This is a genomic window from Sphingomonas sp. P3_C5, from assembly GCF_056402635.1.
Genome location: NZ_JBFUHA010000017.1, coordinates 1 through 52,425, shown reverse-complemented (window position 1 = coordinate 52,425; position 52,425 = coordinate 1). Strand labels below are relative to the sequence as shown.

Below are 52,425 nucleotides of genomic sequence, written 5' to 3'. Positions count from 1 at the left end.
ATGTTGGACGTGTGACATAATTCAGGTGGGGTTTGGGCGGTCGCGTTGGAGTTTCACGAGGGGGAATGCGCGAAATGGCGTCTGACGTGTTGGAGAATTTTGTCATGCCTGTCGGGGGTATCGGGGGGATCTGTACAGAACATTGTACAGATCGGCGGGTGCGACAAAAAGGTGCGGTAACCCCTAAGCGGCTTTGGGCTTGGGCCCGCGCTTGCCGGGCGCGAGCGTGAGCCCTGTTCGCGCCTCCATGTCCTCGAGCCATTCGGGCGAGCCGACCGGGCGCCCGACGCTCTCGGCCTTGCGGAGCGCCGCATAGGCCATCGCTTCATTAAAGGGTTCGCCGAGAAAGGCGGCGAAATCGCCGACGCGCTCGAGCGCCGGGGTGACGGTGACGACATGGTCGTTCTCGCCGGCAAGATGCGCCCTGGTGCTCGACCAGCGCCAGTCCTCGGCGCGCTCGGTCAGCCGGGCGCGGACCGGGTTGAGCGCGACATAGCGCAGCGCAGCGACGAAATGCGCCTCGTCCATCGCGACCGAGCTGAAGCGGCCCTGCCACAGATGCCCGGTCACCCGCATCCGCGCGTTGATATAGCCGGTATAGTGGCGGTGGACGTAGCGAAAGGCGCGGCTCAGCCCCTTTTCGTCGCGCGGCACGGCGACGATGTGAACGTGGTTGGGCATCAGGCAATAGGACCAGATCTCCACCCCTGCCCGGCCGGCGGCATCCGCAAGCAGGTCGAGGTAGAGTTCGTAGTCACCGTCCTCGAAGAACACCTTCTCCCGCCGGTTGCCGCGCTGGGTCACGTGATGCGGGATGCCGGGGAGGACGATGCGCGGGAGGCGGGCCATGGTGGGAGGTTAGCGGGTGAAGGTGCGGGAGAAAAGGGGTTATTGCACGTGTCACCGTAATTCCAGGAGGTCGAGATAGAGTTCGTAGTCACCGTCTTCGAAGAATACTTTCTCCCGCCGGTTGCCGCGCTGGGTCACATGATGGGGGATGCCGGGGAGGACGATGCGTGGGAGGCGGGCCATTGTGGGAGGTTAGCGGCTCCGGAGCTCAGAGAAAAGGGGTTATTGCACGTGTCACCGTAATTCCAATTACGCCACGTCACGGTAATTCCCGCCAAAGGCGCCGCAGTGCGCTTCAAAATTGACACCGCCACCTGAAATTTTGCGTATGACGCCCACTCTGCAGCAGCTGGCTAAATCCTTATTACTTCAATAATATTATTTGTGCCTGTGTCACTCGCACTTATGTGAACGACTATATTACTAAGATATTTTTTTACGCTACAAGTGTAATTTCCCGGCTCTAAGAAAATAAAACCGCCGCCCCACGAGCCGTCAGGCTCGAAGCCTCCGCCGGATATTTCCTCGCCCGGCCCGTAATACACCTTACCAGTTTCCGTCTTGAAGTTATATCTATGATCAGTCTCAATATTTTGATCTGAGAATATGACCTCATACGTTCCATCCGATCCGAGGTCGCAGATTATTATATTACCTTTGTTTATCTCTACGATCTTGTCTGCGTGGATGGACCACCAGTCTCCCGCATCATCTTTCCGATGCCGGAGGCACTCAAGGTCAAACAGACAGAACGTGGCTGTGTCGGTTGTGATGCTGGTCATAATTGCAACTCTTATCTGAATGTCACGCTATTGATTGGAGCCCCTGGGATGAGGTTGGCACGCTTCGCAGCCTGCCTCAAGGAGGAACCTACGCTCTGATTTATTGTGTCGTTCAGCAGCCTAAGCCGTTGATCGGCCGCGCCCCCGACGATCAAATCAACGGGGTGGTCGGCATTAAACCTACTGAGATCGAGAGGTTTCCCATACATGCTTTTATATCGTGCGATGACATCGGCGCGATATGCTTCCTGCAAGCTTTTGATACGAACACTATCAGTTCCCGGAGAGAATGTGAGATCGCCGCGTTTTGCAGCACGCTGGATCGACAACGCTTTTCTAGAGAACTGCTTCTGCAAATAAGCCAGCTCATCGGGCGGTAGGTTCGCGTTGCTCAATATTTTTGGCCTGCTGACGATCAGGTCGGCGCCTACCCTGTTTGCGGCGAACGCGCGGACCGTTCCCGCAGTATTCCCAGCCCAAGTATTTGTTGGGGCATTCAGTGTGTATCGTGGCKAGCTGATTCCGAGGTCATAGATTCCGCCGCCGAGCCCGCGCTCCGGAGCGAGAGCCTGAATCCTCCCCACCGGCTCTTCGAATCCGGCAATGCGCGAACTGGCAAGCGGACTAGCGTCGACACCGAGATCAATGACGCTTCCTCCGGAGGCAACGCGCTGAATGTCGATCGCCGCCTGGGCGTCCTCAACGCGGGATATTGAAGACGTTACCAATGAATCGACTTCGGAAATCCCGGACCCGCTGGTAGCGATCCGAGCGTCCGACATAGCAGCGACTGCACGCCCACGCGGGCTTGCAGCTTGCGCCAATTCCATGAGCGCATCGTTGCGGACCGGAGCAGAGCCAACTTCGATACTGGGCGTCGATGATCTTGCGGCGCCCGCCATCGCACTCTCATCCCCAAACTCGTTGAGAGCCCGGATGTCCCTCGCTATCAGCGTAGATGCTTCCACGCCATCAGCAACTTCCCCCGCCGGATTGAGGGCCATGACCACATACGCGGCACCTGTCCCGTATCCTGCTGCGACTTGGTGCCTATCGAGGTGCGAGACGTAATTCGCCAGCTTGCCCAGCTCTACATATGCGGGCGTGTTGTTTAGATTCAGTAAGTCATCCACACCATGAGCAAGCCCCGTCCCCAGTCCTTTTATAGCACCCACAGGATCAGCAACGGCATGCATGGTACTAGTTCCAGCCTTTACCACGGTATGACCAAAGGCCATCGCGGCGTCTGCCTCGAATACCACTCCTCTCAACACAGGAACTCGATCAGTTACGCGATCAGACAGCTTGCTCAGCGTTTTATAGTAATCATATACGTTATCATTCGCTCTTGATATCGTGGTCGCGGCATGTTCCAACCTCTGCGAAGGTGTGGCTGGCATAAAAACCGAAGGATCATCCGGTGCGTAGTGATTACTATACAAATCGCCACGGCTCATCTCCGCAGCAGCTTCGTCCATATCTCTTTCTTCCTGAGATTCCGGTTGAGGCTGCTCCTTTATTCTGGTGCCGGTAACAACTACATCCGATTGCCTTGGGCCGTAGACAATCGATAGACCATTATCCAAATTTTGATTACCGCCGGTATAGCGATCTGCGGGGCCATCGTTGACTTGGTAGAATTCATTCACGGTGCCATCACTGAATAGCCCCCACGCACCGTATAGAATTTTTCCGGTAATGTCCCCATTGTAAGTAATATTTTGCCCGCCGCGATCAGCCACCCCTGGTTGATAATCAATATCTGGGGCTGTATCAACGAAGTTTCCACTCGGAATTAAAGGCTGTTGTACAATCCCGCGCCTGACAATTTTGAGAGATTGCCGTTGCGCAGATGCTTCGACGATTGCGCGCACCTTGTCCAACCGGGCGGCATCAACGGATTCCGGTGACAGTCCACTTGTATTCGAAGTGTCCGTACTTTGTTGATGTTCACCAGGATCAATCACCTTGCCCGCGGGTTTTTTCTTATCTGCGCTGGAAACCCCATTGGAGATCAAATCGCCAATTGTTTGCGCAATCACACCGGGCAACGCTCCAACAATATTGTCACCGAAATCGGAGCCGGTGATGAGACTACGCGTTGCGGCGTTAGCAATCGCGCTCACACTGTTCTGTGCAAAATGCGCCGCATAATTGCCGATTGTGTTGCCCCCTCCGGATAGTGAGGGAAGTTTGGGGAAGGCGATTTCGCCTGCTGCAGCACCGATTCCCGCGGCGGCTACACCAACCCAATCGAAGCCGTGCTGAAGTCGAGTCGCGACGCCTAGACCTTGGGTGATTGCGCTGCCCACGGCGCCGTTAACACCAGCCTGCAGTACCTTGCTGCCAATCCCCAAACCTGCAGCGAAGCTTTTTGTCCCAAATATACCTCCCCCGCCAATGCCTGCGGTCACCCCTCCGCCCAAGGCGGCCATGCCGACCGCTTTCCAGCTAAAGTGATCCTGCAAGCCGGTGGCGACACCTATCCCCTGAGATACGATCGAGCCGATGGCAGCCGAACCGGCACCGATCGCGATGACACCCAATGTGCCTCCCAAGCCTCCACCTATAGCTCCAGCAAGGGTTCCGCCGAAGATTGCGCTGATCCCTCCGCCAGCGCCAAAAATTCCGGTAATCGAGGGCGCGGCGGCAGCCGCTGCCGCGCCGGCAGTCACAACCGTGACCGCGATCGCGATCACGGCAAGCAGGATCATCCCGAGGATGCCGCAACCCTTCTTCGGCGGGACCGGCGCGCCTGGCTGAATATCGCCAAGCGCTGCGTTGGGATTATAGGGCCTGAAGGTAGACGCGTTGTTGTGCGAGTTCGCTATCTTGGATGGGACGATCAGAAGCTGCCCGGCCGTGAGCGGACTGTTGGCATTCAGTCCGTTGGCCTCGGCGATAAGATACCATAGCGCACTGTCGCCATAGATATTCTGCGCCACGGTGGAGAGCGTGTCGCCCTGGATGACCGTGTAGGCCTGGCCTGAACCATTCTCCGCCATGGCCGTAGGGTTCATCGCCTGATAGCTCAGATCGAAATTGGCGTAGGACGAGCCGGTCGTCGCGCCGTTGGCAAAGGGCCCGGATGGCGAGGGGGGCGCGGTGGTGTGTTGGGTGATGCTGGCGGCATAATTGGGGTTCTCCGAACCATTGTTGGAGATCTCGCCGACCATGACATTGTTGAGGTAGAAATAATATTCCGCAGGGCTCGCGCCGCCGGCGGACTGCTGCTGCTTGCGGGCCATGATCTGCCCGGAAGAGGTGGTGGTATAGCTGATGGTGTTGGCATTCTGCCCGGTGCGCGTGACTTGCGCGACGTGACCATTGCCGTCGTAGCTGAAAATGGACGTGGTATTGCCGGCCTGATCGCCCGTAGTTGCAGCCGTGATTTCTCTCTGCTGCGCATTGTCATACCAGCTATAGGAGTTTGCCGTAGTAACGGTGGATTTATACGTACCATTTTTCTTGTTGATTGTTGACTGACTCAATATATTCCCGTTGACATAGGTCCCACTCACCCCTGCCTGTGAATAAAGATAGGTCGTGGAGCCGACATTTGTGTCGCTCCCCTGCACGGCCGCTACCTGATCCGACGTAACCTGACCGAGATTGTTGTAGATCGCCGTACGGGAGTACACGACGACAGTACCGCTGGCATTATATTCATTATGCCCCGTCACCCGGCCAAGTGCGTCGCGCGTGTCCACCGAGCGGGTGACCGGGGACGTGAAGGTGGCGCCCCCGTTCGACGACGTGCCGATGCCGACCGTCGAGAGATACCCATCGGCGGTATAGACATAGGTGTCCTGCGAATATTGATAGCCGGAATAGGAAGTCGCCGTCTTGCGCTGACCAGTCGCATAGTAGGTGATCGCCGTACCCGTTGTCCCGGCGATGACGTGTGTACCCGCCGCGCCCGGCGGGCCCGAAAGCGTGCCCTCAGTAACCGTGAATTGGTTCATGCTGTCATAGGCAAACCAATAGGTATCCGTGGTCGCCGCAGTGAGGTTCTGGTAGCCATCGATGCCCTGGTGCGTGGTAATGTTCGAGCGCACATTGCCATTGGCGTCATAGGTGCGGGTCTGGTCGAAGCTCGGGCGGCTGTTGCCGCTGTCTCCGGGATCCAAAATCCTCATCACCCGGTTCATCGCGTCATAGGTCGCGGTTGAATTTTCCAGGACCGTCGTGATGGGGATGCTATAATAGTAGCCGTAATATGAATTCTGATAATTGCTGGTCGAAGTGTAGTTGGTGGTTACCCGATTACCGGACCTATCATAGCTAAATTTCGATTCGACACTGGCCGAATAATAGATCGACGATCTCGCTGAATTATCAGTAATCTTACTGATTTTGCCGGTATTGTCATAGCTGTAGGAGATGTTTTCAGCTGCCACCCCTGTGGCCGTTACGCTCGTTTCCGTGACGAGTTGACCGGCCTTGTTGAAGGTATAGCTATAGACATTTCCACCGAGATCCGTCTTGGCCACTTCACGACCGAAAGAATCAGTCGAGTCCTTTGAGATCTTCGAGCTATCCAGATAGACGACGGTCTTCGTCCACCCGCCGTACGTCGCCAACCCGGCCGTCGCCTGGGCGGCATTCCACTGATACATATATCGAATCGTATGGCCGCCAAAATCCGTGGTCGAAACGACACGGCCTTCCGCATCGTACGAGGTCGTCTCAATGGCAGGCGCGCCCCCGGAATCAGTCAGAACATTGTTCGAGTGACCAACCCGTTCGCCCTGGCCGTCATAGCTATAATAGTCTTTCAGCTGCAAACCATCGCCCGCCGATCCATCCGAATTGTAGGCACGGATGGGATGGTCCACCTCGATGAGGTTGCCGACCTGGTCGAACGTGTTGGTCGTGACCTTATTCAACGCGTCCGTAATGGTGACCGCGTCGCCAAAAACGTCATAGCCCGTCTTGATCTTGCCACCGTCGGGATGAATTTCGACAAGCGTGAGCGGATCAGCTCCGCCATAGCCCGAGCCCGCCAGCAGGATGCGGGTCGTCAAATTGCCGTTGGCGTCGCGGGTCGCGACGAGGCGACCCGAAGCATCGAAATAGCTATATTGTGTCGGCGTGGTGTTCCAGGCTGAGTTGGCGTCATACCGCGTTTGCACGGAGCTGGTCGGCTGGCCGTCTTCACCCGTTATCTGCACTTGCGGGCTGATCTGAGCGGTTACCCTGCCCATGCTATTGTAGACGAAACTGGTGATGTTCCCGCGGGCGTCGGTCTGCGATGTGACCTCGCCAAAGGCGTTATAAGCCTGTGTCGTTTTGATGAGGTTCTGGCCGACGGTATAGGAGGTGACGACGTTATTGGCGTCCATGACTGAATCACGGAGCGGCATCCGCACCTCGGTTTGCTGATTACGGCCGTCAAAGACGCCGATGGTCACCACCACGCCATTGCCGGCGGCCGCACCCGCTGTATTGGCCCCATTATTTGTCGCCAGCGCAAGGGCCTGATCGACAGTCAGCGGTGCAAGGTCCGTCGTGCCGATCGTCTGGATCGTCAATGTGGCATTGCCATTGCCATCATTGATGTAGGTCTTCCAGGTGCCGTCCCCGCTGTTCGACTGCACGACATGGCCGGTGCTGTCATAAACCGCCTGCGTGGTCAGCGTGCCGTTGATGTTCTGGGCGACGATTTCGCCATAGGTATCATAGGTAACGCCCTGGCTGTCGCCATTGACCCAGCCGCTGCTGGCGGACGATGGGAGCGCCGCGAAAAGGCGGATATTGTCCAACACCATGCCATAGGCATTAATAACCCCGGTTTCGCGCAACCGAAGGGTATTGCCTCCCGCGATCGCGGTAACGTTGAGCCAGTCCGTCTTCATTACGGCGCCAGTACCCGACAAGGTACCGATCACCACGCCGTTCCAGGACACCTCGACGGAGTTAGGGAAGAAGGATGCCGTACCCATATGATCAAGGCCCAACTGAAGAACCTGACCTGCAGTCAAACCGTTTATAGTCTGGCTGATGTCTATATTGCTGCCCGAACCGCCTTCGCCATCCGAATCCAGGCCGTAAATACCGTCCGTAGGACCAATGCCGTATCCCAGACCGGTTGTTATATTAAGGAGACCGGTATTGGCCTTCGTCCAGCCGGGGAGCGAGCTTGTGATAGAGCCCCACTCCGCCGTGTGGTCGACCGCGCCGAGGTCTTCGAAGCTGCCATTGACGATCAGATTTTTGCTGTAATCGTAAACGGCGGCGGCGGTCGCCGACAGATAGGAAGATTGCTGCGATGTTGCGCGACCAAGGGCATCGTAGGAGAAGGTGGTTCGGAAATCGACGGTATCGGAGGCCGCATCCGACGTGTTCCGGATCTGGTCCTGCCGCACAAGGTGGCCCGCCAGATCATAGACGAAATAGGTGGTGAGCTTGGTTTCGGCGGCATTGACGCCTGCGTTGGTCGTCGCCATCAGCCTGCCGTCCGCACCATAGGCATAGGTGTTAATGCGGTCGACCCAATTGCTGACAGTATTCGCGCCAACCTGGGTCCGAGTCACATTGTTCAGACCGTCATAGGAATTGTTCGTCTTTAGCCTGATCGGCAAACCGGCCGAATCCGTCATCTTTGCGCCGAGCGTCGTTATCAAGCGGCCAGCGGCGTCATAAGTATAATTCGTCACATCGCGCGCACCGCTGGTGACGTCCACAGCCGCTTCGGTTTTGGAAGTGACCTCCCCGAGACCGTTATAGGTGTAGGTGATCAGCGAATCGGCAGTCGTGGTGGTCATCCCGCCATTCACGTCGATGATCGCCGACGCGACGTTCAAACGCTTCTCGGTCAGGCGGCGGCCCATTTTATCGTATGCGAACTGCGTGATACGGGCGTTCGTGATCGACCCCGCCAGATTGATCAGGCTGGTCAAGGTCGAACTGGTGCTCGCACCCGTAACCGCGGTTGCATAGCGCGTCTCTGTCAGGACATTCCCGTCCTGATCGAGCACATAGGCGGTGAGATAGCCTGCGCCATCGACCTGCCCGACCTTGCGACCGGCCTTATCATAGTAAGTATAGGCGCTTACGCCGTTCCCATCGGTCGTCTGAACGATATTGCCCGACGCGTCATAGGCGGTCTGCCCTGTAACCAACGGGTTAGCCGACGTGGCGAGCGTGGTGACATAGGTCGACCCATTCCACTTTCCGGTTAGGGCGCTGGGAGTGCTGGTCGACTTCAGCCGGTTATTGCGGTCGTAGATATAGTCGGTCTGACGGAAAACGGTCGAATTTGTGATAGGCGGTTTAGTGCCGTCCGTTGTCGCAGGCACAGTCTGTGCCGTGCCGTAGATCTTTTGCTGAACGACATTGCTGTTGGCATCATAAGTCCAGGCACTGGCCGTGCCGACCGCGTTGATCTCCAATGTCTTGCGATTGAGATGATCGTAATAGCTGAACGTCCTGGCCCCGTTTGGATCCGTGGTCAGGAGGAGGTTGCCCTGTCGGTCATATTGATAGCGGGTAACGGGCGCCACGGTGCCCTGGTTGAGCGTCGCGACGACATCACCCGTCTGTTTGGTCAGGCGATCAAGAGCGTCATATTCATAGCGTGTCGTCCTCTGTTCCGGCAGGCCCTGAGCCTCGACCATCTTCAAGCGGTTGCCGCGCGAATCATATGTATAGGTGTTCGTGACGGAGTTGGCGTTTATCGTTCCATTGGCTGCAATCGATTGTATCGGAAGCGTCTCGGTGAGCATCAACCCGCGTAGGTCGTAGGTATAGTTTGTGGTGTATGCCGCACCGGTGCCGAGCTTATTGGTTATCGAAAGGCGGTTTCCAAAGGCGTCGAGTCCGTAGCGTTCGGTACAATTCGCGGCATCGGTCGTGCTGGACAGCCGATTCAGCAAATCATAGCCGAAGGTGGTGGTTTCATCGGCGGCCCCGGGGGGCGCCATCGTGGGGCGGACACCGGCACTATAGGTCCCGCTGACCAGCGCCGTCACGTAGCGCGTTACCGACTCGGTCTCACCGGCAAAGGTATAGGTCGTCCCGGTCGCATAGCCTTCGGGATCGACCTGCAGCGTCAGCTGGTTGAGAGTGTTATAGTAGAAATAGCCGATATTCAGCCGCGGATCGGTGACAGTCTGCACGTTACCGAAAGCGTCGTAAGTGTTCGTCGTCACCGCGTTGGGGACGCCGGAGTCGAGCGCGACCGAGGTCGTCAGGACGTTGCCGTTGGCATCGTAGGTGTAGGTCGTGCCGTAGGCCGTATAGACATTGTCGATATCGGTCGGGCTTGGCGAGACCAGCGCTGTGAGGACCACGCTGCCATTGCCCTCGAGCTTGCCGGTGACCCGACCGAGCGCATCATATTTGTAGGAGGTGGTGGTCACCTCACTCTGGCCGAAGGCGCGGGTCGTCGAGGTCAGCCGGCCGAGTGCGTCATAGCTCTGCTTGGTGATGGTTTCGTCGCTCGTCCCGGGCGCGAAGACGGTTGTGGTCGCCTGACCAAGCTGGTTGAGGGTGAGGACAGTGCGGACGTTCGTGGGGTCGACGGTCTCGACGAGGCGTCCGGCGGAGTCATAGAGATACTCGGTCTTTGCCGCGGGTTTGTCCGGGCTCGGCGTAACGGCAACGTAGGTTTTCGCTAGGTCTAGGGTCGTGTTGTCGGCGAAGGCGACATATGTGACGCCACCGGTGGTGGTACCATCGAACCGGTCGCCATAACGGGTGGTGGAGCGGACGCTGCCGCCCTCGTTGTAGGTATATTGGGTGACATATTTTTCGGCATCGACATCGAAGCGCAGCCGGCCGTCCTGGTCGTAGATCGCGCGCGAGATGCGATCGTATGTGGTGTTCGGATAGCCCGCCACGAAGTTCGCCATGGCGGCGTCGGTGGGGTTACCCGTCGTATCGGCCATAACCGTGACGTAATTCGTAAAGGCCTGCAGCTGCTTGGTCACATTGCCATACGCGTCGTAGCTGTAAGCAGTCACATAGCCGGCGGCGTCGATCGCGTAGGTGCGTTGATGATCGGTATTGTAGACGTTGCGCGTGATCTGCGCATCGCTGGGCGGCGTGCCGAGGGCGGTCGAGATTGCATCGACCGTATAGGCCGTCGGGGTGAGCGGTGCCTTATAGGCGATGCTGCGGATTGCGTTGCCGGTCACATCATAGTCGAACTGGGTCACGAAATTGCCCGCGTCGAAGCTGTAACGAAGCTTCCCGTCGCGATCATAGACTGAGTGGGTCAGTTCATCGCTAGCCGGGGTCGCAACGACATAGGAAGCGATGTCACTGACTTTGGCCGCAGTGCCTAGAGTAATGAGACTGGCGAGATTCGTGGAAGAAAGCGGTTTCGCATAGGCCTGGGTGAGGATCACCCGGCCTTCATTGTCGTAGCTGTTCTGGATGACACCACCGAGCGCGTCGATCGTGTAGATCAGGCGCTCGGCATTGTCATAAACGTAGCGCGTCACATTGTTGAGCGCATCCTGGACGGCCGCCACGTTGCCGCGCCCGTCATAGCTGTAGGTCGTTATGTTGTTGAGCGCGTCCTTGCTGGTCTTGAGCCGCCCGGCGCGATCATAGGTCTTGATGGTAGGCTGCGAGGCCGGATCGGTGAGCGTTACAACCCGCCCGAACGCGTCATATTCATAGCCGGTGCTGATCGCCTTGCCTGTCGGGTCGATGATCGATGTCTTGAGCAGGCCGCGCCGGTCATAGGTCTTTTTGGTCTCGATCGTGGGCGACACGGTGGAATCGAACGGATCCGTCTCGGAGGTCAGGTCGCCGAACGCATCGTAATAATAGTTCGTTGTCAGGTTGAGAGTGTCAATCGAGTCCTTGATCGTGCCATCGACATTATAGTCAACATGGACCTTGGAATCGGCACCGCTGGTCGGGAGGTTGAGGATCGCGTTTGTGCCCGAGATGCTGCTGGCCGCGCCGCCGGTCATGGCGGCGGCGTCGATCCGCTTGGCGTAGAGGGTCGTGTCGGTGCGCTGGCCGAGGCCGTTATAGCTGTATCCGGTTACCTCTCCGAGCGGCTTGATCACATAAGCGAGCGTGCCATCGGCGTTGTAATAGTTCAGCGTCCGCGCAGGGGACGAACCGGTGCCCCGCCCCTCGCTGGTCGCGATCAGGCGGCTGTCCGCATCATAGGTATAGGTGATGCCCCAGGCCGCGTAGACCGCGTCGATGTCCGTCTGGTTCATTCCAGCGGTGAGCTTCGCATTGCCCTCGGCATTGAGCGCGCCCGTCAGCCGCCCAAGCGCGTCATAGCGCTGGTTGAACACATGCGGATCGCTGCTGTCCGACTGGGTCGTGGTCGAGACCAGATTGCCTACCTGATCATAGGTGTAGCTGGTCGTCGTCGAGACAGTCGTCGAGGCGGTCACCAACAGCTTTCTGACCTGGGTCTTCACCTGGCCAAAGGCGTTGTAAGTATAGTCGACGGTATCGAGAATCGCGCTCCCGGCGCCAGGCAATGTCGCTATGGTGGGTGGCGTTGTCATATATGCCGCCGGATCGACCTGCTGGCCGCTCACCTGCTGCGCAAGGTCTCCCTGGCTTGTATAATAATAGCGCGTGAGGTCGCCTTCGCCGTCTATCTCGGCTGCGAGCAACCCGCGGGCATCGTAGACCATCCAGTGATGAATGTCCTTCGGGTTGGAACTGGCCCCGGTTGTCGGATTCGCGCCGACATTGGCCAGCAGATCTGCAAATGTGCCGGTTGCACGCAGGCTCGGGGGAGAGGCGTCCGCTTGTTTTGCGTAGGCAATCGTGTGGACCTTGTGTCCGGCGGCGTCGTAGAAGAACTGGGTGAGATCCCCCTCTGCATCGAGGGTGCCGATGACATTGCCGTCCTTGTCGTAGAACATCCGGCTTACGCGATCGAGCCCATTGGTAGCCGGCAGGTAGCTCGGAACGTGCGGGGCGGCGCCCCCCGCGCTTTGCGCGGTGAGAACCGGCGCGGATACGAGGAGCGTGTTTCCGGCACTCGCGGAAAGCCCGGTGCCGATCCAGATTTGCGGCACCATCTGCGTGTCGGGGCCGTTGAAGACGCGCGATATCTGGATGGTCGTAGGGGCCGTGGTGCTGAGGCCGGAGATCTGGAAGCTGGCGCCGAGGTGCGCCGTAGCCGTCCCGGGGCCCGCGAGCGAGATGGTTGCCTCGCCAGCATTGCCCCAGCCGGTGTTCACCCCCCATAGATCGATAACCGCGCTGGTCGCGCTGCTCGTGCCCTGGAGCGTGATCGTAAAGGTGGCTGTCTGCCCCGCGGTCACGGGCGCATATTGGTAGAGATAGGCCGAAGTGCCGGTTGCCGTCTGGGTGAGCGTGCCGCCGCTGAACGATCCGCCATAGACTGACCAGCTGCCGATCAGATTGGGGGCCCCGCCGGCCGAGGTCTTCAGCGTGGCGATATCAGTCGCAGAGACCGCACCCGCATAATGGGTCGTCGAAACCAGCTGCGACAGGCTGTCATAGGTGTAGACCGTGGTCGAACCCATCCCATCGATCGTCTGGACCAGGCGCTGGTCGAGATCGTAGATGTTGAACGTCCACTGATTTTCGTTTGGATTTGTGGTCGGACGCACAGTATCGAGCGTGGCTGTGGCTATGAGGTTGCCGCTGTTATCCACCAACTGGCCATAGCTGACCCTCGTCGCATAGCGCGTCGTGCTGGTGACATCGCCTTGGCCGTCGTAGCGATATTCGGTGAGCGTTCCCGATCCGTCGACCTCACCGGTCTTGCGCCCGACGCTATCGTAGAAGAAATAATTATACTGCCCGAGCCCATCCACCTTGAGCTTGAGCTGACCCAGCGCATCATATTTGTTGGTTGAGGTGGTGAGGGTGCCACCGCTTAAGACGTTCGCCAGAAGATCAGTGAAGACGCCGCTCGCGCGTAGGCCGGCAGTCGTGCCAACTGCCCGGGCGTAAGCGATGGTCTGGATCTTGAGCCCGCTGGCATCATAGACAATCTTGGTGAGATAGCCGTCCGCGTCGAGGGTGCCGGTGACATTGCCGTCCATGTCGTAGAACATCCGGCTGAGGCGGTCGTTGGGATCGGTACCCGGCAGGTAGCTCGGAACGTGCGGCGTCGTCCCTCCCGGGGCTTGCGAGGTGAGAACCGGCGCGGACACGATGATCGAGCTTCCGGTAGTCGCGGTGAGCCCGGTCCCGATCCAGATTTGCGGCGCCATCTGCGCATCGGGGGCGTTGAAGACGCGCGAGATCTGGATGGTCGTCGCGATATTGGCATCGAGGCCGGAGATCTGGAAGCTGGCACCGATAAAGGCCGTGGCCGTCCCGGGGCCCGAGAGCGAGATGGTTGCGTCGCCGCCATTGCCCCAAGCGGTGCTCTCCCCCCATAGATCGATAACCGCGCTGGTCGCGGTGCCCGCCTTGAGCGTCACCGTGAAGGTGACCGTCTGCCCCGCGGTCACGGGCACCCATTGGGCGAGATAGGCCGAAGTGCCGGCTGCCGTCTGGGCGAAGGCGCCGGCGTTGAACGATCCGCCATTGACTGACCAGTTGCCGATCAAATTGGGGGCCCCGCCCGCCGAGGCCTTCAGCGCCGCGATATCGGTCGGAGAGACCTTGCCCGCATATTGGGTCGTCGAGACCAGCTGCGACAGGCTGTCATAGGCATAGACCGTGGTCGCCCCGGTCCCGTCGATCGTCTGCACCAGGCGCTGGTCGAGATCGTAGATGTTGAACGTCCACTGATCGTCGCTTGGATTCGGGGCCGGACGCACGCTGCCCAGCGTGACACTGGTAGGATTGCCGTTGCCGTCCACAAGGGAGGCAAGCTGGGCCGGTGTCAGCTTCGTCGCATAGCGCGTCGTGCTGGTGACATCGCCTTGGGCATCGTAGCGATACTCGGTTATGTCGCCCAATCCATCGATGTCCGCGGTTTTGCGTCCGGCACTGTCATAGAAGAAATAGGTGTACTGCCCGAGCGCGTCCTTGATGAGTTTGAGCTGACCCAAAGCGTCATATTTGTAGGTCAGCTGCTCGTCGTTTGGATTCGAGGCCGGACGCACGGTATCGAGCGTCAAGGCCACGGTATTGCCGCTGCCATCCACCATCGTGGTCCGGGGATTGCCGCTGCTGTCCACCAACTGGCTATAGGTGAGCGTCGTCGCATAGCGCGTCGTGCTGGTGATATCGCCTTGGCCGTCGTAGCGATATTCGGTGACTGCGCCCAACGCATCGACTTCGGCCGTCTTGCGTCCGGCGCCATCGTAGAAGAAATAGGTATACTGCCCGAGCGCGCCCACCTTGAGCTTGAGCTGACCCAGCGCATCATATTTGTTGGTCGAGGTTGCGCTGGTGGCGGTGCCGACGCTCGCAAGCAATTGCGCAAAAGTGCCGCCGGCGCGCAGGGTCGAGATGGTCACGGCCGCGTACGCGATGGTCTGGGTCTTGCGCCCGCTGGTGTCATAGACAATCTTGGTGAGATAGCCGTCCGCGTCGAGCGTGCCGGTGACGTTGCCATCCAGGTCGTAGAACATTCGGGTGACGCGGTCGTTGGTTGTATCGGTACCCGGCTGATAGCTCGCGGCGTGTGGGGGGGCGCTTTGTATGATCAGCGTCGGCGATACCAGGAGGATCGCACTCGTGGTTCCCGCCACGGTAGGGCTGCCCAGGGCGATGTACGGCCTCAGCAGGGTTTCAGGGGAACGGATGGTGCGCGTGATCCTGACGACCGTGGCAACGCTGGTGCTCAGCCCCGATACGGTCACCCCGGAGTTGACGCCGCCATAGCCGGCGATTGTGCCGGAGCCCGATACGATCGCATAGGAGCTATCGGCGTTGGCGCCCCAGCCGGTGCTCGCGCCATAAAGCGCCACCACCGCGCTGGTCCCCGCACCGGTCCCCATGAGCGTGACCGTGAAGGTGACCTGCTGATCCGCACCGGTCACCGGGGATGAGAACTCCACGGTGGAATATGCCCCGACCGCGGACTGCGTGACCTGATAGAAAGACGCCCCGTTGACCGTGGTGGGACTGACCGACGCGCTATTTTTCGTCCACAGGGTGATATCCGTGGGGGCCAGATTGGGGGCGGTCTCGTTCGCCTTCAGCGTCGCGATGTTGGCCGCAGAGACCGTGCCCGCATAATGGGTGGTCGAGATCAGCTGCGACAGGCTGTCATAGGCGTAGACCGTGGTCGCCCCGGTCCCATCGATCGTCTGCACCAGGCGCTGAGCGAGATCGTAGATGTTGAACGTCCACTGATCGTCCGTGCTCGCGGCCGGGCGCACAGCGTCAAGCGTCAAGGCCACGGTATTGCCGCTGCCATCCACCATCGTGGTCAGGGGATTGCCGCTGCTGTCCACCAACTGGCTATAGTTAAGCTTCGTCGCATAACGCGTCGTGCTGGTGACATCGTCCTGAGTGTCGTAGCGATATTCGGTGACTGCGCCCAACGCATCGACTTCGGCCGTCTTGCGTCCGGCGCCATCGTAGAAGAAATAGGTGTACTGCCCAAGCGCACCCACCTTGAGCTTGAGCTGACCCAGCGCATCATATTTGTTGGTCGAGGTTGCGCTGGTGGCGCCGACGCTCGCAAGCAATTGCGCAAAAGTACCGCCAGCGCGCAGGCTTGAGGTGGTCGCGGCCGCATAGGCGATGGTCTGGGTCTTGAGCCCGCCGGCGTCATAGACAATCTTGGTGAGATAGCCGTCCGCGTCGAGGGTGCCGGTGACATTGCCGTCCATGTCGTAGAACATCCGGCTGAGGCGGTCGTTGGGATCGGTACCCGGCAGATAGCTCGGAATGTGTGGCATCGTCGCGCCCGCGCTTTGCGCGGTGAGAACCGGCGCGGATACGAGGAGCGTGTTTCCGGCACTTGCGGAAAGCCCGGTCCCGATCCAGATCGCCGGCTGCATCTGGCTGTCAGGTGCGTTGTAGACGCGCGAGATCTGGATAACCGTCGGGGCATTGGCGCTGAGGCCGGAGATCTGGAAGCTGGCGCCAAGGTACCCCGTAGCCGTCCCGGGACCCGACAGCGAAATCGTGGCATCGCCGGCATTGCCCCATCCGGAGCTCGGGCCATACAGAGCGATGACCGCGCTGCTTGCCGAGCCCGCCTGGAGCGTGACCGTGAAGGTGACCGTCTGGCCCGATGTCGTTATCGGGGAATATTGCCACATAGAGGCCGAAGTGCCGGTTGCCGTCTGGGTAAGCGTGCCGCCGATGAGCGACCCGCCATTGGTTGACCAGTTGCCGATCAGATTGGGAGGCCCGCTCTCCAAGGCCTTCAGCGTCGCGATATCGGTCGGAGAGACCTTGCCCGCGCGTTGAGTCGTCGAGACCAGCTGCGACAGGCCGTCATAGGCATAGACCGTGGTCGCCCCGGTCCCGTCGATCGTCTGCACCAGGCGCTGGGCGAGATCGTAGATGTTGAACGTCCACTGATCGTCGGTTGGATTCGCGGTCGGACGCACGGTGTCGAGCGTGGCGGTGGTTACGAGGTTGCCGCTGCTATCCACCAGCTGGCTATAGTTGAGCTTCGTCGCATAGCGCGTCGTGCTGGTGACATCGTTCTGGGCGTTGTAGCGATATTCGGTGAGCGTTCCCGATCCGTCGACCTCACCGGTCTTGCGCCCGACGCTATCGTAGAAGAAATAATTATAGTTCCCGAGCGCATCCTTCTTGAGCTTGAGCTGGCCCAAGGCATCATATTTGTAGGTCGACATGACAGACGCCACGTCGGCCCCAGACTCAGTGGAGCTTATGAGTTCGCCGGCAAGATCATAGACCGACACGCGCGTGACACCACCGACCATCGTGACGGTGGTCGTGTGGTTCGCATCTTCGAAGAGAACTGACGTCTCGACGCCGTCATTGTCGCTGGTCGACTTGATGCGGCTGAGGCCGTCATAGGTGTAGGATTCGATCTTGGTCCGGCCACCAGTGGAGACCAGCCGTGTGAGCAGATCGCCGTGCTGGCTATAGGTGTAGGTGGTTTCGTTTTTGGTCGATGCGAGGTCGAACTGGCCACTCGACAACAGTTTCGAATAGCCCCGCACCGCCTTCACATTTCCGCGCGCGTCATAGTCTGTCTCAGTGCGCCTCGCCGCGCTCCGTTTGCTCGCGTTGCTAATGATCCAGTCGCTAACGTTCGAGGCATTTGGTGTCGGATACGTGACAAAGTCGAATTTGGCGCCCGCATATTCGATCACGCTCGTCTGGTTGCCATTCCCATCATAGCCATAGGCAGTCACGGCGCCTTCAGCCGAGACCGAATAGAGGAGATTCAGCGTGGCCGGGTCGTAGAAGTACCTGCTGATCTGCGGCAAATTTGCTGTCTGGGTCCCCGCACCGTCCGGATCAGGAGTAACAAATCGGGTCTCAGTGAGCACCCGCCCCTTAAAATAGGTTCGCTCGATCCTGTTGCCGAGCGCATCCTGCTCGCTGGTGCGGTTCCCGGAGGAATCATAGCCATAGGAGACGACTTCGCCATTTCCCTTATCAACCGACGTCACATTGCCGTTATTCGGATCGTAGGCGAATTGCTGGACCTGCCCCGCCGATGAAACGATCTTGGTCAGGTTTCCCTTCACGTCATATGTCAGGACGGTTTTCTGGTTCAGCGCGTCTGTGATGGTCGTTTGGGTGGCGGTATCGTAGGCGAATGTCGACACGCGGTTCGCGCTGCCCGTAACCGCCTGGGTCAGCTTCGAGACCCGACCTGAGCCGTCATACTCTACCGTGACCGAAGAACCGTCAGTCTCGCTGATTACCCAAATGCGGCCATCGCTATAATAGCTATAGCTGGTTGTATACGTCGTGTTCGCGACCGCGCCGTCTCCGGTATTTTCCGGGGTCAGGTCGACCTGTACTGATGATAGCTTACCGGCGGCGGTGTAAAAATATTGAGTCCGAGTAATCGTACTTGTGTTACCGGTCCCGTAGTGGGTGACGATCGCGGTTATTTTGCCGCTGCTATCCCAGCTATATTGCTCATATTCGCCGTTCTGGGTCGTCACCTTGTCAAGGTTCGCCCCGTTATAAGTGAAGCTGAGCTTGTTGCCTTTTGTATCGCCAAACTCGGTGATCCGCCAGTTCGCGCCATTGCTGTAGTAATATTGGGCGACGGGACTCCCGCTGTTGGACCAGCTCCACACGCCGCTGGCATAAGTCAGATTGTCGGTGCTCGCCGTGCCTGAACTGACGATATATTTGGAGGTCGCCGTGTCCCAGCTATAGATGCTGCTCGTACCGTCCGATTTGAGGCGCGTGATCGTGCTGCCAGCGGTGTTGACGGTACCGGTCAGGCCGTAGACGCCATAGCCTGTATATTTCTCGGTGAACTGCGTGTCGCCGTCGGTCCAGGTCCACACACCGCTCGTATTGGTCAGCGTGTCATAAGCGCCGCTCCCGTCAGTGGCGACATAGGCCGTACCGTTCCAGGTGTAGGTGACGTCCGACCCGTCACCCGATGTCCGCTTCACGGTGCTGCCGGTCGCGTTGAGCGTGCCGGTCAGCCCATGGATGGCACGCGTCGTGCTCTGGCGCCAATGGTCGTTATTATCCCCGTCGGACACGTCTTCGATGCTGTTATAGGCCCGCCCGATCGACGAATTCAGGCCGAGCCCAACCAGAAATTCGTCCTGCTGGGTGATCAGGAGATTGCCATTGGCCGCGTTCACCGCGAGCCGCTCGCCATTTCGCCCCAGCGACGCGGCGCCAAGGAGCCCGACGCCCCCCAGAACCGAAGCCGATCCGCGCTCTGTGCCGGCACCGAGACCTGTGAAAATCGCAACCATGGAATCCCCCGAATTTGTCAGGAGGCACCCCGAAACGGCCGCATCGCGCGGCACCTCAAACTAAGATCGGGAAAGAATGAAAATTGTTTAGCGATATTTTTTGATAGCTCGAATTTTTTCACAACCCGCTGATCGATCAGGATTACATTGATCGCCGATCAATGGCGCGACCACCCCGGGCCCAATGCCACCTGCCGGCCCCTAATACGCGCCCAGCTCTGCGATCCGGGCCCCGCCGCCATCCGGAACCGGAAGTCAGCTTCGATCGGAGCAGGCAGGCGGGCTCCGTAAACGGGCGCCGGGAACCGAGACTGTCGCAACCAACAATGGAAAGTTTCTGAGAACGGTTGCTTTACGGAAGTGGCTGATGTTGTGACCTTCAGCGGTCCGCTGGTAGAAATTGTATCGTGCAGTCAGCTGCTTAGGCGCCCATCAGGTCCCTCTTCTGGCTGGGCGACAAGGTCAGCGGAGTGCGGGTCATCATGTTTCTCCCAACGCTTTTGAGCGCAGGCTCGCGGGGAGCGCCGATCGCGACAAGGCCGAGCAACCCTATGACCCAGCATGTACAAGGCCGGTGCCAGTAGATCACCAGTTATGCCTGTCGGGCAGGCGACGACGAACCGGGTTTTGAGGAGCGTCTAGCCCGACGCAAGTCATACACTAGTCGACCCGCGGAATTGCGCAGCTCGTCTCAGACGTGACTTCCGATGTCAGTCCCCTGTTTCACACTCGGCCGCCTTGCGGCGTCGATGGCGCTCAAGGCTTTTCTGCATGTGGCGCCGTGCGGCCCGGCGCGCACGCGCGGGATCCTGTGCCTCGATCGCAATGAGGATCGCCTCATGATCGCGGTAGATATCGCGCGCATAAGCGCGGTGCTCAGTCTCGGCCCGGTCCTTCAGATAAAGCCGGCGCGGCGGCACGAGGCGAATGCCGAGGAAGTCCATGAAACGAAGATAATAGTCGTTGCGGGTCGCCGCCGCGATTGCGCGGTGGAACGCCATGTCAGCGGCGACGGCTTCGTCGATATCGCCGCTCGTCCGCATCAACTCGAGCCATTTGCGCATTTCAGCCACATCCTCCCCGGTTCGGCGGGTGGCGGCGAGATCGGCGATCTCGGTCTCGAGCGCCATGCGCATCTCGAGCAGTTTGATCACGTCGTCCATTTCGCCCATTTCCTCGGGCGTGACCTGGAACGCCTGATAGCGCGCTGTCTCGGCGACATAGGCGCCCGATCCGCGCCGGGATTCGAGCAGGCCCCTGGCCGCAAGTCGCGCGAATGCCTCACGAACAACCGTCCGGCTTACGCCGAAGCTGTCGGTGATCGCCTTTTCAGTCGGGAAGCGCGATCCGGGCGGCATGTCGCCAACCTCGATGCGGCGCTCGAACTGCTTCACCAGATCGTCGGCGAGCGATGCGGCTTTGGTCGTCATGGCGCAATCCTATCAGCAATCCCGGCGGGCACCAGCCCGGCACGCGAAAGTTGTCGTACAATGCGCCGGTGCTGGCCCGCTGAAGGCATCAAAAGAGGGTGATCCAGGCGGCTGGGGTGCGCCCGCTCTTCGCCGCCAGCGCTGCGGCCAGATCGGCGAAACGCGGATCAAGCAACGCAGCGATCGCGAAGGTGTCGAGCGCAGCGTCCGGCTGCCAGACATGCGGGGCATATTCCGCCTGACCCGATGCGGCGCGGTCGCGATCGAACTGGATCTTCGAATTGGCGAACTCGATATGTGTGCGCTTCCCGTCGGCGAATTGCGCGAGCCAATCGAGCGAGCGGGACAGAGTAGCGCCGCCCGGCGCGCTCCAACTGTACCAGTCCTCGCCATGCGCCCTGGCGGCCAGCGCTGCCATCATCAGCGGGTCGAGATCATAAGTGACATAATGGAGCGCGTCGCGCTCTTCGAAATCGAAGGTCGAGCCATCGGGCCTGAGGTTGATCGCGATCTGCTTGCGATAGGCGGCGCGTGCACGGTCGATCAGCTTACCGTCGCCGGTCAGGAAAGCGGCCATGGTCGCGAGTTTCACGCGGTGGCTTTGCCAATTGGTGTTGGCATGGCCCAGGCCGGGTTCATCCATCGCGTCGAGATAGCCCGCCGCCATTCGCCGCCAGAAAGCGTCGCACCGCGCCCGCACATCGGCGGGGAGATCGGCCTCGGTCAGGTCATAAGCCATCGCCAGTTGATCGAAGCCGGTCTCGTCGATCGGATTGAAACTCATCTGGTAGATGCGCGCCCAGGCATCGAGATAGCGCCCGGCCTGATCGAGGAACGCGCGGTCGCCGGTCAGCCGCCACGCCATTGCCAGATCCAGCACGATCGGCTGGTCGCGCTTCGCAACGAGGCTGATTTCGCGGATGCCCTTGCCCGGCAGCGTGCCCTCGGTGTGGAGCTGCCGGATCGCCCCCGGCGGGCGGGTGAGCGCCGCGCGAGCCCGCGCTATCGTCACCCTCGCCGCGTCGCTCTCGACCTTTCCAGCGGCAAAATGTGCGCCAAGCAGAGCATAGTCGGCCGCCGTCGGCGCCGGCTGGGCGAGCGCCATCGTGGACATGAAGAGGATCAGGAACATGGCATGCCATCCTTGTCGGGACGAGGGGGCTGCCCGACAGCGTGCGGGTTCAACCGCCGCTGTCGGGTGCCCCCCTTTAAGCGAGAGCTGCTCTTGTCAGAAGGATACGCGCAGGGTCCCCTGATAGGTTCGGCCGTCATAATCGATGCGACGCGGCAGCATCGGATCGGATTCATATTCCGATCGTGTCGCGTCGGTCAGATTGAACGCATCGAATGAAAGTGAAATGTTCTTCGTGATGTTGAGCGATGCCGAGGCATCAAGCTGGCTCCGCGCCTTGACCGTCCGGGCATCGCCCACAAAGCTGTTGCCGGCGGCCAGATCATATTTGCCGCGCCAGTTATACACGAGGCGAATGCCGAACAGCTTGGTTTCATAATAGCCGATCACGTTCACATTGTCCTTCGACACGCTCGGCAGCGTGATCGGATTGCCGGCCGTGTCCTTCCCCGAGATGCTGGTATAGGTGTAGTTCGCGGCACCGCCGAAATTCTTCAGGAAACCAGGCAGAAAATCGAAATTCTGCTGGACCGCGACCTCGACACCGCGAACCCGGATCGGCGACTGGTTGGTGACGCCGCTGATCAACACCCGGGCGTTGACCGGAGTGCCTGCCGCCCCGTTGAAGGTATTCGAGCTGATGCAGTTCGGGCCCACCACGCTCAGCGTGCCGAGACCATAATCGATTCCGTTGATCAGGCCGTTGGCCGGGCACAACACATTCTGGTCGGTGATCGGGCCGATATAGCCCTTCACATTCTTCTGATAGATCGCGACCGCGAACAGCCCGCCTTTGCGATTATACCATTCGAGCGAGAGGTCGAACGAGTCCGCGGTATAGGGTTTGATGTTGGTCGCGCCGATCGTGACATTGTAGACCGGATCGACTGGCGGGGTCAGCGCTTCGGGTATCAGGATTGACGTGATCGGGATCGTGTCGCGCGGCTGCGGGCGGACATAGGTCTTGTAATAGGCACCGCGCAGCAAGAGCTTGTCGCTCAGGTCGGCGGCGAACATCGCCGATGGCAGCAAATAGCCGTAATTCTTCTTGTAGGTGCGGTTGTCCACCCCGTGATTGACCGGACCAGTTGGGACCGACAGGGCGCTTGAGCAATTCTGGCAATTGAGCGCAACGATGGTGTTGCTCGTATGCTCATAGCGCAGGCCGGCATTGCCCCTCACCTTCATGCCAAGGAAATGGCCGTCGAACTTCACCATGCCAAAGGCCGAGAAGATATTGTTCTGGTTGGTGAAATTATTATTCCAGTAATTCGGGTCCCAGTAGTTGTTGACCAGCCCATAGGGGGTAAGGAACACCCCCGAATTTGGCGCGATCACGAACTGGCCGGGCAGGCCGTTTGGATTGGCGCTGGTCCGCGGCTGGGTATTGACCGGCGTGATCGCGCCGAGGACCTGGTTGACGTTCAGCGAACGCCATGCGGTGTCATAGCCGGGCGCGGCGCCGCCGAAAAAATCGCCGACATACGGATTCACGACTGACATAGCCGGGGTGATGTTCCCGGTGTTCGCGCCCAGCGAGGTGTTGCGCGACCCGCTCGAGGTATATTTGTTGTTCTCGTACCGCACACCGGCCTCGATGCCGGACAGGAACGAGCCTTCGAAGCTGCGCTCGACCTCGAACTGCGCCGCGTTGAGCTCGTTGAGGCCGAGGCCATTGGTGCCGGTGACGCCGAAGCGGTCACCCTGGATGGTCGCCGCCTGGCCCGGCATCGGCGCGCCGGCCTGGGTCGCCTGATTGGCTGCAGACGGCAAGGGATATCCGCCGACGGGAATATGCGATGCATTGGGCGTGTTCAGTACGATGCTGAAATTGGAAAGGTCAGTGCCGCCGGTATTGGCGGAGGCGGTGATCCCGTTGAGGCCGGCCGAACCGAGATTGCGATAGGGGTTCTCGATGATGTCGAGTTCGATCTGGTTGGCCAGCACCTGCGCCCGCGAGATTGTCCCCTGCAGGCCGATCCGCCACTGCTCGTTCTTGAACTCGGCGCTGGGCGTGATCGCCCAGGTCTTCTGCTTCGCCGGCTCGGAACGGATCGAATCATAGGTCTGCAGATTCTCGGCGGAGAAGCTGTTGATATAGGCCCGCGGACCAGTTGCGGTCTGGACCACATAGGGCGTCCCGAGGCTGGTGAAATGCGCCACCGCCGAGGTTGCGCTCAGCGCGGTGTTGGTGTTGTTGCCGGCAGAGGTGTCGACATATTGGAGCTGATTGGTGCCTTCCGATAGGTTGCGCTCGGTGTAGAAGCCGGTGACGCCGATCTTCAGACTATCCGACGCCTGCCATTCGAAACCGCTGGCACCGGTCAGCAAATGGCCTTTGTTGAACCGGACGAACTGGCGGATCTGGCTCGGATAATAGACCCCGCCCGGATATTGCGCGACGAGCGCGTCATAGACTGGATTGGCGCCCGGCACCTTCTGATTGCCGACCTGAATTGACCCCAGCTTGTTGGCCCAGGTGTTGACCGAGATCGAATCCCGGCGGAACTTCTCTTCCTTATAGGCGAGCACGCCGAACACAGCGAAGTTATCGGTGATATGGGCGTTATAGCCGCCCGAGAAACTGGGGCTGCCGAGGCCGCCCAGATCGTCATATTCGTACGATGCCTTCACATAACCGCCGGCCTTGCGCGACAGGGCCGAGGCGATCCGCAAATCGATATTCCCCGACAGGCCGCCAGCGAGATCGGACGCGTCAGGCGACTTGATCACGGTGATCGAGGTGAAGATATCGGAATTGAAGGCGCCGAGCGGAGTCGAGGCGGTGTTGGTTGCGCTCGACAGGATGGGGTCGGCAAAGCCCACCCCGTTGAGGGTAGTGCGGGCGAACGTACCGGGCAGGCCGCGCAGGCTGATCGTCGCGTTGCGGGAATCGGCTTCGCGGTTGATCTGCACGCCGGGCAGGCGTTGGATCGCCTCGCCGACGTTCAGGTCGGGGAAACGACCGAGGCCGTCGGACGAGATCGAATCCGTGACCTGCGCCGAATCCCGCTTGGTTCTGAGGGCGTCGGCATAGGACTGGCGGAAGCCCGTGACGACGATATCGGCCTGCGCCTTCCCCGCGTCATCCGCCGTTCCGGGCCCGCTCGGCGGAGTGGAAGCGGGCGTCTCCTGTGCCCAGGCCGGCATCGTAACCAGAAGAGCGCAAACCGCCGCACCCGTGTGCAAACCAAGCTTCTTCATGACAATCCCCTCTATTGCCCGGATGCTTTCTGCTCGACTCGCGCGAACATGCTGCCACCGGTGTCAACCTCTAGTCATGGCAAAAGGAGAGACCTGTCAACAGGAATCGCTCAATATGTATGACAACTCTAAAAATTTGTATGACAACGTGGCCGTTGCGCTGCACTCGCTACGTCCAGTGCGGTTTCAGCGATGCGACGCGTCGAAGTCGGGTTTCTGTCCGGCGACATAGGCGTCCCATTCGGCCCGGCTGTGGAAGTCCAGGCCCTTGTCCCACGTACCACCCATATAATAGACGAAGGGGACGCCGGGCTGGACGCGTACCAGCACCAGATAATTGTCATAATCCTCAGTCACGCCGACCAGCGCCTTTGGATCGACCATGAGCGCGACCGCCATCGTCCCGGCGGTAGGGTCAGTCGGGCCCCACCAGGAAACGCGGCCGGTCGATTTGTCGGCCGTGAGGGTGCCGAGCTTCTCCTCACTTGTGGGCCGCTTGCTGATGCCGATGCCGACGACGAGCGGATCGGGCCGGTCCGACCGGATCGTCGATACCATGCGGGTGAAGTTGGTACCTGCCGGCAGCGTGAAGCGGCGGGTCTCCCATACTTTGCGCACGACATCGACCGGCCAGGGATCATATTGGACCTCGAACGACGCGACGTTCGGACCATTTTGCATTATCCTGGGGCGGACATAGTTGCGCGAGACCCATAATTTGTTGTCGAGCCAGATGCCGAGCCCACCGGCGCCCCGCGCGGTGTGGACATTGTAGAAGTCGAGGCCCTCGCCATGGTAATCATGCTGGCGCCCGGTGTGCAGCTGCCGCTCCATGAAGGGCCACCGGACATTCTTCGCCCAGATATCGATGCCCGAGCTCGACGGCGGTTCATTGGCCTCGAGCGCGCGGCCATAGATGCGGTGGGCGACGCGGTCATTCTCCCAGAGGATGTCGTCAAAGCGATAGGGGGCCAGCGCAACCGCCGCGCGGCGCTCGCGCTCGGCGGCGCTGGGCGGCGGCATGGTCGACGTGGCGGCGGGTGTGGCCGCGACCGGAGACGTGTCCTGCGCCGCCGCCAGGCTGGTCGTCGTCAGCGCCAGAAGCACTGCCAGAGTGGATAGGGTCCTCATCACGCTCTCCCTTATCTATCTTCGTTGCACCGCCGTGCGGCTATTGGAGCTGGCAGATATCCAGCACTTTCATGTCGGTATAATCCTGGTTCTCGCCCGCCATGGCCCAGATAAAGGCATAGGCCTTGGTGCCCGAGCCCATATGGATCGACCAGGGCGGGCTGATCACCGCTTCCTCGTTGCCGACGACGATGTGCCGCATCGCCTCGCCTTCGCCCATGAAGTGCATGACGCGGTCGTTCGGCCCGTCGAGCTCGAAGTAGAAATAGATCTCGCTGCGGCGCTCATGGATATGCGGCGGCATCGTGTTCCAGACGCTGCCGGGCTTGAGCACCGTAAGGCCCATCACCAGCTGCGCTGAATCGCACACGCCGGGAATGACGAGCTGGAAGATCGTCCGCTCGTTCGATTCCTCGAGGCTGCCACGCTCGAGCGCATTGGCGTCCGCGATCGACAGCTTGCGCGTGGTGAAGCCCTTATGCGCCGGACAGGAAGCGAGATAGAAACGCGCACCGGCGCCGGAGAAGGTTACGTCCTTCGCGCCCATGGTGACGTAGAGGCAGTCCCTGTTGCCAAGCGTGAAGCTCTCGCCGTCCACCAGCACAGTGCCGTCCGTCCTGCCGACATTGACGATCGCCAGTTCGCGGCGTTCGAGGAACGGATGGCCGACAGCCGATGCGGGCTCGGTCTGGTCGGGCAGCCTGACTGGCGCATCCGCCACCTCGACGCCACCGATCACGAACCGGTCGGCATGCGTATAGTTCAGCACGCATTCGCCCGCGCGGAACAGGTCCTGGATCAGATAGCGATCGCGCAACTCGTCGTTCGAGACGCACTCCATCATGTCGGGATGGGTCGCGTAATAGGTCCGGTCGAACATGGGCTTCTCCGATGGGTGGAGCGGCACGGGCCGCGGCAGGTTCATGGGGCTTCTCCGCCCACTGCATGTGCCGGCCGGGCGACCGAGGCGCGGCGGATCAATTTCGAGAGGAACAGCGATGGTTCCTCCGCCCCGCCATCGTCATCGGACGTTCCAGCCAGAAGCTTCAGGGCCGCCGCGCGCGCCATCGAGGCAATCGGCCAGCGTACCGTCGTCAGCGGCGGCCAGACATGGCCCGCAATGACGGTATCGTCGAAACCGATGACCGACAGATCCTGCGGCACGGAAAGGTTACGTTGTCGCGCGGCGTGGAGAACGCCAGCGGCCATCTCGTCGTTCGAGGCGAAGATCGCGGTCGGCATCGGCACCTGATCGAGCAGGCGGTTGCCCGCCTCGACGCCTGATCCGAAGCGGTAGTCGCCGCTTGCGACCAGCGCGCGCGGCAGCTTGATCCCGGCGGCCGCAAGCGCCGTCTCGAAGCCGCGCCGCCGCTCCTGCGCAGAGCGGAAGCCAGGCGGCCCGGTCACCAGTCCGATGCGGCGATGGCCCTGCTCGATCAGGTAGCCAGTCGCCTCGGTGACCGCTTCAGCGTCGTTCGACGCGACTGAATGGGCATCGTCGTCGAGCCTTGCCGAGCCCATGCGAACATAGCGGCAGCCAAGCGAGCGGCAGAGCCGGGCAAGATCGTCATTCTCGGATATCGGCGGCAACAGCAGCACGCCGAAGAGCCGGTGGCATTCGAGGAAACGGCGCACATCGTCGAACATCGCCGGCGAACCGCGATCGACCGGCCGCACGACCAACGCGAACTCGGTGTCGCGGATGGCCTCGAGGATGCCGTGCTCGACCCCAAGCACCATCTGGGCGTTGGGATTGTCGTGAATCAGGCCGATCAGGAAGTTGCGCCGCAGCGCCAGCCCGCGCGCCTGCGGGTTGGGAATATAGCCGAGCTCGCCGATCACCGCCTCGACCCGGCGACGTGTCCTCTCGCTCAACACTGGCGAGCGATTGATCACCCGGCTCACCGTCTTTTTCGAGACACCGGCCAGCCGCGCGACGTCGTTGATGGTGGGATTAGCCTCGGGCATGACTGGTTACGATCGCCAACTCACGCTCCCCCTTTTCAAACTTGTCATACAACCTGATTGACAGAGCCACGGAAAAAGGAAAGATGATTCTGCATCGGCGCTGCAAAAACGCGATCGATCAGAAAGAGGAGCCCGTGGTCGAAATGTTCACCGCCGGAAGACCATGCCCGTGATCCTTCCCCTCGCAGCACCGGTCGCAATCGCAGCACCGGCGCCCGCCGAAAGCCGGTTGCCGCGGCCTGCCGATATTCTCGCCACCACGCGCCGGGTCGCTGACTGGCAACTCGCGCACCGGGACAGCTTCGATCGAATGCCATCGGCCAGCGGAGCCACGCGCGACCCACGCGGATGGCAGCAGGCGACCTTCTGGGTCGCCCTCACCGCGCTCGCCGACCGGACTCGCGATCCGCGCTACGCCGCCGCGATCCTTGATGTTGGGCGGCGCGCGGGCTGGCGGCTTGGCGACCGGCCTTTTCATGCCGACGATCAGTTGATCGCCACGGCCTGGCTATGGGCCGCCCGGCACGGCGCCGGGCAAGCAGCGATCACGCCGATGCGCGCCTATTTCGATCACGTGCTAACCAATCGGCCGAAGAACGCGCTGCTTTTCACGGCTCCGGCGGGACCCGGCGATCCACCCTGCACGACGAGATGGTGCTGGTGTGACGCCTTGTTCATGGCGCCGCCAAGCCTGATCGCCCTGACTCGCGCGACCGGCGACACGCGCTACGCCGCCTTCGCGCACGACGAATATCGCGCCACCACCGCCTATCTCTACGACCCGGCCGAACATCTCTACTTCCGCGACAGCCGCTTCTTTGAACGTCGCGATGCCGGCGGGCGCAAGCTGTTCTGGAGCCGCGGCAATGGCTGGGTGATGGCCGGGCTGATGCGGATCATCCCCCAGCTCGACCGCAGCGATCCGGCCCGGGACTTTTATGTCCGACTGTTCCGCGAGATGGCGGCCCGGATCGTGACGCTGCAGAAGGCGGATGGCTATTGGGCGCCGTCGCTCCTCGACGCCGGGCCGGATACCCAGCCAGAATCGAGCGGCACCGGCTTCTTCGTCGCGGCACTCGCCTGGGGTGTGGACACCGGCCTGCTAGACAACGCGACCTATCGCCCCGCCGCCATTCGCGGCTGGGCTGCGTTGCAGCGGGCGGTCCAGCCGGACGGTATGATCGGTTGGGTGCAGCAGGTCAGCGACCGCCCGGATTCAGTCTCGCAGATCGACACCCAATATTATGGCGCCGGGGCTTTTCTGCTTGCTGGCAGTGCCCTTTATGATCTCTCCCGACATGATCTGTCACGACACCGGGCGAGCCGATGAAGCACTCCATCCTCGCCGTCGTGCTCGCCGCCCCCATAATCCTCGCGCAGAGCCAGCCGCCCGAGTTGGGCGGCCCGGCCGGCCGACCTTCCGCCCAGGCATGCCACAGCGTTGACGGCTATGCGCGTGCCTTTGGCGAGCGGCGCACCTTCTTCCTCAAGCCCGACCAGCTCATCCCGATCAAGGCGGTGCGCGATACCGATCCGGCCGTCAGGACTGCCTATGCGGCACTGATCGCGCGCGCCGACGCGGCGCTCGCACGCAAGCCGGGATCGGTGATGGACAAGACGACGGTCCCCCTGTCGGGCGATCGCCATGACTATATGAGCATAGCACCCTATTGGTGGCCCGACCCGACCAATCCCGCCGGCCCCTATGTGCGGCACGACGGCGAGATCAATCCGCAGCGCGACACCAATGCCTATGACCGGACTGCGATCGGCCGGATGAGCGACGATGCCCAGACCCTGGCGCTGGCCTATTATTACAGTGACGACCCGCGTTACGCGCGGAAAGCTGCCGAAGTCATCAGAACATGGTTCCTCGACCCGGCGACCGCGATGAACCCCAACGCCATATTCGCGCAGGCCGTGCCGGGGCGGGAAAACGGCCGGGCGGAAGGCGTGCTCGACACTAATTCTTTCCAGCCGGTGATCGACGCGGTCGGCCTGATCGGCCCATCGGGTGCGCTCGCTCCGGCCGAGGTCGCCAAGCTTGAGGGTTGGTTCGGCCATTACGTCGACTGGATGCTCGAAAGCCCCACCGGGCGCGCAGAGAATGCGGCGACGAACAATCACGGCATCTGGTTCGACAGCCAGATCACGCAATATGCGCTGTTCGCCCGTCGCCCCGAGATCGCGCGCAAGACCATCCTCGCCTTTCCGGAGCGGCGTATCGCCAGCCAGTTCGACCCATCGGGGTCACTGCCCGGCGAACTCACCCGAACGCGCAGTTTCCATTACTCGATCTTCGCCCTCGAGCCGGCTTATGATGTCGCGGAGATGGCCTCCTGTGTCGGGGTCGATCTCTGGCACTATTCCGACGCCAACGGCCGCAGCCTGCGCAAGGCGACTGATTTCCTCGCCGCCTATCGCGGTCGACAGACGGACTGGCCGCATCAGGAACTGAAATGGCCGGCGGGCGAGCTGGACGAACTGCTGACCCGCGCCGATTGGGCATGGGGCCCGGGGCGCTATCCCCGGTCCGATGCCGGGACGCTCGCCTTGCGCTATGTCGTTCATCCGCCGCATCCGCGTTGATTTCCCACCGACGGAGCCTTTTCGCCGAGCAGTGCATGGTCGAGTTCAAGAGGTCACAGCATTTCGAGCGCGACGGACCGTCGCGTCGCCGGAAACGCAGCGTCAAGCTGCGCCAGTATCCCGGGATGGCGCACAACGTCAGCCGCTGCCCGATTCCCCCGAACGTGYGAGACATGCCCAGCCTTTGGAATCGAGATCTGATTTGGTTACCGCAGCGTCCAGGCGAGGGCCAACTGGGCAGGCGTCAGGCCGAGCTCAGACGCAATGAGGGCAAAAAGTCGATCCCAGTGGACCAGCGGGGACCCCTGTGGAGGGCCCCGTGGCGGAGAGGGTGGGATTCGAACTAAGGGCGTAAGCCCTTGTTCTTCCCAGCCTTCCGATCGACGGATTCGCCGTGGTACCACGAAATGTACCACAGAAAAATTCCGCCCAAAAACCGAGGCTTGTCGCCTCAGTTCGACTCCGTGCGCCTCTATCGAACCCACGGTACATGGTCAAGCGGAGGGCGACCGAAGTGAGGTCCGTCGGGACGTGCTGAAGCCGCCTCAAACGCGGCGCTTCTTGCCCTCGAAGCCGTGCTTTAACCTCCCGCGCTATCGTGGCGAGCTGGACGGAGAGCGAAGGCGAGAATGCGCTCAGGACGTGGAAAACACCAGCGGTCAGCTTCGTGTCACCTTGCGAACGTCCATTTGTCAAAATTGAACAAAGGCTGCTCTCCTCTTCCGTGAAAAACGAGAAACAGATCATGCGTTCCGGTCGCACCGGATACCGGAGCCGCTATCGTCCGCCAATCGTCGTCCCCCCCGGTAGGAGGGACCGGCAGCGTGCCGATGAGCGGGCCGTCCGCCTTGTCCAGGTGCAGCTCGATCTGGCTCGACCCTGCAATGCTGGCCACGGTCGCGCTGAAGCTCGCAGCGCCGGGCGTGCCGAAGGCGACGCCAGCAATCTTGATGTAGCTCAGATCCGTGATCCGCGTGACATATATGCCGACCTTTTCACTCTTGTCGGTAGTCACGCCTGGAGCCCAGTAAAATGGTCGATCGCGGTCGCGCTTGATCCGCGAGGTCCACGCGATCGTCTCCGCCTCCACTGGCCTGTAGGGGTTCAGTGTCCCGATCTGCGGCGCCTTCGTCCGGTCCCACCAGCCGAGGTTGGGTATCGTCCCGTCCGGATTATAGTCGAACTTCGCGACGGTGACCGATCGCCGTTCGTGATGGATCGGCGTAATCGCGAAATTCAGCTCGTAGTTGAACCCGAACACATAGGATCCGCCCTTGTAGTCGATGATGCCCGGATGGTTCCCGGTCGACGACGGATTATGATCCATGATCTGGCCCTTATAGGTCCACGGCCCGGTCGCGCGGTCGCTCATCGCGTAGCCGATCCCTTCGGAGCAGCAGGTCGAGGCGAAGGCCATGTAATGTTTGCCCTGGCGCTTATAGAACCAGGGGCCCTCCTGATAATCGCTGATCCGCGGTTCGATCTTCGTCGGCTCGCCCGGATAGGAAATCATGTCCTTGTTGAGTTTGACGTACCAGAGGTTCGGATTGCCCCAGTACAGATAGGCTTGGCCATCATCGTCGATCGCCACGGTCGGGTCGAAAAAGCCCTCGGCGGGGCCGACCAGCGGGTGGCCCAGCGCATCCTTGAACGGGCCTTCGGGGCGATCGGCCACCGCCACCGCGATGACGTTATTGGGGCTGCCGGCCACGCTGATCGGCGCATAGAGATAGAATTTGCCGCCCCGCGCGATCACCTGGGGCGCCCACGCATCGTTGGATTGCACCGCCCAGGGGAATGTCTTGAGTGACGCGACCGCGCCATGGTCGGTCCAGTTCACCATGTCCGTTGACGCGTAGAGCCGCCAGTCGACCATCTTGAAACCTGTGGCGTCGTCCTCGTCGTGGCTCGTGTAGAGGAAGACAGTCCCATCGTAGACCATCGGTGCCGGATCCGCCGTGAAGCGGGTCTGTATGATGGGTTCGCTCGCAAGAGCAGGCGCGCAGACTCCGACTAGAGCGGCTGCGGTCATGACTCGCCGCACACGTCCCATCACTTTCATCCAGTCCTCCAAAGCCGGCGCCGCTGGCCTTTGTCGCCGCTGCCGCAATCAGATGGCCCGTTATTTTGTCTGAGTTATAAGGGCAAGCCTCGTCGGCACGTCAATCGCGGTCCGGCGGTTTGTCGCTGGCCGCTATTTAGATCCGGCTCGCCATCGCGACGTCAATCATCGACACCGCCGATGGACGAAGCCTATCCTGAGCTTTATCTTGCCTTCGTAAATGGGCTCCTCCCGGTCGCCTTTTCCATCATCCCCACTCTCCAATCGCCCTCCCATTCCAACCTCGAAGTTCACACTGTTGCGGACCGAGGAATTCTGGCCGAGATTTCACGGTTAAAGGTCTCGATTTATTTGGTTGAATGAAAGAACACTCGAAGCCAACACGGTAATCGCTCACGTGCTTTTCTCGACGCTATTCGGCCGCTTGATAGTGATTATCGGAACGTCGCCAGTGCCTTTGTGCCGTGTCTTGTGCCGCGCGGCGCGACAAATTATTCGCCGCTCGTGCTCCAGCAACGCCTTCTCGACATCGCGATTCGCGAATTCGGCCGAAAGGGCTTGAATGGGGCGAGCACGCGCGAGATCGCCGCCGCCGCTGAAACCGCCATGTCCTCGATCACCTACCATTATGGCGGCAAGAAAGGGCTGTACCTTGCAGCGGCGGACCACATCGCCGCGCAGATGGGCCAGTATATGGCCGGCGCGCTGAACCTTGGCCAGATACCGACCACTCCTGCGGAGGCGCGCGCCCTTATTCACGACATCCTCGGGGCATTCGCGACCAAGATGGCTGGCGACGAGAATTCAGATTGGTCGTTGTTCATCGCGCGTGAGCAAACTAGCCCGACGGAGGCGTTCGACCGCATTTATGGCGGTTTGATGGGACAGATGACGGAACGTCTCGTCGAACTGGTCCGCATCGCGACCGACCGGCGTGACGCGCATACGGCGCAGATCGCCGCGATCACGCTGTTTGGGCAGGTTATCGTCATCCGCGCATCGCGCGCTTCGTGCCTGAAGCTTCTGCGTTGCGACCGGATCGAACCTCGGACGCTTGCGATTTTCAACGCGCGGATTGTCGCCAACACGGATGCCATTCTCGACCGGCTGATCGTCGAGCGCCAGGCGCTTCCCTGAGCAATAAGCAGCCCAGGACAAAGACTGCGCTCTGTCAGACACTATGGCAAAAGGCGTCCCAATCCTCCATCGGGCGGCGGCTTTTCGAGCAGCGTTCCGCGGCGATGCCTTCCCGCTCGCGACCCGGCGTTAATGATCGGGCGGATATCAGAAGCTGTCCCTAGAGCTTTTCGGTGAGCTCCGGCACGATCTTGAACAGGTCGCCGACCAGGCCGATGTCAGCCACCTGGAAGATCGGGGCGTCCTCGTCCTTGTTGATCGCGATGATCGTCTTGGAATCCTTCATGCCAGCGAGATGCTGGATCGCGCCGGAGATGCCGACCGCGATATAGACTTCGGGGGCGACGATCTTGCCGGTCTGGCCGACCTGATAATCGTTCGGGACATAGCCAGCGTCCACAGCGGCGCGGCTCGCGCCGACACCAGCGCCGAACTTGTCGGCGAGCGGCTCGATGATCGAGTGGAAGTTCTCGCTGTTCTGGAGCGCACGGCCGCCCGAGACGATGATCTTGGCCGAGGTGAGCTCAGGGCGTTCGGACTTGGCGATCTCCGAGCCGGCAAAGGTCGAGAGGCCTTTGTCGCCGGTCGCAGCGACCTTCTCGATGGTGCCGGAGCCGCCGCTCGTCGCCGCCTTTTCGAAGGCGGTACCGCGCACGGTGATGACCAGCTTGGCGTCCTTGGTCTGGACGGTCGCGATCGCGTTGCCGGCATAGATCGGGCGCGTGAAGGTGTCGGCGCTCTCCACCGAGAGGATATCGCTGATCTGCATCACGTTGAGCAATGCGGCGACACGCGGCGCGATGTTCTTGCCGTTCGAGGTTGCCGGGAACAGCACCGCATCGTGATGGCCCATCAGCTCGACGACCAGCGGCGCGACATTCTCGGCCAGCGCATGCGCATAGGCAGTATCATCAGCGACATGGACCTTGCCGACGCCGGCGATCTGCGCTGCCTCGGCGGCAACGCTGTCGACGCCCTGGCCAGCGACGAGGAGATGGACCTCGCCGAGCTTCGACGCAGCGGTGACCACTGCGAGCGTTGCGTCCTTGACGGCCTTGCCGTCATGTTCGACCCAGACGAGCGTCTTCATTTCGCGACTCCCATCGCCTTGAGTTTCTCGACCAGCGCATCGACATCGGCGACCTTGACGCCAGCAGTGCGCTTGGCGGGCTCGACAACCTTGAGGGTGGTGTGGCGCGGTGCGACATCGACGCCGTAATCGGCGGGCGTCTTCTGCGCCATCGGCTTCGATTTCGCCTTCATGATGTTCGGCAGCGAGGCATAGCGCGGCTCGTTCAGGCGGAGATCGGTTGTGACGATCGCCGGGAGTTTCAGATCCTCGGTCTCGGAGCCGCCATCGACTTCGCGCGTCACCTTGGCGACACCGTCGGCGACGACCACGGCGCTCGCGAAGGTGCCCTGGCCCCAGCCGAGCAGGCCGGCGAGCATCTGGCCAGTCTGGTTGTTGTCGTCGTCGATCGCCTGCTTGCCGAGGATGATCAGATCGGGCTTTTCCTCGTCGGCGATCTTCGCGAGCAGCTTGGCGACGCCGAGCGGCTCGACCTTCTCCTCCGAAACAACCAGGATAGCGCGGTCGGCTCCCATGGCGAGTGCGGTGCGGAGGGTTTCCTGGGCTTTCTGCTCGCCGATCGAGACAGCGACGATCTCGGTGACCACGCCCTTTTCCTTCAGGCGAATGGCTTCCTCGACCGCGATCTCGTCGAACGGGTTCATGCTCATCTTGACGTTGGCAAGATCCACGCCCGTGCCGTCCGCCTTCACGCGGGGCTTCACATTGTAATCAAGCACCCGCTTGATCGGCACCATCACTCTCATGCGTGTCCTTCCACTTCAGACTCAAAAATTCGCTCAATGACGAGCGCGATCCCCTGCCCGCCGCCGATGCACATCGTGACGAGCCCGTAGCGCCCGCCACTGCGCTCCAGTTCCGCCAGCAGCTTGACCGTCAGAATAGCGCCCGTGGCTCCGACAGGATGGCCGAGCGAGATGCCGCTGCCGTTGATGTTGGTCCGCTCGGGATCGAAATCGAGACTCTTCGCGACCGCGCATGCCTGGGCCGCAAATGCCTCGTTGGACTCGATCACATCGATCTGGTCGAGCGTAAGGCCGGCACGCTCGAGTGCGATCGGAACTGCCTCGATCGGTCCAAGGCCCATCAATGCCGGTTCGACACCCGCATGTCCCCAGGCGAGGATGCGCGCCAGCGCCTTGAGACCCGAGGAGGCCGCTGCCGTTTCCGAGGCGAGCACGAGTGCCGCCGCGCCATCGTTGACGCCCGAGGCATTGCCCGCCGTGACGGTACCATCCTTGCGGAAGGCGGCGCGCAGTTTTGCCATGTCCGCGGCGGACACATCGGCGCGGACATGCTCGTCGGTATCGAAGGCGGCGGTACCGCCGCGCACCTTGATCTCGACCGAGACGATCTGGTCCTTGAATCGCCCCTCTGCGATCGCGCGTGCGGCACGGCGATGGCTTTCGGCAGCCGCAGCATCCTGCTCCTCGCGCGTGATACCGTGCCTGTCGGCGATATTCTCGGCGGTGATGCCCATATGATAGCCGTCAATCGGATCGCTCAACGTGGTGGTGAGCGCATCGAGCATCGCGATGTCGCCCATCTTCTGGCCAAAGCGCGCGCTCGAGACATAATGCKGTGCCCGGCTCATGCTCTCTGCGCCGCCGGCGACCGCATAGTCGCACTCACCGAGCCGGATCATCTGGGCCGCCGAAATGATCGCCTGAACTGCCGATCCGCACAGGCGATTGAGTGTCAGCGCCGGCGTCGATACCGGGATTCCAGACTGCAATGCAGCGACGCGCGCCAGATAGGCGTCCTGCGGAATGGTCTGGATGACCTGGCCCATCACGACATGCTCGACCTGAGCTGGTGCAATGCCGGCGCGGTCGATCGCGGCGCGAATGACGATCTCGCCCAGGCGTGCGGGAGGCACATCCTTGAGGCTGCCGCCGAAAGCGCCGATCGCGGTGCGGGCGCCGGCGAGAATGACGACGCCCGTCACTTGCGCGCCAAAGGCAGGATGATCGCGGAGAAATCGAGCCCGCCCTGCCCTTGCGCGGCGAACTTCTCGTAGAGCTCGGCGGCCTTCGCGCCCATCGGCGTATCGGCATTGACCTGGGCTGCCGCCTCCATCGCGAGGCGCAGGTCCTTGAGCATCAGCAGTGTCGCAAAGCCGCCCTGATAATCATGATCGGCTGGCGTTTCCGGCCCGACGCCGGGGAGTGGGGCGTAGCTCGTCATCGACCAGCTCTGGCCTGACGAAACCGACGCGATGTCGTAGAATTTCTGCGGATCGAGCCCGAGTTTCTTCGCCAGCAGGAACGCCTCGCAGGTCGCGACCATGGTCGCGCCGAGCAGCATGTTGTTGGCGATCTTCGCGGTCTGGCCGGTGCCGCTAGCACCGGCATAGATCACTGCCTTGCCCATGACGGCAAGGAACGGCTCGGCCCTGCCGAAGCCCTCCGCGCTGCCGCCGACCATGAAGGTGAGCGTGCCGGCATTGGCGGCGCCGATGCCGCCGGAGACCGGCGCGTCGACCGCCACAATGCCCTTGGCGAGCGCCGCTTCGGCAACCCGCTTGGCGGTGGCGACGTCGATCGTCGAACAGTCGATCAGGATCGCCGACGTCGGCGCGGCACCGAACAGGCTTTCGGTATAGACCTGTTCGACATGCTTGCCGGCCGGCAGCATCGTGATGATCGCTTCGGCGCCCTCAGCGGCTTCGTCCGCGCTGGCGACGGGGAGGCAGCCGGCCTCCTTCGCGCGATCGAGCGCCTCGGCGGAGAGATCGAAGGCGCGGACATCATGCCCCTTCTTCGCGAGGTTCGCGGCCATGCCGCCGCCCATATTGCCGAGACCGATAAATCCGACGCGTGCCATGTTATTTCCCCGTCCACTTTCCCGGCCGCTTCTCGACAAAGGCGGCCATGCCTTCCTTCTGGTCTTCAGTRCCGAACATGCCGTGGAACAGCCGGCGTTCGAACTGCACGCCCATGGCGAGACCAGTTTCGAAGGCGGCGTTGACCATCTCCTTGTTCGCCAGCACGGCGAGCGGTGCCATCGATGCGATCGTGGCGGCAGTCTTCACCGCTTCCTCGATCAGATCGGCGGCGGGGATGATGCGGCTGACAAGGCCGCTGCGTTCAGCTTCCTCGGCGTTCATCATCCGGCCGGTCAGGCACATCTCCATCGCCTTGGCCTTGCCGACCGCGCGCGTGAGCCGCTGCGAGCCGCCCATGCCGGGCGTGACCGCGAGCTTGATCTCGGGCTGGCCGAACTTCGCCGTATCCGCCGCGAGGATGAAGTCGCACATCATCGCGACCTCGCAACCGCCGCCGAGCGCGAAGCCCGCGACCGCGGCGATGATCGGCTTGCGCGTCGCGGCGAAGCGGTCCCAGCCGGCGAAGAAATCATGGCCGTACATGTCGGCAAAGCCCTGCGCCTGCATCTCCTTGATGTCGGCACCGGCGGCAAAGGCCTTTTCGCTGCCGGTGAGTACGGCGCAGCCTTGTGACGGGTCGGCGTCGAACGCGGCGACCGCGGCGAGCAGATCGGCCAGGATCTGGCTGTTGAGCGCGTTCAGCGCCTGGGGCCGGTTGAGCATGATCAGCGTGACCGCGCCGCGCTGCTCGACCAGGATGGTTTCGTAATCTGCCATTGGGAGTCCTTATGCGGGCGTCCACGCCTCGCCATCGGGCAGGGGCGCGAAGATCTGGTCGATGATATGGTCGGTCACGCCCTCGGGCGTCGCCGGATTCCAGGCGGGCGCATTGTCCTTGTCGACGATGACCGCGCGGACGCCTTCGAGGAAATCATGGCGCTGCACGACATGCGCGCCGACCGCATATTCCTGGCGCATCTCGTCCTCGAAGGTCGGCATGGTCGCGCCCTCGTGGAGGAGACGGAGCGAGACCTTCATCGTCTGGGGCGATTTGGTGCGGAGCAGGGCGAGCTGCTGTGCGGCCCATTCGCCGGGATCGGCTTCGAGCGCGGCGAAGATATCTTCGAGCGTGTCCGAGGCGAACAAGCGGTCGATCGCGCCGCGGTGAGCGAGGATGCGCGCGTCCGGGGCGGGTGTGGACAGCGCATCGAGGATCGCCTCGATCCTCTGCGGTTCTGCAGCGATTTGGGCCTTTGCGTCATCGAGCGTGTCGCTGGCGAGGTAATGGGTGGCGAGGCCAAGGGCGAGGCATTCGGCGCCATCCAGCCGATGGCCGGTCAGCGCGAGGAACTGCCCGGTGCGGCCGGGCAGCCGCGACAGATACCAGCCGCCGCCGACATCGGGGAACAGTCCGATCCCGGTTTCGGGCATGGCGAGGCGGGTATTCTCGGTCGCGACACGGTATTTTGCCGGCTGCGAGAGACCAACGCCGCCGCCCATGGTGATGCCGTCCATGAAGGCGACAATCGGCTTGGCATAGGTGAACAGCCGATGGTTCATCCGGTATTCGGTGTGGAAAAATGCCCGCGCCTCGGCGCCGTCCTTCGCGCCGCTCTCGGCCAGCATGCGGATGTCGCCGCCCGCGCAAAAACCGCGGCCTTCGGCATGGTCGATCAGCACGGCTTCAATCTGCGGGTCGGTGCGCCATGCTTCGAGCGCTTCGAGGATGGTCGCGCACATCGCGGTGGTGAGGGCGTGGATCGCCTTTGGCCGGTTCAGCCGGATGCGGGCGATCTTGCCTTCGACCTGGGTGAGGACTTCGCTCATTGCCGCGTCAAATCCCGGCCGACGATCATCCGCATCACCTGGTTGGTGCCTTCGAGGATCGAATGCACTCGCAGGTCGCGCCAGAAGCGTTCGATCGGATAATCCATCAGGTACCCGTAACCGCCATGGAGCTGCAACGCGCGGTCGGCGATCGAGGAGCCGGTGTCGGTGGCGAGGCGCTTGGCCATGGCCGCGAACTTGGTCTTGTCGGGCGCGTTCGCCGTCACCTTCGCCGCCGCCATGTAGAGCAAAGCGCGGGCCGCCTCGAGATCCGTCGCCATATCGGCGAGGGTAAACTGGGTGTTCTGGAAATCGGCGATCGCGGTGCCGAACTGCTTGCGCTCCTTGGTATATTTCACCGCCTCGTCGAGGCAGCGCTGCGCCCCGCCGAGCGAGCAGGCGCCGATATTGAGACGGCCGCCGTCGAGCCCCATCATCGCGATACGGAAGCCCTCGCCCTCGGCACCGACCAGATTTTCCTTCGGCACGCGGACGCCGTCGAACATCACCTGGCGGGTCGGCTGCGAATGCCAGCCGAGCTTGCGCTCGTTCGCGCCGAAGCTGACGCCGGGCATGTCCTTTTCAATCACCATGCAGGAAATGCCCTTGGGGCCATCCTCACCGGTGCGGACCATGGTGACATAGACTTCGTTCTCGCCCGCACCCGAGATGAACTGCTTGGAGCCGGTGACGATATAATCGTCGCCGTCCTTCACCGCCTTGGTCTTGAGCGCCGCCGCATCGGAACCGGAGCCGGGCTCAGTGAGGCAATAGCTGGCGATCTGATCCATCCCGACAAGGCCGGGGAGATATTTGTCCTTCACCGCCTGGCTGCCGAAGCGATCGATCATCCAGGATGCCATATTGTGGATCGAGATGAAGGCGCTGGTCGAGGGACAGCCATAGGCCATCTGCTCCATGATCAGCGCGGATTCGAGGCGGCCGAGCGCGATGCCGCCGCTCTCCTCAGAGACATAGATGGACGCGAAGCCTAGTTCTGCCGCTTCCTTGATCGTGTCGCGGGGGAAGATGTGCTTCTCATCCCATTCAGCCGCGAAGGGCGTGATGCGGTCAGCCGTGAATTTACGCGCAAGATCCTGGATCTCGCGCTGATCGTCAGTGAGGTCGAACTGGTTGGTCATAACGAGGTTCCTGAACGCCATATCCTGCGCGCTGTAAACGCCAATTCCGGACAGTTGCGACGCCAGCGCCAACGCTGTACGGTGCATCTGCGATGCCGCGCGCGCAGCACGGCGGCCGCGCTTTTTATCGCAAGTGCCGGCTGGTGCATCACCCGCTCCGCGAACAGCGCACCAGCGATTTTCACATCATTGCGCTCATACCAGAGCGGGCCGGGAACCCCTTTCTGCCATGCCAGCGCCTCAGGCAAGGTGCCGTTGGAGGCTGGGACGTCGAGCGTCTCGTGGTAGATCGGATCGGCAAAGGCCTGATCGGCCGAAACGATCCGCCAGCCGTCCTTTCTTAGTGCCTCGACCAGCGGGCCGATATAGCGCGCCGCAAGGTCAGTCTCATGGAGCAGGATGACATGGGCGGGTGAGCGGCCGATCGTGCGGCGCATCAGAGCCTCGGAGAAATCGGAGGAACGGACCATCGTCTCGACATAGAGATCACGCAAAGCCGCGTCATCGATCGGCTTGCCGGCCTTTCGCGCATCGAGCGCGAGGCGTTCGAGATACCAGTCGGAGCCATCGATCGTCACCGGCGCGACGAGGAGGCCGCGCGTCGCCAGCCCGGCCAGCACCGTGCGGCGCTTGGCCTGATCCCTGCCGCCCTGATTGAGCCCCGGAAAGCGGAACCAGGGACGGTAGCCCGGGCGGCCCTTCAGCCAAGCCTCGGCCTTATCGATATCGGCGAGGAAGGAATCGGCGGGCATGGACGAAAGGTCATGATGCGAGAAGCTGTGATCAGCCAGCACATGCCCGGCCGAGCTATAGGCCGCGATCCGCTCGGCGGCGCCGTCACCATGGGCGATACGGCCGGGGTTGAGGAAGAAGGCGACCTGACTGACGCCCGCCGCATGCAGGCCGGCGATCAGGCGGCTGGTGCGCTCCTCCTTGGTATAGAAAGCGCCCGGCGCGCGCGGTACGTCATCGAAGCTCAGCGCGATCGTCTTGCGGGTATCCGGCACCACGGGTGCGCTGCGCGGCAGCACGTCCATAGCCGCAGACATCGGCGCCGCGGCACCCGCCAGGGCTGCGATCACGACGAGGAACCGGAACAGGCTCATCGCTGGACGAGTCGGGCTGCACGCATGGTGCCGGTCTATCTCGCTTGGTTAATGATTCCTACTCCGGCCGGCGATGGACTGAGTCCGGCCGCCAAGCCATAACCGCGCCAGAATGACACGGCCCGACCTTCTCGATGCAGTGCTGCGGATGCTGGCGATCGGCCAGCTGGTGCTGATAGCCTTGGTGATCGGCCGTGGCCGTGCGCCGCGTCAGATCAGGCTGGCGACGACGATGCTGCTGCTCGGCGTATCCTCCTACCTCACGATCGCGACGCCGTTGTTCGGGCAGATTCGCGGGCCGTTCTGGGCGGTGATGCAGCTTGCCGCGCAATCGGTGCCGCTCATGCTGTGGGTGTTCGCGCATCTGTTGTTCGAGCGCCCGATCGACCGGCGTGCGCTGGCTGCGGGAATCGCGGTGACCCTGGGCTGCTGGGTCTGTTTTTACCTCGTTCGCGTGCTGGGGCTGCATTTCGGGGCCTGGATCGCACTTGTTCAGCGCAGCGCGTCGCTGCTGATGATCGGCCATGCGATGCTGATCGCAATCCGGGAGCGCGGCGACGATCTGATCGAGAAAAGGCGACGGCTGCGGGTCGGCTTCGTGATTGTAGTGGGATCGCTCGCCTTCATCGTGATCGCGCTCGAAATGCTGTTCGGCTTTCGCCGTGCCGGATCGGACATCGCGATCGCTCAGTCGCTGGCGATCCTGATCGCAACCACCGCGATGGGCGTCGCGCTGCTTCAGAGCGATCCCGACCTGCTGTTCGACCCCGGTGAGCCCGGGCCGGCACCGGCGCCGAGCTTCAGCCCCTCCGAGCATGTCCTAAACCGTAAGCTCGAGGCTGCAATCGCCGAGGCGGTCTATCGCGAGCCGGGCCTGAGCATCGGCAGCCTCGCCGACCTGCTCGACACGCCTGAGCACCGGCTGCGCAGCCTGATCAACCAGCGGCTGGGCTATCGCAATTTCTCCGCCTTTCTCAACCATCACCGCATCGGCGAGGCCAAACAGCTGCTGGTCGATCCGGCGCATGTCGACCTGCCGATCCTGACGATCGCGATGGATCTCGGGTACGGCTCGCTTGCGCCTTTCAACCGGGCATTTCGCGAAACGGTCGGCCAATCGCCGAGCGAGTATCGCCGGGAGAATATCGTCCGAAACTGAAAAATGCCGATCGATTTCGAAATCGATGCTATTTTTCCGGGTGCGCGCAGCACTGCCTGACGGTGCGGGATAGAGCGGCGGTCGATCCTCATCGAACGGAGCCTGCACGTGATCGCAACCCTGCAAACCCTTGGCAACCACTGGCTGCACAGCTTCTCGACCGAGATGGTTCGCTATCTGTTCGGGGCTGCGGGCGTCGCTATCGTCTATTGGCTGCTGCGCCGCTGGACCGCACCGCGCCGCATCCAGCAGCGCGAGGCGACCTTGGCCGATCGCCGGCGCGAGCTCCGGCTCTCAGTGCAGACGATCGCGATCTTCGGGGTGGTCGACCTGCTGGCCTTTGCGATGATCGCCGGCGGGGTGGTGAAGATCGCCCATGGCTTCGATCCGGGCATCGTCGCGGTCCAGCTCGTCGCGCTGGTCATCCTGCACGATGCCTATTTCTATTGGATGCACCGCGGCCTGCATTCGCGCATGATGTTCCGCCGCGCTCATTCAGCGCATCATCTGTCGCGCACGCCGACCTCCTGGGCCGCCTATGCCTTCGCGCCGATCGAATCCGTGTTCGAGGCGCTGTATGTGCCGATCGTCCTGCTCGGCCTGTCGCTGTTCGGTGCCGTCTACCCGCTCGCCATCTTCATCTTCCTGGGCCACCAGATCGCCCGCAACGCGATCGGCCATTCGGGGCATGAGCTGGCATGGTCAGGCTTCACCCGCTCGCCGCTGACCGGCTGGATGACCACGACCACCCACCATGACCTGCACCACAGCGAAGGCCGGCATAATTTCGGGCTCTATTTCACGTGGTGGGACCGGATGATGGGCACCGAGCATCCGCGTTATCATGAGCGGTTCGAGGCAGTCGCGTCACGCAAGGCGATCGGCGGCGAGGTGGCCGCCGCCTGAGGGTGGAAGTCGAACCGGGAAGACCGGTCGCCGACCAGCGCGTGGCGCGGATCGAGGCAGCGCTTGGGTGGTTGAAGGCGTGCGCGACTGGACGGACGCCGCTGATGGCGCCATCGGGGACCGCGAGGAGAAACCCCATGAGCGTCGCCTTTCGTCGTGAGAGCGATGAAGAACATCTGGAGCCGAAATTCGAGCTGCCGCTGCCGCCGGGACCCAATCTGGTGACGGCCCGCGGCCTTGCGCTGATCGAGGCCAAGGCAGAGGCGCTCGAGGCGGCAGTCGCGGCCGAGGCCGATGAGGCCGCACGCGCGGTGCTGAAGCGCGAGATGCGCTACTGGAACACGCGCCGGGCAACCGCGATCGTCGCACCGATCCCCACTGGCGAAGAGGTTGCGTTCGGCACTCGCATTACCTTCCGGCTGAACGGTGCGGTGCGGACGATCGACCTCGTCGGCAGCGACGAGGCCGAGCCGGCGGCTAACCGAATCCCCTTCACCGCTCCCCTTGCGGCGGCGATGATCGGTGCGGGCGTGGGCGAAACGCTCGACTTCAACGGCAAGGCCGACGCGATCGAGATCCTCGCGATCGGGGGCCTCGACGCCAACCCGGAACCGGAGTCACGGGACTGACACATTTTGCGACAATCCGAATCCTTGTCGATGCCGATGCTTGCCCCGTAAAGGACGAAATCTACAAGGTGGCCTTTCGCCACGAGGTGCCCGTGACGATCGTGAGCAACAGCATCATGCGTATCCCCATTCATCCGCTCGTCGAGCGGATGGTGGTGAGCGACGGCTTCGATGCCGCTGACGACTGGATCGCCGAGCGTGCCGATCCCGGCGCGGTGGTCGTCACCGCCGATATCCTGCTGGCCGACCGCTGCCTCAAGGCGGGCGCGACGGTGATCTCGCCGACGGGCAAGCCCTTCACCACCAGCTCGATCGGCGCTGCGATCGCGACGCGCGCGATCATGGCCGATCTGCGCGCAGGCGGGGACGCGATCGGCGGCCCGGCGCCTTTCGCCAAGACCGACCGGTCGCGTTTCCTATCAGCGCTCGACCAGGCGCTGGTGAGCCTCAAGCGGAAAGCGGGACGGGCATGAGCGAGGACAGATTCGAGCGGCATCGGCAGCCCTGGACCAGCGACGAGATCCAGAAGCTCCATACGCTCGCCAAAAAGGGCATGGCGCTCAAGGCGATAGCGAAGGCGCTCAAGCGAAGCGAGGAATCCACCAAGGACCGAGCGAAGGCGGACAGCCTCACTATCGCAAAACTGCGATAGAATGTAGGAGACGCGGTGTGCACTGGGAGAGGGCCTGACCGCCATCGGCGGATCAGGAACCAAGGCTGATCGATACGGTTAGAGATCCCGGTTGCGCGCGAATTCCATCGCGAGAGCGTCGTTGCGCCCCGGGGCGATGGGAGTTCGAATGACGGTGAATGTGACCAGGCCTGCGCGCTCCCTGACGGCGATCCCCGGATCGATCGCGTTGCTTGGCGCGCTGGCGTTGCTCGCGGGCTGCGGGGGCGGTTCGTCGCAAAAGAGCGGCGGCGGAAGGCGGGGCGCCTCCGGACCCCCGCAGGTCGGCTATGTCATCCTGCAGCCGACCAGCGTGCCGATCACGACCGAGCTCTCCGGTCGCACCACCGCCTTTCAAAGCTCCGAGGTTCGTCCGCAAGTGTCGGGCATCATCCGCCGGCGCTACTTCACCGAGGGTTCGCTCGTTCGCGCAGGCCAGCCGCTCTACGAGATCGACCCGAGCCTGTACCGCGCCGCGACCAATCAGGCCCAGGCCAATCTCGCCAGCGCTGCGGCCAATGCCGAGGCGACCCGGATCAAGGCGGAGCGGTACAAGCCGCTCGCCGACATCGAGGCCGTAGCGAAGCAGGACTATACCGACGCCGCGGCACAGGCACGCCAGGCAGCGGCCGCGGTCGCGCAGAACCGCGCCGCGCTTGAAACCGCCCGGATCAACCTGCGCTTCACCACGGTTCCGGCGCCGATCACCGGCCGGATCGGGCGCTCGCTCTTCACTGAGGGCGCTCTCGTCACCGCGAGCCAGACCGACCCACTTGCGACGATTCAGCGGCTCGACCCCATCTATGTCGATATCCAGCAATCAAGCGCTGATCTGCTCGCACTGCGCCGCCAGCTCCAGAGCGGCGGGCTCGTCGCGACCAGGGCCGATGTCCATCTGAAGCTCGAAGACGGCAGCGATTATGGCTATGCCGGCTCGGTCGAGTTCGCCGAAGTGGTGGTTGATCCGGCCACCGGCACAGTGACTCTGCGCGCCCGCTTTCCGAATCCGCAAGGGCTGTTGCTGCCGGGGATGTTCGTCCGCGCAAGTTTCGCCCAGTCGATCGACAACAGCGCCTATCTGGTGCCGCAACAGGCGGTCGCGCGCGATCCCAAGGGCAATGCGACGATCTTCGTCGTCGGCCCGGGCAACAAGGCGGTGCAACATACCGTGACGGCGACCCGCGTGGTCGGCACCAACTGGGTGGTGACGAACGGCATCAACCCCGGCGACAAGATCATCGTCCAGGGGGTGGGCAAGGTGAAGCCCAACCAGCCGGTCGTTCCGGTCCCCGCCTCGACGCCCGAAAAGATCGGCGCGCCGGATGGCAAGAGTCGAGGCAGCGGCGGCAAAAAGACCGACCGGTCGCAAGGTTGATCGGCGCGTGATTTCCCGCATCTTCATTGACCGGCCGATCTTCGCCTGGGTCGTCGCAATCATCATCATGCTGGGCGGGCTCGGCGCGATCTTCTCGCTGCCGATCGAGCAGTTTCCGGACGTGGCGCCGCCCCAGGTCAATGTCCGCGCAAGCTATCCCGGCGCCTCGGCAGAGACGCTGGAAAACAGCGTCGCCCAGGTGATCGAGCAGCAGCTGACCGGCATTGACGGGCTGCTCTATTTCACCACCAATTCCTCGTCGCGCGGCCAGGTTTCGATCAACGCGACCTTCAGCAAGGGCACCGATCCGGACATTGCCCAGGTGCAGGTGCAGAACAAGGTGCAGCAGGCGATCTCGCGCCTGCCCGCCCAGGTTCAGCAACAGGGTTTGACCGTCACCAAATCCAACCCCGATTTCCTCCTGATCGCCGCGATCTACGACACGACCGACACCCGCACCAATCAGGACGTGTCGGACTATATGGTCTCGAACTTCCAGGAGAAGATCGGCCGCATCCAGGGCGTCGGCGACACCCAGGTGTTCGGCGCCCAATATGCGATGCGGATCTGGCTCAATCCGAACCGGCTGGCGAGCTTCGGGCTGATCCCCAACGACATCATCACCGCGATCACCGCGCAGAACGCCGAGGTTGCCGCCGGCGAACTCGGCGGTGTGCCGAGCGGGCCAGACCAGATGCTCGACGCGACCGTGACAGCGCAGTCGCGCCTGTCCACGCCCGCGCAATTTGCAAATATCGTGGTCAAGACCCAGCCCGATGGCTCGGCCGTGCACCTGTCCGACGTTGCTCGCGTCGAACTCGGCGCCGAGAATTACAACATCGCCAGCCGCATCAACGGCCATCCCGGCGCCGGCATCGCGATCAGCCTGTCCCCCGGCGCCGATGCGCTGACCACCGCAGAGCTGGTCAAACAGGCGGTTGAAGCCCAGTCGAAGGACTTCCCGGCCGGCTTCACTTATAATTTTCCGCAGGATTCGACCGAGTTCATCAAGCTGTCGGTCGAGGAGGTGGTGATCACCCTCGTCGAGGCAATCATCCTCGTCGTGATCGTGATGTTCGTATTCCTGCAGAGCTGGCGCGCGACCCTGATCCCGACGATCGCGGTGCCGGTCGTGCTGCTCGGCACCTTCGGCATTTTCGCGATCGCCGGCTTCACGATCAACACGCTGACCCTGTTCGGGCTCGTGCTCGCCATTGGCCTGCTGGTCGACGACGCCATCGTCGTGGTCGAGAATGTCGAGCGGTTGCTGGACGAGAATCCGGGCATGAGCCCTCGCGATGCGACGATCCAGTCGATGAACGAGATCACCGTCGCGCTGATCGCGATCGCGCTCGTGCTGTCGGCTGTGTTCCTGCCCATGGCGTTCTTCGGCGGATCGACCGGCGTGATCTATCGGCAATTCTCGGTGACGATCGTGTCGGCGATGATGCTGTCGGTCCTCGTCGCGCTGGTGCTGACGCCGGCGCTGACCTCGACCCTGCTCAAGCGCAAGGACGAGGAGACCGAAAGCCGCTTCGCCTGGGCACGCACGCTCAGCCACTGGAGCGAGCGCGCGAAAATCTGGTTCAACACCAATTTCGCCAACATGGTCGATAAATATCAGCGCGGCGTCTCGAAGGTGGTGGATCGCAAATGGATCTTCCTCGCCATCTATGCCTGTGTCGTCGCGATCCTGGTGATCCTGTTCGTGCGGTTGCCGACCGGCTTCCTGCCGACCGAGGACCAGGGCAGGACGCAGATTCAGTGGAACCTCGCGCCGGGCGCGACGCTCAGTCGCACCCAGATCGCGCAAAGCCAGATCGAGAAATATTTCCTCGAAAACGAAAAGGCCAATACCGATGCGCTCATGACGGTCGCGGGCGGCGGCGGCGGCGGGCAGAATACCGGTCGCGGCTTCGTCGCACTGAAGGACTGGAAGGATCGCAAGGGAAAGCAGAACGGGGCTGACGCAATTTCCACCCGCGCTACCAAAGCGCTGGGGGGCTTGCGCGATGTCGAATTCTACGCGACCCCGCCGCCAGCGGTGCGCGGCCTGGGCCAGTCGACCGGCTTCACGCTCGAGCTCCAGAATACCGGCGGCCTGCCGCGCGCCGAGTTCAAGGCCGCCCGCGACAAGCTGATGGCCATGGGACGCGCCGACCCCGACCTTGCCGCGATCCGTCCGACCGATCTCGAGGACCAGCCGACGTTGAAGGTCGATGTCGATGCGCAAAAGCTGAGCACGCTCGGGCTCGCCCAGGCCGATGTGAATTCAACGTTGTCGACCGCCTGGGGTGGCCGCTACGTCAACGACTTCAATGATCGCGGCCGGGTCAAGCGCGTCTATGTCCAAGGCGACGCGCCCTATCGCTCCAAGCCTGAGGACATATCGCAATGGTATGTTCGAGGATCGACCGGCGCGATGACCCCTTTCTCGTCCTTCGCGACCACATCCTGGGCGACTGCGCCCTCATCGCTCAGCCGCTTTCAGGGTATCGCGTCCTATGAAATCCAGGGCGCCGCCGCACCGGGCAGGAGCTCGGGCGAGGCGATGAACAAGATGGAGGCCTATGCCGCGCAGATTCCGGGCGTGAGCGTCGCATGGAGCGGCATCTCATTCCAGGAGCGGCTCTCCTCGGGGCAGGCGCCCTATCTCTACGCGCTGTCGCTGCTTGTCGTGTTCCTGTGCCTCGCCGCGCTCTATGAGAGCTGGACGATCCCGATCGCAGTGTTGATGATCATTCCGCTCGGGCTGGTCGGCGCCGTGTTCGCGGTGACGCTGCGTGGTTTGCAGAACGACGTCTATCTGCAGATCGGCCTACTGACGACGATGGGCCTGGCCGCCAAGAATGCGATCCTGATGATCGAATTCGCCGAACAGGCCGAGAAAGAGGGCAAACGCGTGATTGAGGCGGCGCTGGAAGCGGCCCGCATCCGTCTGCGACCGATTCTGATGACCAGCCTCGCCTTCATCTTCGGTGTGTTGCCGCTAGCCATCTCGACCGGCGCCGGCGCGAACAGCCGGGTCGCGATCGGTACCGCGGTGATCGGCGGGATGCTGACCGCGACGATCCTCGCGATCTTCTACATCCCGCTGTTTTTCGTCCTTGTCCGCCGCAGCACGCGGGACATCATGAAGCACATCCATCACGAACATCCCGCCCCGCCCCCAGTGCCAGAGGGGACAGCCTGATGCGCCGCCTTGCCCTGTTCCTCGTTGCGACTTCGCTCGGCGCCTGCTCGATGGACCCGCATTATGTCCGCCCGGAGCTTCCGGTGCCGCCGTCCTGGCCGGTCGGTGACGCCTATCTGAAGCAGAGCGAGGCGGCGCTGCCGAGCGTCACCTATCGCGATATCTTCCGCGATCCGCGCCTCCAGTCGCTGATCGAGCAGGCGCTGGCCAACAATCGCGACCTGCGCGTGGCGGCGGCGAATATCGCTTCGGCGCGCGCGCAATATCATATCCAGCGCGCTGAATTGCTGCCCGAGGTCGACGCAAGCGGCGGCTACCGCTTCTCCGATCCAGGCGGCGGGAACGGCTCCGGGACAAGCACCAACCGGGGGAGCGGCAGCTTCAGCGCCGATATCGGGATTAATGCGTTCGAGATCGACTTGTTCGGCCGCGTCCGTTCGCTCAGCACCGCCGCGCAGAACCGCTATTTTGAGACTGAGGCGGCGTCACGGGCGACGCGGCTGACCCTGGTCGGCGACATCGGTACGGCCTGGCTGACTTATGCGTCCGACAAGAGCCTGTTGAAGATCGCGCAGGATACCGCCGCAAGTGCCGAAACCAGCGTCAGGCTCACCTCCGCACGCCTGAAGGGCGGCATCGCGCCCGGCACTGACCTCGCCCAAGCGCAGATCGTGCTCACCACCGCGCAGTCCGACCTGGCCGAGCAGACGACGGCGGTCGCGCAGGACGTCAATGCGCTGCAGTTGCTGGTGGGAGCGCCGATCGATCCGGCCCTGCTGCCCGCTTCGATCGACGAGGTGGCGCCGAGCATCGCCGAGCTCCCGGCCGGGCTCGATTCGGGCATATTGCTGCGCCGACCCGATGTCGTTCAGGCGGAATATGAGCTCCGCGCGAGCAATGCCGAGATCGGCGCGGCGCGGGCCGCTTTGTTCCCGCGCATCACGCTCACTGCGCTGGCCGGGCTTGCCAGCAGTGGCCTGAGCAATCTGTTCACCGGCGGAGCGTTCAACTATTCGGTAGCGCCAAGTGTGAACTATCCGATCTTCCGCGCCGGCGCCGGCCGCGCGGGCGTGCAGCAATCCGAGGCGCAGCGCGACGTGGCGCTCGCCAATTACGAGAAGGCGATCCAGACGGCGTTCCGCGAGGTCTCGGATGCGCTCGCACGACGCGGGACGATCGAGGCGCAGACCAATGCCCAGCGGGCGCTGACAGCGGCCGCCACGACCAATTACCGCCTGTCCGAGGCACGCTATCGCGGCGGGATCGACACCTTCCTGCAAAGCCTGGATGCGCAGCGTTCGCTCTATTCGGCGCAACGATCGCTGATCGCGACCCAGCTTGTCGCGGCGAGCAACCGGGTCACGCTTTACCGCGTGCTCGGCGGCGATGCGACGCTTGATGTGACAGCCTCTGGACCCAGGCCGGCGAGCGCGACCGCGCCATGCTGATAGCGGCGGGGGTGACATTGGGCGGCGGCCATGCCAGCCTTGTCGCCGAAGGCAATGCGATCAGGCGGTTATGGCCGTAACTGGCCGCGGGCTTGGGGAGGATTGAGATGGGCCACCATATACGCCGCTTCGCGCCGAGCGACCGCGACGCGATGCTCGCCTTCGCCGCGGGGCTGCCCGAACATGATTTGCTCTTCCTCGGCCGCGACCTGCGGCATCCGCGCGTCATCGAAGCCTGGCTCTCTGCGATCGAGGAGGGCTGGATCGACAGCCTGATCGCCGAGGATGGCGGCAAATTCGTCGGCACAGCGGCGCTGGTACGGGATCCATTGAGCTGGAGCGCGCACGTCGGCGAGATCCGCCTGCTCGTCTCGCCCGACAAGCGCGGCGCGGGGCTTGGACGCGATCTGCTCGAGGGGATCTACGCGGTGGCTATTGAACGCGGCATCGAGAAGCTGATCGCGCAGATGACGCCCGACCAGATCGGTTCCGTGATGCTGTTCGAAAGCCTTGGCTTCCGCGCCGAGGCGTTGCTCAAGGACCATGTCCGCGACCAGGCGGGCAAGACGCATGACCTCACGATCCTGGCGCATGACGTCGCGCGGATTGGGAGTGGCGCGCGAGCTTGAGACGGGGCCTGTGTGACCCTGTATCGATCAGGTTAGGCCAACTCGTCACCCCGGACTCGTTCCGGGGTCCATTGCTCCGCGTAAGCAACGCTTGAAGCTCTTGCGGAAACATGGATGCCGGAACTAGTCACCTGGAACTGAAGTAAGTTACATTGTAGACTGATCCTGTCTGAACGACGGGAGCGAACGGGATGGCGCGTGGTCGGGCTGTTGAACCACTGATTTTGACGGCAGATGAGCGTAGCTATTTGGAGCGGCAGGTTCGGCGCCATCGGGTAGCGCGCTCACTGTCGGAGCGCTGCCGTATCGTCTTGCGTTGCGCCGATGGCCTGCAAAGCGGCCTGCAAAGCAAGGAGGTGGCGGCCGAGCTCGGCGTCGGTGAAC

30 protein-coding genes and 1 pseudogene are annotated in these 52,425 nt (G+C 62.1%); 13 read left to right on the top strand and 18 right to left on the bottom strand.

Annotated features, from left to right (window positions below):
• Positions 1–183: 183 nt before the first annotated feature.
• From AC1DVS_RS25930 to AC1DVS_RS25890, 9 genes are all read right to left on the bottom strand, one after another.
• Complete coding sequence (locus AC1DVS_RS25930; protein WP_478027391.1) at positions 184–849, bottom strand: transposase; 666 nt, start codon at positions 847–849, stop codon at positions 184–186.
• A gap of 353 nt (positions 850–1,202) precedes the next feature.
• Positions 1,203–1,631, bottom strand: a complete 429-nt coding sequence (locus AC1DVS_RS25925) for a DUF6386 family protein (RefSeq protein ID WP_478027390.1) — start codon at positions 1,629–1,631, stop codon at positions 1,203–1,205.
• Between the two features lie 11 nt (positions 1,632–1,642).
• Positions 1,643–19,387: a LysM peptidoglycan-binding domain-containing protein gene (locus AC1DVS_RS25920; protein WP_478027389.1), complete on the bottom strand. Its 17,745-nt coding sequence runs from the start codon at positions 19,385–19,387 to the stop codon at positions 1,643–1,645.
• A gap of 710 nt (positions 19,388–20,097) precedes the next feature.
• On the bottom strand, positions 20,098–20,817 hold the full coding sequence (locus AC1DVS_RS25915; RefSeq protein ID WP_478027388.1) for a FadR/GntR family transcriptional regulator: 720 nt from the start codon (positions 20,815–20,817) through the stop codon (positions 20,098–20,100).
• Between the two features lie 88 nt (positions 20,818–20,905).
• On the bottom strand, positions 20,906–21,949 hold the full coding sequence (locus AC1DVS_RS25910; protein ID WP_478027387.1) for an alginate lyase family protein: 1,044 nt from the start codon (positions 21,947–21,949) through the stop codon (positions 20,906–20,908).
• Between the two features lie 96 nt (positions 21,950–22,045).
• On the bottom strand, positions 22,046–25,153 hold the full coding sequence (locus tag AC1DVS_RS25905; RefSeq protein WP_478027386.1) for a TonB-dependent receptor: 3,108 nt from the start codon (positions 25,151–25,153) through the stop codon (positions 22,046–22,048).
• Positions 25,154–25,339: 186 nt separating this feature from the next.
• Positions 25,340–26,284, bottom strand: coding sequence for a DUF4861 family protein (locus tag AC1DVS_RS25900; protein ID WP_478027385.1), 945 nt, complete (start codon positions 26,282–26,284; stop codon positions 25,340–25,342).
• A gap of 40 nt (positions 26,285–26,324) precedes the next feature.
• Positions 26,325–27,164: a 5-dehydro-4-deoxy-D-glucuronate isomerase gene (kduI, locus tag AC1DVS_RS25895; protein WP_478027393.1), complete on the bottom strand. Its 840-nt coding sequence runs from the start codon at positions 27,162–27,164 to the stop codon at positions 26,325–26,327.
• A gap of 41 nt (positions 27,165–27,205) precedes the next feature.
• A complete protein-coding gene (locus AC1DVS_RS25890) occupies positions 27,206–28,252 on the bottom strand; it encodes a LacI family DNA-binding transcriptional regulator (protein WP_478027384.1) in 1,047 nt (348 codons plus the stop codon).
• Between the two features lie 169 nt (positions 28,253–28,421).
• On the opposite strand from AC1DVS_RS25890, the gene AC1DVS_RS25885 reads away from it, so the two are divergent.
• Both AC1DVS_RS25885 and AC1DVS_RS25880 read left to right on the top strand, forming a co-directional pair.
• A complete protein-coding gene (locus AC1DVS_RS25885) occupies positions 28,422–29,582 on the top strand; it encodes a glycoside hydrolase family 88/105 protein (protein WP_478027383.1) in 1,161 nt (386 codons plus the stop codon).
• On the top strand, positions 29,579–30,841 hold the full coding sequence (locus AC1DVS_RS25880) for an alginate lyase family protein (protein WP_478027382.1): 1,263 nt from the start codon (positions 29,579–29,581) through the stop codon (positions 30,839–30,841). The genes AC1DVS_RS25885 and AC1DVS_RS25880 overlap by 4 nt, the downstream gene beginning before the upstream one ends.
• Positions 30,842–31,511: 670 nt before the next feature.
• On the opposite strand, the gene AC1DVS_RS25875 is transcribed toward AC1DVS_RS25880, so the two are convergent.
• Positions 31,512–32,873: a glycoside hydrolase family 43 protein gene (locus tag AC1DVS_RS25875; RefSeq protein ID WP_478027381.1), complete on the bottom strand. Its 1,362-nt coding sequence runs from the start codon at positions 32,871–32,873 to the stop codon at positions 31,512–31,514.
• A 489-nt stretch (positions 32,874–33,362) separates the two neighbouring features.
• Between AC1DVS_RS25875 and AC1DVS_RS25870 the strand changes: the two genes are divergently transcribed.
• On the top strand, positions 33,363–34,040 hold the full coding sequence (locus AC1DVS_RS25870) for a CerR family C-terminal domain-containing protein (protein WP_478027380.1): 678 nt from the start codon (positions 33,363–33,365) through the stop codon (positions 34,038–34,040).
• A 160-nt stretch (positions 34,041–34,200) separates the two neighbouring features.
• On the opposite strand, the gene AC1DVS_RS25865 is transcribed toward AC1DVS_RS25870, so the two are convergent.
• Genes AC1DVS_RS25865 through AC1DVS_RS25830 form a run of 8 tightly spaced genes read right to left on the bottom strand, consistent with a single transcriptional unit; the run spans position 34,201 to position 42,032 of the window.
• Entirely contained in the window at positions 34,201–35,130 is a 930-nt protein-coding gene (locus AC1DVS_RS25865) for an electron transfer flavoprotein subunit alpha/FixB family protein (protein WP_478027379.1), read from the bottom strand.
• Entirely contained in the window at positions 35,127–35,876 is a 750-nt protein-coding gene (locus tag AC1DVS_RS25860; RefSeq protein WP_478027378.1) for an electron transfer flavoprotein subunit beta/FixA family protein, read from the bottom strand. Before AC1DVS_RS25860 ends, AC1DVS_RS25865 begins: the two co-directional genes overlap by 4 nt.
• Entirely contained in the window at positions 35,873–37,078 is a 1,206-nt protein-coding gene (gene bktB, locus AC1DVS_RS25855; protein ID WP_478027377.1) for a beta-ketothiolase BktB, read from the bottom strand. Before bktB ends, AC1DVS_RS25860 begins: the two co-directional genes overlap by 4 nt.
• Entirely contained in the window at positions 37,075–37,995 is a 921-nt protein-coding gene (gene mmsB, locus AC1DVS_RS25850; RefSeq protein WP_478027376.1) for a 3-hydroxyisobutyrate dehydrogenase, read from the bottom strand. Before mmsB ends, bktB begins: the two co-directional genes overlap by 4 nt.
• Positions 37,958–38,734 carry an enoyl-CoA hydratase gene (locus tag AC1DVS_RS25845; protein ID WP_478027375.1) on the bottom strand — a complete coding sequence of 259 codons (777 nt, stop codon included), beginning with the start codon at positions 38,732–38,734 and terminating at the stop codon, positions 37,958–37,960. The genes mmsB and AC1DVS_RS25845 overlap by 38 nt, the downstream gene beginning before the upstream one ends.
• A 9-nt stretch (positions 38,735–38,743) precedes the next feature.
• Positions 38,744–39,784, bottom strand: a complete 1,041-nt coding sequence (locus tag AC1DVS_RS25840) for an enoyl-CoA hydratase/isomerase family protein (protein WP_478027374.1) — start codon at positions 39,782–39,784, stop codon at positions 38,744–38,746.
• On the bottom strand, positions 39,781–40,926 hold the full coding sequence (locus AC1DVS_RS25835) for an acyl-CoA dehydrogenase family protein (protein ID WP_478027373.1): 1,146 nt from the start codon (positions 40,924–40,926) through the stop codon (positions 39,781–39,783). Before AC1DVS_RS25835 ends, AC1DVS_RS25840 begins: the two co-directional genes overlap by 4 nt.
• Positions 40,923–42,032: a polysaccharide deacetylase family protein gene (locus AC1DVS_RS25830; RefSeq protein ID WP_478027372.1), complete on the bottom strand. Its 1,110-nt coding sequence runs from the start codon at positions 42,030–42,032 to the stop codon at positions 40,923–40,925. Before AC1DVS_RS25830 ends, AC1DVS_RS25835 begins: the two co-directional genes overlap by 4 nt.
• Before the next feature lie 112 nt (positions 42,033–42,144).
• Between AC1DVS_RS25830 and AC1DVS_RS25825 the strand changes: the two genes are divergently transcribed.
• The 10 genes and pseudogenes from AC1DVS_RS25825 to AC1DVS_RS25780 all read left to right on the top strand — a co-directional run.
• A complete protein-coding gene (locus tag AC1DVS_RS25825) occupies positions 42,145–43,191 on the top strand; it encodes an AraC family transcriptional regulator (protein WP_478027371.1) in 1,047 nt (348 codons plus the stop codon).
• A 108-nt stretch (positions 43,192–43,299) separates the two neighbouring features.
• Positions 43,300–44,097, top strand: coding sequence for a sterol desaturase family protein (locus AC1DVS_RS25820; protein WP_478027370.1), 798 nt, complete (start codon positions 43,300–43,302; stop codon positions 44,095–44,097).
• 137 nt (positions 44,098–44,234) lie between these two features.
• Positions 44,235–44,726 carry a GreA/GreB family elongation factor gene (locus AC1DVS_RS25815; RefSeq protein ID WP_478027369.1) on the top strand — a complete coding sequence of 164 codons (492 nt, stop codon included), beginning with the start codon at positions 44,235–44,237 and terminating at the stop codon, positions 44,724–44,726.
• Between the two features lie 14 nt (positions 44,727–44,740).
• Positions 44,741–45,199: a YaiI/YqxD family protein gene (locus AC1DVS_RS25810; RefSeq protein WP_478027392.1), complete on the top strand. Its 459-nt coding sequence runs from the start codon at positions 44,741–44,743 to the stop codon at positions 45,197–45,199.
• Positions 45,196–45,378, top strand: coding sequence for a hypothetical protein (locus AC1DVS_RS25805; RefSeq protein WP_478027368.1), 183 nt, complete (start codon positions 45,196–45,198; stop codon positions 45,376–45,378). The genes AC1DVS_RS25810 and AC1DVS_RS25805 overlap by 4 nt, the downstream gene beginning before the upstream one ends.
• 148 nt (positions 45,379–45,526) lie before the next feature.
• On the top strand, positions 45,527–46,771 hold the full coding sequence (locus AC1DVS_RS25800; protein ID WP_478027367.1) for an efflux RND transporter periplasmic adaptor subunit: 1,245 nt from the start codon (positions 45,527–45,529) through the stop codon (positions 46,769–46,771).
• A gap of 7 nt (positions 46,772–46,778) precedes the next feature.
• Complete coding sequence (locus tag AC1DVS_RS25795; RefSeq protein ID WP_478027366.1) at positions 46,779–49,964, top strand: efflux RND transporter permease subunit; 3,186 nt, start codon at positions 46,779–46,781, stop codon at positions 49,962–49,964.
• Positions 49,964–51,412: an efflux transporter outer membrane subunit gene (locus AC1DVS_RS25790; protein ID WP_478027365.1), complete on the top strand. Its 1,449-nt coding sequence runs from the start codon at positions 49,964–49,966 to the stop codon at positions 51,410–51,412. Before AC1DVS_RS25795 ends, AC1DVS_RS25790 begins: the two co-directional genes overlap by 1 nt.
• Before the next feature lie 107 nt (positions 51,413–51,519).
• The gene (locus AC1DVS_RS25785; protein WP_478027364.1) at positions 51,520–52,041 is read left to right on the top strand and encodes an N-acetyltransferase family protein; all 522 of its coding nucleotides are present in this window, start codon (positions 51,520–51,522) and stop codon (positions 52,039–52,041) included.
• Positions 52,042–52,232: 191 nt separating this feature from the next.
• Positions 52,233–52,425 (top strand): annotated as a pseudogene (locus AC1DVS_RS25780) (IS630 family transposase); the annotation flags it as partial.

What these genes read in the sequence shown, in the direction of transcription:
- AC1DVS_RS25930 (WP_478027391.1), bottom strand. Translation starts at nt 849, where the DNA reads ATGGCCCGCCTCCCGCGCATCGTCCTCCCCGGCATCCCGCATCACGTG.
- AC1DVS_RS25925 (WP_478027390.1), bottom strand. Translation starts at nt 1,631, where the DNA reads ATGACCAGCATCACAACCGACACAGCCACGTTCTGTCTGTTTGACCTT.
- AC1DVS_RS25915 (WP_478027388.1), bottom strand. Translation starts at nt 20,817, where the DNA reads ATGACGACCAAAGCCGCATCGCTCGCCGACGATCTGGTGAAGCAGTTC.
- AC1DVS_RS25910 (WP_478027387.1), bottom strand. Translation starts at nt 21,949, where the DNA reads ATGTTCCTGATCCTCTTCATGTCCACGATGGCGCTCGCCCAGCCGGCG.
- AC1DVS_RS25905 (WP_478027386.1), bottom strand. Translation starts at nt 25,153, where the DNA reads ATGAAGAAGCTTGGTTTGCACACGGGTGCGGCGGTTTGCGCTCTTCTG.
- AC1DVS_RS25900 (WP_478027385.1), bottom strand. Translation starts at nt 26,284, where the DNA reads ATGAGGACCCTATCCACTCTGGCAGTGCTTCTGGCGCTGACGACGACC.
- kduI (WP_478027393.1), bottom strand. Translation starts at nt 27,164, where the DNA reads ATGTTCGACCGGACCTATTACGCGACCCATCCCGACATGATGGAGTGC.
- AC1DVS_RS25890 (WP_478027384.1), bottom strand. Translation starts at nt 28,252, where the DNA reads ATGCCCGAGGCTAATCCCACCATCAACGACGTCGCGCGGCTGGCCGGT.
- AC1DVS_RS25880 (WP_478027382.1), top strand. Translation starts at nt 29,579, where the DNA reads ATGAAGCACTCCATCCTCGCCGTCGTGCTCGCCGCCCCCATAATCCTC.
- AC1DVS_RS25875 (WP_478027381.1), bottom strand. Translation starts at nt 32,873, where the DNA reads ATGACCGCAGCCGCTCTAGTCGGAGTCTGCGCGCCTGCTCTTGCGAGC.
- AC1DVS_RS25865 (WP_478027379.1), bottom strand. Translation starts at nt 35,130, where the DNA reads ATGAAGACGCTCGTCTGGGTCGAACATGACGGCAAGGCCGTCAAGGAC.
- AC1DVS_RS25860 (WP_478027378.1), bottom strand. Translation starts at nt 35,876, where the DNA reads ATGAGAGTGATGGTGCCGATCAAGCGGGTGCTTGATTACAATGTGAAG.
- AC1DVS_RS25840 (WP_478027374.1), bottom strand. Translation starts at nt 39,784, where the DNA reads ATGAGCGAAGTCCTCACCCAGGTCGAAGGCAAGATCGCCCGCATCCGG.
- AC1DVS_RS25835 (WP_478027373.1), bottom strand. Translation starts at nt 40,926, where the DNA reads ATGACCAACCAGTTCGACCTCACTGACGATCAGCGCGAGATCCAGGAT.
- AC1DVS_RS25830 (WP_478027372.1), bottom strand. Translation starts at nt 42,032, where the DNA reads ATGAGCCTGTTCCGGTTCCTCGTCGTGATCGCAGCCCTGGCGGGTGCC.
- AC1DVS_RS25825 (WP_478027371.1), top strand. Translation starts at nt 42,145, where the DNA reads ATGACACGGCCCGACCTTCTCGATGCAGTGCTGCGGATGCTGGCGATC.
- AC1DVS_RS25815 (WP_478027369.1), top strand. Translation starts at nt 44,235, where the DNA reads ATGAGCGTCGCCTTTCGTCGTGAGAGCGATGAAGAACATCTGGAGCCG.
- AC1DVS_RS25805 (WP_478027368.1), top strand. Translation starts at nt 45,196, where the DNA reads ATGAGCGAGGACAGATTCGAGCGGCATCGGCAGCCCTGGACCAGCGAC.
- AC1DVS_RS25800 (WP_478027367.1), top strand. Translation starts at nt 45,527, where the DNA reads ATGACGGTGAATGTGACCAGGCCTGCGCGCTCCCTGACGGCGATCCCC.
- AC1DVS_RS25790 (WP_478027365.1), top strand. Translation starts at nt 49,964, where the DNA reads ATGCGCCGCCTTGCCCTGTTCCTCGTTGCGACTTCGCTCGGCGCCTGC.
- AC1DVS_RS25785 (WP_478027364.1), top strand. Translation starts at nt 51,520, where the DNA reads ATGGGCCACCATATACGCCGCTTCGCGCCGAGCGACCGCGACGCGATG.